This is a genomic window from Myxococcus sp. MISCRS1, assembly GCF_026626605.1.
GTDB lineage: Bacteria > Myxococcota > Myxococcia > Myxococcales > Myxococcaceae > Myxococcus > Myxococcus fulvus.
On record NZ_JAPNKB010000001.1, the window covers coordinates 9465529 to 9523199 of the forward strand.

The window sequence follows — 57671 nt, forward strand, 5'->3', positions numbered from 1 at the left end:
GCAGCGTGAAGAGCCCATACGTCCCACCCGCCACCCAGACCTGCTCCCGGTACTTCGCCACGCTCATCAACATCCCGGGGGACTCCGCCACCTCCGACCAACCATAGACGCTACCTTCGTGCACCCCCGCGTCGCTGCACGCATACATCTCATCCTTACTGACGACATGCACAGCCGTCATCACCGCCTCCGTGAAGGACGGCGCCGGATGCCACCGCGCCCCATCCCAGCGCGCGATGAGCCCCTCCCCACCCACCGCGTAGACCAGGTCCGGCGCCAGCCCATGCACCGCGAAGACCTCGCCAGGGCAGGGAAGCTCATGCCATTGCCTGCCATCCCAGCGGTAGAACGACTCCTTGCGCTGCTGTGAATGCGGTCCCCAGGCCAACACGAACCGGTCATCCAATCCCCAGATGCCCGACACGACGCACGGCAGCTCGTGGAACTCCCACGCCGGACGCGAGGGATTCTCCGAGCGGTTGATGTGCACCCCTCCGCGACGGAAGCTGCCCTCGGCCACGTAGACCGTGCCCGACGGCGAGCGCCAGAGCGACGTGAGCCACCCCACCTGGCCCAGCAGCGTGTAGACGCGCCCGTCCACCACCTGGCCCACCCACGACTCCGCGTGGTCCTCCATCCAGTCCTTGCCATCCCACCGGTCCGCCAGGAAATGGCAATCCCAGGCCGACTCGCCGCTGGCCCGGCGGAATGCGTGTGCGAGCTTCATGGTGTGTCCACCTCGGGTGTGGCGCGCCTCGCGGCGGGGGGAAACTCGCCTGGGTCTCTTGAAGCCACGGTCTCGTGATAGTCGTACATCGCTCGGGGTGTTGCCAGGAGGCGGTGACAATGTCGAAGCTGCGTGGACCGGGGGGCGACGTGCTCGCGGAGAACCCGGAGGTGACGCTGACCCGATATGCCCTCGGGCTGACGCTGTACCTGGATGAGCCCTACGTCTGGGCCACCGAGGGCGCCGCGGCCCTGCTCCGGCGCTTCCTCCAACTGGCTCCCGCCGAGCGACTCACCTGGTACACCACCTCCACGCTTCCGGAGTGGCACCGCTTCACGCCTCGGGTCGCCGACGACGTGCTCGCCTCCCTCTCCGTCTCCTGGGCCGATGTCCGCGTCAGGCACCTGTTCACGTTCCGCCTGGTGGATGACCTCGGAGCGCCAGGGCTCGGCTTCATCTACCGGGAGCTGGACGCGGCACGGGGCCGTCGAGGCTTCCTCCAGGTGCTGCTGCCGGAGACCCTGGACCCGAAGCAGCTGCTTCAACTGGCCAAGGAGGTTGGCGAGCGCTGGCCCCTGCTCTGCGGCGTGGGCGGCTACGTGGGCACCTGGAACGAGTGGGTCAAGTCCACCGCGTTCTGGAGTCTGTACCGCTCCAGCCAGCGCTACCTCGGGCTCGACATCCAGGACCCGGATGCCATGTCCTGGTGCGTGGGCGAAGGGCTGCCCGGGAGCAACTGGCTCACGCTCGTGGGTGACGGCCTCGCCGGGAAGCTCGCGCTGGACGTCGCCGCGCTCAATGCCCGTGCCTGGACGTCCGAGGTCCACGTGCACACGCTGAAGGGGACCACGCTCATCCAGGCGGGTGAAGCCCCGACGCTCGGTGACGTCAACGCGCTCGAGTACCCCTCCGCCTACGCCGAGGTGGCGCGTGTCCTGGAACCCCACTTCGTCAAGAAGCCCACCGAGTTCTGGGGTGGCTTCCAGGAGGAGCAGAAGACAGGGGCCTGGCTGCGCCGCTTCGTCTTCCCGGAGGACCTGCGCTGAGCCCATCTCACGGCTCCCGTGAGAGCAGCACCACGCCGCGCGCGCCGCCCGCGCTCGAGCCCGTCAGCAGGCAGGTGGCCGCGCCCGGGTCACCTCGCAGCATGCCCTCCACCGCGACGGCCAGCCCCGTGGGCATCGCCGCGGCGCCGAGGTCTCCCAGGCACTCGGACAGGTACTCGAGCGTGGCCTCCGGGGGCATCACGTCGTGGGCCACCCGAGGCCAGGCCAGCTTGAACTCGTGCACGCGCAGCTCCTCCGCCGTCATGTCGGAGAGCCACCAGTCCAGCGTGCGTCGCTCTTCACGGAGCCGCTCGGACACCACGCGGCCCGCGCGTGTCAGCGCCGCCGCCATGCAGGGCACGTCGTTGTCCTGGGTGGCCAGCTCGACGTCGGTGGCCACGGTGTCGAGCCGCGCGAGCACCGGCCACTTCGTCCGCTTCGCCACGTCCGTCCGGGTCAGCGCGCAGAAGGCCGCGCCTTCTCCTCCGACGAAGGTGTCCAGGTTCTCCCCATCGAAGATGCGCTGCTGGTCGATGAGCGTCTGGACCACCTCCGGGTCGTAGTACGTGTCCACGCCTCCGACGAGCGCGACGTCCACCTTGCGGCCTCGCAGCGCCTCGCCCGCCTCGATGAGCGCGAAGGCCAGCGAGGCATGACCCCGCGGCACCACGTGGACCACGGGCCGGACGTCTCGCTCCTCCAGGAGCCGCACCAGCGCCTTCTCCACCTGGCGTCGCTGCGTGGCGAAGCCCTCCTGCGTCCGCTCCCCCATCCGCTCGGGAAGACAGAGCACCAGGGCCACGGTCGCGTTCGGCGGCAGCTCCTCCAGGTTCGTCAGCAGCTGCGTCAACGTCCGGGTGGCGATGGGCACCAGCCGCTCGGCGCCCGAGTCCCGGGTGGGCAGCGTCCGGATGGGCGCCATCGTCACGCGCTTCCCGTTGGGCGCGCGGAAGGGCGTCTCCGCGTAGGCGGACAGCTCCGCGCGGCGGAAGGCCCACGTCTGGTACGGAGCGAAGGCCAGCCCGTTCCACGCGGCCGTCCCCACGATGACGGGCGCCGAACCCCACCGTCCGCCGTAGTGCGCCGAGTCCAGGTGTCGAGCGGTGCTCATCGGACGACCTCCTTCTCGTGCACCTGGATGTAGTGCAGGCGGCGCGCGGGGCGCGGCATGGGCACCACGGTGCGCCAGGTCAGCTCCAGCGTCTCCTCGTCCGAGGGCCGCAGCAGCACCGTGTCCAGGACCGGGCGGTGGTCCGTGTCCCCCCGCGCCGTCCGCGCCGTCACCGCGAAGTGCAGGCGGGGGAGCGCGAAGTGATACGAGCCGCCCGCGGAGAGGTTGAGCAGCTTCACCATCTCGCCCCCCTTCAGGTACTCGGGGCAGATGAGCTCGGGCGTCGCGCACTGGTTGTGGCGCTCGTCGAAGTCCAGCGGCTGCAGCGGCATGCGCTCCTTCATCCACTTCTCGTCCGCGGTCCCCGCGTAGCGACGACGGGGCTCCCAGTGTCTGCCGATGGCGCCCACGCCGGCGGGCGCGGGCCGCGTCCTGGCGGAGGAGATGAGGTCGCGTGGATCCTCGATCTGCGGAGCAAGCTGGTTCACCAGCGTGTCCGAGTCCCGCGCGACGCCGCGACCCAGGGGGTTGCGTGCCTCCTCCACGGGCGGCTTGTTGGCGTCACTCGCGTCGAAGCCTCCATAGGCGAGCTCCCACTTCAGGGGCACGCTGGTGAAGGGCTGCGGCGGTCCCAGCGCCATCCCGAGCGCGCCCCGGTACCAGACCCGCGTGCCGAACACGCGCAGGCTCTTGGCGACGGGGCCCACCTCGATGTGGACGTCCAGCTGCTTGACGGCCTGGCCGCCCTTGCTCATGGCGTTGCCCACCACCACCACATCCGTGGAGGGCTTGCGGATGCACACGTCCGCAGGGAGCTGGATGCTGCTGGCCTCGGGCGCCTTCTTGTCCCAGGGCTCGTCGGCGTGGCGGACCTGGGCGCCACCGACGCGTGTCACCCGCGCGCTGCCCGGGGCGATGGAGAAGAGTTCCTTGATGAGGACCACCACCAGGATGCCTCCGTCCATCCCCAACTGGGGAACGAGGGCCACCGTGGATGAGGTGCCGTTGAGCAGCTCGGGCGTGTTCACGTCACGTCACCTCGCATACCGCGTCGTCCATCCATCCGACGGGCTCCGCCGGCTGCCCGACTCCACATGAACCCTCCAGGCCTCGAGCTGCGCGAGCTGCCGGACGACGAAGTCCGCGCGGTCCAACGGAACGGCTCCGCCCGTGCGCACCGCCAGCTCCACGTGCACCCACCGGCGCACCGCGGGCAGTGACTCCGGAGCCTCCAGCTCCCAAAGGGAGACCTTCGGACTCCACGCATGCCCGAAGCGGTAGCGCGTGCCCTTCCTGGCATGGCGGCCATGCTTCGCCCACCAGTCCGCCCACACGGTGGCCCGGTCCGTGAGGTCGAGCACGGGCGTGGGCGGTGTGAAGGGTCGCTGGAAGGGCAGGGCGTCCCGCGTGTACTCGGGGCTCGGGACGTCCTCCGTCAGGGACGCGCCTGTCATCCGTTGCAGCGCGTCCAGCGCCGCGACCTTCGTGTCGGGAGCGTCCATCGCCAGGTGCTTGAGCAGCACCTCCATGAACGACAGGTCCCCGAACCACCCCAGGGCCCGCAGCACCGCGGGCACGTCACCCGAGTCCAGCGCGGCTCGCAGGTCGTCGGCTCCGGACGCGTCCGCGGACACCGCCAGGAAGAGGGCCGCGTCCGCGAAGGCGCCCTGTCCCTTCAGCACCAACGCGCGCGCTCGCTCCAGGCCCTGCTCGCTTCTTCGCAGCAGGGCGCTCTCCAGCGCGGCGCGGACGACCTCCTCGTCCTCGTGGCGCAGCGCCTGCTCGAGCGCGCGGTGAGGCACGGGACCCTGGGTGGCTCCGAGCGCCTGGCTCGCGGCTCGAATCACCTCCAGCTCCGGGTCCTCCAGTCCTCGCTCCACGTCGGACACGGAGAGCGCGCCGCGCCGCGCGAGGACGCGCAGGCCCGCGGCCCTCCGTGCCGGCAGCTCCGCGTCCAGCCACGGGCGCACCGCCCGCTCGATGCCGGGATGCGGCGCGAGCGAGAGCGCGTCCGTCACCGCCTCGGCCATCCTCGGCTCGCTCAGCTCCACGGTCCGGATGATGCGCAGGGCCTGGTCGAGCGCGTCGTCCCCGGCCAGCGAGCCGAAGAGGAACACGTTGGCCCAGGTGAGCTCGGGGTCCGGCTCGGGACGCTCCTCCAGCAGCTTCACCAGGCGCGGCAGGATGGGAGGGCCACAGGCGACGATGGCGTCCACGCGGCGCACCAGCCGTTGCTCGGTGCGCTCGCTGTTCGACCAGGGCGTGAGGGGCCGGGCCCGACGCATCAGCCCGAACATCCCCAGCTCCTCCAGGCAGGTGCGCGCATGGCCGAAGAGCACGTCCTCCTCGGCCTTCGGGTGGCCGAAGTGGAGGGGCAGGGCCTGCGCGTCCGTCGCCGCGACCCTCGCTTCGTCCTCCTCAGGCGCGGCGTCCTCGTCGTCGTCTTCTTCGGCCTCGAACGCCGCCAGCCGTGCGTGCGCCTTGGCGAGCAGCGCGTCGAGCTGCGCGAGCGTCGTCACGGGCGGAGGCGCCGCGGGTGGGGCAGGGGGGGGCGCTTCCGGCTCGGGCAGCTCCGGCAGGGGGATGGCCGGCAGGAGGACCTCGCGCACCGGCTCGAGCAGCCGGGGCTCGCGGAGGCTCGCGCGCAGGGGCTCGGCGCGGACCTTGGGCGGCAGTGGGCGCGCGTCGGCGCCCGTGGAGAAGGGCTCGCCCAGGGCGCCGATGGCCGCCTTCATGGCCTGCTGGAGCAGCGCCAGCTCCGCGAGTCCGCCTGGGTCCTCCGTGGGGACCTGCGCGAGCAGCCGCGCCGCCGCGTGGAGGTTCGTCGCCATGGCGCGGATGCGCTCGCGCCGGACGTTGAACTGCGCGCGCGCCGCGTGGGCCTCGTACGCCTCACGCAGGGCCAGCGCGAGCTGCTCCTCGGCCTGCCGGACGGGCAGCGCCGGGTCTGTCACCGCCCTCAATCCGAGCAACGCCTCATCGAGCAACGCCTGGACTGTCTGGATGCCCATCCGCTCCGTCACGCCCACGCCCCTACCGGGAGTCCCCGAAGCCCACGTTCCCCGTCACGCAGACGGGCTTGCCCTCGAAGTGCACGGTGACGGCGGGGACGGGCAGCCCCCACGCCACGCCGCGGTTGACGCCCGCGACGGTGATGTCCTTGGTGAGCGCGACGCCGGGCTCGTTGCCCTTCATGTTCCCCGTCTTGCAGAACGAGCTGTGGACGTGCTTGCTCTCGATCTCGATGTTGCTGCACTTGACGCTCAGCGAGCCCGAGTCCCCGGTGATGGGGTAGGGCATGGGCAGCGGGCTGGGCGCCGCGGGCGTGTGGCACATGTTGGGCGCCATGGGCACCACGGTGTGCTTGCTCTTCTCTCCGACGACCGTCATTCCAAGCGCGGTGACGCTCATGGCGCGGGCTCCTAGTTCAGCTTGATGAGGGTGGCCAGGACCTTGGCCACCTCGCGTGCACGGGTGATGACCCGGTCGGCGTACAGCTCGACCTCGGTCGCGGTGACTTGGAGGAACGCGCCGGGGACGCGCAGCAGCGCCTTCTCGTCCGCCGTCACGGAGAAGCTGCGCACGCGCGCGTTGACCGCTCCCTGCCGGTCCAGGTGCAGCGCGCGCTGCGTGGTGAGCAGGCCCGCGATGAGCGGCGTCTCGTCGGAGGCATCCACGATGACCCTCGCGCCCGAAGCGAGCGACTCGTCGAGGAGCGCGGGGTCCACCGCGGGGTCCACCTGGAGCAGGTGCTCCGTGGCGCCGATGCGCACGCGCCACCCCTCGCCCTCCCGCGCCACCAGTCGCCCCAGGCTCATCGGAGGCAGGGCGGCCGCGGGCGCCGGTGCCAGCCTCACCTGACGCGGAGACTCCTCGGAGGTCTCGGCCTCTTCACGTGCCACGCTCTTGAGTGCCTGCATGCTCATGTCCTTCTCCTCATCCCGGCATGATGGCGGGAGGGTGCATCTTGATTTCGGAGGTGCCTTCGATGGTGACGCCCAGCGCGCCCTTGATGGCCACGCCGCTGGAATCGATGACGACCTCGGAGGCTCCACACGTCAGGGTGATCTTCCCGGACGCCTCGAGCTTGAGATTGGCGGCGGTCACCACGCCCGCGGCGCCCGCGGTGATGGAGTGGCCTCCGGTGATGTCCTGGGTCTGGCTGGCCACGTTGATGGCCACGGCCCCCTTCGCATCGATGGCGAGCGCCTTGGCCACCTTCACCATGTACGCGCCCACGGTCTCGAGCTTCGCGATACCCACCTGCTCGTTCTTGCCACCGTTGATCAACTCGATACGGGCCGCGCCGATCGTCTCCGTCGAGTCTCCGCCGACCGCGAACGAGACTCCCGTCACCGCGTTGATGACCGCCAGCGCGCCGATCTTCTCGGTGACGGAGCCCTCGACCGTCGTGCCCCACGTACCGGGGCCGCCGCCTCCACCGCCGCCGCCTCCTCCACCACCACCACCACCTCCACCTCCACCTCCTCCTCCTCCTCCATCCGCACCTCCACCGCGGCCATCACTCCCCGCGTTCCCGGTGGCCGGAGCGTCCCACGACCCCGACGCGCCGCCTCCGCCACCACTTCCCCCTCCGAAGCCCCCGAAGCCTTGTCCCCCAGCGCCACCACCGCGCGGTGACGCGCCTCCGCCCTGGGGTGATGCTCCCCCTCGTGTCAGCGCGCCGCTCGACACGGCTTGCGCCATGCCGGATGCCATGACGGTCGAGAGGGACAGGTTCCCGTCCTCGGCGAGCTGGCCCACCTCCGAGCCGAAGACGGCCACTGCGGTGTTGTCGCCTCCGAGGAGGGCCGCTGCCGGGCCGGCCAGCTCCGCGGCGGTGCCCAGCGCTTCCCGGGCAGCGTTCAGCCCCGGCATCAAGGGCCCGAGCAGGGCGGCTTCGGCGCGGCTCGCCGCCTTGCCCGCGAGGGCGATCGCCCCTTCGAGGGCCAGTGTCTCGATGCTCTCGACCAGCCCTTCCGCCGGGTCGCCGACCTGCATGTTCTCCAGCCCGCCGACCTTCAGCGTGACGGCGCCGGTGATCTCCTCGCCGATGATGCCGCTGACCTTGACCGCGCGGTTGGCGCCCACGGTGACCTTGTGGTCCTTGCCCACCGAGGCGTTGTGAATTCCCTTCACCGCCATCTTCTCGTTGGCGCCGACGGACATCTCCCGATTCGTGCCGATGGTGCGCTTCTGGTTCACCGCGACCTTGGCGCTCTTGTCGTTGGCGGCCTTGATGTTGATGTCGTAGGCACCATTGACGTAGACGCGCTGGCTGTCCGCCGAGTCGTCGAAGCTGACCTCGTTCGAGCCCCCCGCGCCGGGCGACGAATTGGAGCGGTGCCCGGACACCGTCTTCTGCGCGGGCAGGCTGTAGTCCGGCGGGTTCAGCGGGTTGTAGAGGCGCCCCAGGCACACGGGCCTGTCCGGGTCTCCCTCCACGAACTCGATGAGCACCTCCCAGCCGATGCGGGGAATCATCACGGAGCCCGTGGTGTGCGCCTGCGTGACGCGGACCCAGCAGGACGACTTGTCGTCGAGCATGCCGTCTCGGTCCCAATGGAACTGCACCTTCACGCGGCCGTGCTCGTCGCAGTGCAGTTCCTGTCCGGAGGGCCCCGTGACTCGCGCCGTCTGGAGTCCCAGGATGCGCGGCCGAGGCGTCTCACGTCGGGGACGGAACACCTGCGCGGAGGGCACCACGTCGAAGTCCACCTCGCAGTGCGCCGCGCCGGTGTCCACGAGCGGACCGGGCTCCTGCTGGCCATGGAAGCGCAGGTGCAGCCGCGAGGCGGTGATGAAGTACTCGCCATCCGCGAAGGGGTGGCCCACCAGCGACACGCGCCGGCCCGGCGCCAGCGTCATCGCGTTGGTGCGCGCCCGCGCGGACTTCCGCCGTCCCCGGAGCTCCTCCAGACGACGCTTCGCCAGCCGTTTGCCGTCCGCGGGCTGCGTGTACCGGCCCGGGTACTCGTACCACTCCGCCTGCACGGAGTCCTCGGCGAGCTGGTCCGCGGCCAGCTTCTTGGAGGGGTGCAGCATGTCGTAGTCGTCCAGGCTGACCTTGGAGACGCTGGCGCGCACGCCGCTGCGCCAGTCCCACACCGCCACCGCGTCGCCTCCGAGCGAGGCGTCGTAGCGGAAGGGCAGGGCGTCCGGCTCCATCACCTCGGCGGACTCGCTCGCGTCCGAGAGCACCATCACATGCCCGTCCGCGCTGTGCTCGAACGCGAACCAGATGCCCTCCTCCTCGAGCAGCCGGCACACGAAGTCCCACTCCGACTCGTCGTACTGCACGCAGTACTCACGCTGGGGATACGCGCCCTCCAGCGACCAGCGGAACAGCTTGTCCTCGAGCCCCGCGTCCTTGAAGACGGCCTTCACGATGTCCGGGACGGACAGCTCCTGGAAGATGCGGAAGCCGTACCGGTACGCGACGAGCCACGGCTGCGGGACGAGCGTGAGCCGGTAGCGCACGAGCTGCGCCGGGTCGTCCGTGGCGACGACGTCGACCCGGTCCACCACCCCCGACACCTCGCGCACCTGCCCGAAGGCGTCCTCCAGCACCACGTGGGCGAACCCGCCGCGCGCCTCCTCCGGCGCCAGCTCCGTTGCCGACAGGTCGAGCTCGAACACGAACCGCCGTGACACCTCTTCTTCGCCACGCAGGGCGTGGACGACCAGGTCCCCCCGCTGACCGGGGATGCTGGCGGTGACGGACACTGCCGAGGGCGAGTCGCTCATAAAGCCTCAGGCGCTCTTGTGCAGCAGCTGGTTGAGCACCTTGTTGTTCTTGATGACGACGGTGGGGGCCTTGATGTTGATCTGCCCGCTGGCCAGCAGCTCCACCGTGCAGGCGCCGCCCCGGAGGACCAGCTTGTTCTGGGCGGAGAAGGTGATGTTGGTGGCCTTCACCTTCATGCCTCCGCCCGCGGTGATGGCCACCAGGCCCTTGGCCGTGTCGGTCCTGCTGCCGCCGCACTTCACCTTCTCCACGCCCGCGTTCATCACGTAGCCCGCGCCGCAGGAGACGGACATCTGCTTGGCCTTGGTGAACTTCAGGGCGCCGATGGTCTCCGTGAAGTTCGTCGACACCGACACGAGCCGGCTCTTCCCCGCCAGCTCCATCCAGGCCGCGCCGACCTTCGTCGAGGAGGCCCCCACCACCTTGCGCGTGTAGGCGACGAGCGCCGTCACCACCTGCATCGCGGCCACCTTCCGGTCCAGGGTGCCCTGGATGCTCTCGGCCATGTCCCCACCCACCTTCACCATGCGCGCGCCGCCGACGCTCACGCTCAAGTCCCCGCCGACGCCATCCGTGTAGTCGCCCCCCACGTTGATGTCCTGGTTGGCGCCCACGCTGAGCGTCCGGTTGCCGGTGACGTTGGCGTAGTGGTTGCCTCCCACGCTCACCGTGTTGTCCACGCCCACCGAGCAGCGCTCAGCGTTGGCGACCGTCATCTCCGCGTCGTTGTCCACCAGCAGCGTGTAGTCCTTGGACGCGTTGATGAAGATCTCCTCGGCGCCCGCCGCGTCCTCGAAGCGCAGCTCGTTGGCGCCCGGTCCGCCGCCCGTGGTCGCGCTCTGGATGGAGCTGCGCGTGGCGCCGTCCGGCAGCGCGTACGGCGGCGTGTGCTCGGCGTTGTAGAGGTGGCCCGCGACGAAGGGCCGGTCGAAGTCCCCCAGCTCGAAGTCCACCAGGAGCTCGAACTCCACGCGGGGGATGATGAGCGAGCCGCTGAGCGGAAGCTGGCCCACGCGCAGCCACGTGGAGCTGCGGTCATCCTTCAGGCCGGAGCGGTCCCACGGAAAGCGCACCTTCACCCGGCCGAAGGACTCCGTGTGGATCTCCTCACCCGAGGGCCCGGTGACGAACGCCAGCTGCGTGCCTCCGATGAGCGGCTTGGGCGGCGCCGTCACCGGCCGGTAGGGCACGGTGTGCGGGATGGCCCAGACCTCGTTCGAGTAGAAGCCGGGCCGCTGCGTGTCGTGCTCGCTGGAGGCGTGGTGCACCACGCGGGTGATGAGCAGGTCCGCGTTGGCCTCCGTCCGGCCGTGCCCCGTCACGCAGAACGTCCTGCCGGGCTCCAGCCGCGGGCAGGTGCTCTGGCCCTGGAGCGTGCGCGTCCCCACTCGCAGCCGCTCCATCAGGCGCCTGGCGCGCGTGCGGCCCGCCGCCGCCTCCACGAAGTCACCCGGATGCTCGTAGACCTCGCGCCCCGTGGTGGACTCGGCGCTGTGGGTCGCGGACAGGTCGACCGCGGGGCGCTTGAAGTCGTAGTCGCGCAGGAACACCTGGTCGGAGGCCATGCTCCGGCCATCACGCAGGTCGATGACCACGTCGTCGTCGAGCTGGCTGCTGTCCCGGTCCACCAGCAGGCTCTGCCCCCGGATGGGCTCCAGCCGGGTGCTGTCGTCGAAGAAGAGCATCCGCGCGCCGTCCGCCTCGTGGTGCACCGCGAAGGCGATGCCCTCCGAGTGGAGCAGCCGCGACATGAAGGCGAAGTCGCTCTCGTTGTACTGGACCACGTTGACGCGCGTGGGGGGCGGCTCCGTCAAATCCCAGCTGGACGCGTCCCCCAGGCCCGCGACGTCGAGGACGCTGGAGACGACCTCCTGGACGCTCTGCTCCTGGAAGATGCGCGAGGTGCGGCCCAGCTTGAGCAGCTCCACCGGGGCGCAGATGACGACCACCAGCCGGAAGGCATGGCTCTGCGTGGCCTCCAGGTGCGCCTCGGTCACCACGCCGTGGAAGGGGCGGTCCTCCGAGTCGTCGTGGAAGCGCAGCCACAGGGCCGCCGGCGTGCCCGGCAGCGCGTCCAGGTCCACCTGCTCCGGCGTTTCGGCCTCCACCTGGACCCGGCAGCCCTCGCTCAGTCCTTCCGTGGCCTCCATCCGCAGGACGCGGAAGCTGGTGGGGTCGAACCCCTCCAGGGACAGCTCCAGGCTCAGTCGACGCATCCCCATGATGAGCGCCCCCTACTTCTTGAAGTGAATCTTCCCCTTGAGCTGCACCTTGGCGCCGCCCTTGAGGCCCTCCGCGTCCACCGTCAGCGTCGAGCCCGACAGCTCGAACACCTTGCCCCCGCCCTTGAGCTTCGCGCCGCCTGGCGCGGTGAGGGTCACCGTCTTGGCGGACATCGCGAAGTCCTTGCCCACCTTCTCGGAGATGGGCCCCGCGGAGGTGACGGCCACCGCGCCCACGGCCTCCAGGATGAGGTCCTCGCCCGTCTTGAAGTCCGCCAGGCCCGTGGTGAGCACCTTCGCCGCGCCGACGTCCTCCGACTTGGCGCCCTTGAGCACCTCCACCTTGGCGCCGCCCACCGTCTCCGTCTTCCCGCCGCCCACCGTCTCGACGATGGCCGTCGCCGCGTTGATGGAGAACGCCGCGCCCACGGTGCGTGAGCAGTCCGCGTTGAAGGTCTCCAGCACGTGGTTGGCCAGGACGTTCATCGGTCCGCCGATGGTGTCGCTGCGCTGGCCGTCCACCGTCTGGGAGAAGTTGCCGGTGACGCCCCAGTCGTCCACCGCGCCGACCTGGACCACCTTGGAGCCCGTCGTCTCCAGCACCGCGTTGCTCGTCACGCTGAGCCCCTGGTTGGCGCCGATGTCCACCGACTCGTCGCCTCCCACCAGCGACGTGGACTGGTCGCCCACCTCCTCCTGCGCGTTGTTGACGATGTCCTCGGAGAGGTCGTGCCCGGTGACGAGCTTGAAGTCCTTGGAGGAGTGGATGAAGAACTCCATGCCCCCGTTGCCGTCCTGGATGCGCACCTCGTTCGTGCTCCCGCCGCCGGGCGAGGTGGCCGACTGGAGCGTGGACTGCGTCCGCTCGTCCGGGAGGGCGTACGGCGGCATCGTCTCCTGGTTGTAGAGCTTCTGCAGGACGACGGGGCGGTCCGGGTCTCCGTCCAGGAAGCCCACCTCCATCTCCCAGCCCACGCGCGGCAGGAGCATGCTGCCGCTGGTGTTCTGCTGCTGCACGCGCATCCAGCACGAGGCGGTGTCGTCCACCTTGCCCTCGCGATCCCAGTAGAAGTGGACCTTGATGCGCCCGAACTCGTCGACGTGGATCTCCTCGCCCGGCGGGCCGGTGACGACCGCGCTCTCCTTGCCCCACACGCGCGGGCGCGGGGTGCGCCGCGGGGGGCGGAAGTCGGCGCCCGCCGAGGGGATGGCCCGCACGCGGGTGCCGAAGCGGGTGGACTCCCCGTCGTCCGCCTGGACCAGCGCGTAGTCGTGGGTGACCTGCAGGAGCAGGTACTCCTGGCAGAGGAAGGAGGGCAGGGCGTCGAGCAGGGAGAACAGGCGCCCGGGCTGGAGCCGGAAGCTGTTGCTGCGCGCCTCCAGGACCATCCGCTCCTGCACCAGCCCGCTCAGGCGGTTGCGCGCGCGGCGGACGCCATCCGAGGGGCTGGAGAAGGAGCCCGGGTATTCGTAGCGCGGGAAGTCCGCCTCACTGGAGCGCTCCTCGGCCTCCAGCGGCTCGCTGGGGCTGCGCCAGTTCCAGTCCCGCGTGGTGTACAGGCCGTGCACCAGTCGCGAGGTGAAGGTGAGCTCCGCCACGCGCTCGTCCTCCGCGTGGATGAGCGAGTCGCGCGTGAAGCCGAGCGCGGGCGTCCCCAGGATGGGCTCGTGGGCGGAAGGGGCGTCCGCGAGCTTCAGCACGTGCTCGGTGGGCAGGTGCTCGAACCAGAAGAAGATGCCCTCGTCCTCCAGCAGCCGGAGCACGAAGTCCAGGTCGCTCTCCTTCCACTGGGTGCAGTACTCCCGCTTCATGTAATCGCGGGACAGGTGCCACTCGGTGGACTCGGCTGGAAGGCCCGCCTTCTCCAGGACGGCCTGGATGATCTCCACCGCCGTCATGTCCTGGAATATCTGGCTGCGGCTGCGGTAGCGCAGGCCGTGCAGCCGGGGCCGCAGGCGCAGCCGGTAGACGAAGCCATGGGTCGCCAGCCTGGAGCGGTACTCCGCCTCCTCCACGACGCCGTGGAAGCAGCGCTCCTCGAAGCTGCCCTCGGAGAAGGTGGGGGAGAGCCTCAGCGTCCCCGCCGTCCCGATGAGGGCCGTCAGGTCCAGATCCGGATCATCACAGGCGAACTCGAGCTCCACGTCGAAGAGCTCGGACAATCCCTCGCGGGCCGTGGCCCGCAACACGATGGCCTCCGCGGGAAGGTTCGCATGGTCGATATGGGCACGCACCTCCATGCTGTCTCCCCCTCGTCGTTCAGGATGTCAGTCTCAAGGACATCCTTGCCCATATGCAACTCCATGTGGCGCGGTCGCCCTCATCCCTGGCGGCCAACACCTCCCTGGGTGGGGTGAACGCGGACGGTGTGAAGTCTTCGGTCACAAGTCCGCGACCCGTACTTCCGGAGGACCCGTGGAGGCTGGCGGCGACCCCCTCTAGAGGAGCGCTCGATGCGCTGACGGACCCCCGGTGAAGCGTGAGTCCTCGCACTTTCCGTGAACAGTGGCGGGAGATAATTCCCGCGAAAATGTCGCGTCGTCATGCGTCAATGACATCCCGGACGCTGGCTGTGCCCTGTCTTGAACTGAAAGGGGTGGCTGTGGCACGTTGTGAGCGATTCTGCTGGCGCGCAGCGACTTTCAGAGAGGATGCCATGCCGGTTAGTGGGGGGGGCTTCGGCCCACGGGCGCGGGTTTGCGTCGGGGGGTTCCCGGGAGTGACATTGCTCTGGGGGCTGCTCGCGGGTGCTTGTGCCCACAACCCGCCGCCCCCGGCGGCGTGTGAGCAGCCGCCTCCATTCCTCATCCAGCTGGAGGCCGGCACGCGACTGAACCCGGATGACCAGGGCCGCTCGCTGCCGACGAACATCCAGGTGTACCAGCTCAAGGACTCGCGCCGCTTCGAGGCCGCGGAGTTCCAGGACCTCTGGCAGCGCCCCAAGGAGGTGCTGGAGGAGGACCTGCTCGCCGTGGACGAGCTCACCCTGGAGCCGGGCCAGCGCCTGTCGCGCGAGGTGAACCGCACGCCCAAGGCGGAGTACCTCGCCGTGGTGGGCGTGTTCCGCCGTCCCGCGGGCGTGGTGTGGCGCGACGTGGAGCGGCTGCCCGCGGTGAAGCCGGAGGACTGCCGCCCGGGCGCGCCGCGCGAGACGTCGCTGCGCTTCCTCGTCGAGGACTACCGCGTCGAGGCCCGGGCCGGCGAGGTCCGCAGATGAAGACGCCGCAGCGGGTCGTCTGGTCCGAGGGGATGTTCATGAATCCCCAGCACCTGCAGCAGTCGGACCTCTACCACGAGGGCCTGCTGGCGGCCCGGCTCGGCGCGCTGACGCCCTACGACTGGGGCGTGGTGGAGCAGGAGGTGGACGAGAAGGCGCTCTCCGCCGGCCAGCTCCAGCTGCTGCGCTTCTCCGGCATCCTCCCGGATGGCCTGCCGCTGTCCTTCGAGCGCGGCCAGCCCGAGGCCCCGCAGACGCGGCCCATCGAGGAGCACTTCAGCGCCAACAAGCGCTCGCTGGACGTGTACCTGGGCGTGGCGCGCGAGCGCGAGGGCATCGCCAGCTACGGCGCGCCGGACGAGTCCACCACGTCGCCGCGCTTCTCCCTGGTCAACCGCACGGTGCCGGACCTGGCGGCGGCCGAGTCCGTGGTGCCGGTGGCCTTCGCGCAGCGAAACCTCCGGCTGCTCTTCGGCACCGAGCCGCGCGAGGACTACGACGTCATCAAGATCGCGGAGCTGGTGCGCGACAAGACGGGCGGCGTGGCGCTGGCGAGCAACTACATCCCCCCGTGCCTGCGCGTGTCCGCCTCGCCCTTCATCCTGGAGCGCATGCGCAGCATCCTCAAGGCGATGCAGGGCAAGCAGCGGGAGCTGGCGGACGGGCGCCGGCACCGCGACGCCACCGCGCTCGAGTTCACCGCCGGGGACGTGACGAAGTACCTGCAGCTGAGCGCGCTCAACGGGCTCATCCCCCAGGTGGCCCACGTGGTGGAGGTCGCGGACCTCAACCCGCAGATGGTGTACCTGCTGCTGTGCCAGGCGGCGGGCCAGCTCTCCACGTTCTCCGCGGAGGCGGACCCGGGGGACCTGCCCAAGTTCCAGTACACGAACCTGCGCGCCACCTTCGAGGGCCTGTTCCAGGTGCTCCAGAAGCTCCTGGACGTGGTCGCCATCGAGCAGTGCATCACCGTGTCGCTGGAGCCGCGCAAGGACGGCATGCACCTGGGGCGCATCGAGGACGAGCGCTTCCTGAAGTGCTCGCAGTTCATCCTCGCGGTGCGCAGCGACCTGCCCGAGGCGGACGTCGCCAAGAGCCTGCCGGTGCTGTCGAAGATCGCCAACTTCGCGGAGATACGCGACATCATCAAGGCCGCCGCTCCGGGGGTGCCGGTGGAGGTCACCTTCCGCCCGCCCGCCGAGGTGCCGGTGAAGCCGGGCGTCGTGTACTTCTCGCTCGAGAGCGGCGACCCCTACTGGAAGAACGTGATGAGCGAGCAGAACGTGGCCGTGTACCTGCCGCGTCCGTTCGAGCCGTCGAAGACGAAGCTGGAGCTGCTCGCGGTCCCCAAGGGGGGAAGCGGGGGGCCTCCGGCGAAGAAGAACGCCGTCAGTCGTTGAAACAAGGTCGTGCGGGGGGCCGTCCAAATCACCGGCGAGCGGCGGTTCGCGGTGAGGCTCCCTGTCGACATGGGGTGGAGGCATCGACAGGATGGACCGGATCAATTCCATCACGCAGGAGTGCTTCGGGGCACTGCTGCAGCTGAGGCAGTTCGGGGACCATGCGCTCCCCTCGGCGGAGCTCGTGCACCGGCAGCTGCGCACGTTCTTCGACCGGCTGCTCAAGCGCGCCGGAGAGCTGGGCTTCAACCAGCAGGACGCGCAGGAGATTGCCTACCCCATCGTCGCGCTCGCCGACGAGCTGGCCCTGGCGCGCGCCGACACCTTCCGGGAGTACTGGCTGGCGAACCTGCTCCAGTTCCACTACTTCCGGGAGAACCGCGCCGGTGACGGGTTCTTCACGCGGCTGGAGGAGGTGCGCAAGGACTCGCAGCGCACCGAAATCCTCCGCGTCTACTACCTGTGCCTCATCTTCGGCTTCAAGGGCCGCTTCCGGGTGCGGGGCGGCGAGCTGGAGCTGATGCAGCTCACCGAGGCGCTCCAGCGGGAGCTGGCCCGCACGCACAAGTTCGACACGGAGACGCTCTCCCCCCATGGAGACCGTCCGCCCGACAGCGCGGTGAGCGCCAAGCGCACGCTGCCCCTGTTGGCCATCTCCGCCGCCGCGGTGGTCTTCGCGCTGCTGGTCTACACCGGCCTGCGCATCGGCCTGTCCAGCAGCGTGTCCTCCCTCGTCGAGGAGGTCGCGGCCTCCTCTCCCCAGCAGCCCTAGGACGCTCGCGATGCTGCTGCTCACCTTGTTCATCGCGGTCTTCATCGTCATGGTGTGGACCGTCGTCATCCTCTTCAGCCTGCCGCTGTGGGGCGCCATCGTCCCCACCGTGCTGCTGGTGGCCATCGTCATCGGCGCGTACCTGTACCAGCGCCACCTGGCGTCCAAGGCCGCGCGCGACATCGAGCGGGAGCTGGGCGTGCAGGCGGACGCCCAGTTGCAGAACGTGCGGCCGGATCAGCAGGAGGAGATCCAGGCCATGCAGGCCGAGTTCTCCAAGGCGCTCCAGTCGCTCAAGTCCTCGAAGCTCGCGCGAGCGCGGCAGGGCAAGGACGCGCTGTCGGTGCTGCCCTGGTACATGATCATCGGCCCGCCGGGCTCCGGGAAGAGCACGGCGCTGCGCAACTCGGGCATCCAGTTCCCCTACCTGTCGGCGCGCGGCGGCGGCGTGAAGGGCGTGGGCGGCACGCGCAACTGCGAGTGGTGGCTCACCAACGAGGGCGTCATCCTCGACACGGCCGGCCGCTACACCACGGAGGACGACGACCGCGAGGAGTGGCTGAGCTTCCTCGACATGCTCAAGCGCAACCGCCCGCGCAAGCCCGTCAACGGGCTGGTGGTGGCGGTGAGCGTGGGGGAGCTCATCGGCATCGACGAGGAGCAGACGGTGCAGCTCGCGCAGACCATCCGCGAGCGCGTGGACGAGGTGATGGAGCGGTTGAAGATGATCGTCCCCGTCTACGTGATGTTCACCAAGTGCGACCTGCTCGCGGGCTTCGTGGACCTCTTCGGGGACCTGGCGAAGGCGGAGCGCGGGCAGATCTGGGGCTTCACGCTGCGGCCCGAGGACGCGCGCGAGGCGATTGGCGAGACGTTCGCCGCGCGCTTCGACGAGCTGGCGGAGGTGGTGGAGCAGCGCTCCATCGTGCGCCTGGGCTCGGAGCGGCACCCCGAGACGCGCGAGCGCATCTTCCGCTTCCCCCAGCAGTTCGAGGGGCTGCGCGGCAACCTCATCGAGTTCGTGCAGGCGCTGTTCGCGGAGAACGTCTACGCGGACACACCGGTGATGCGCGGGGTGTACTTCACCAGCGGCACGCAGGAAGGCAGCCCCATCGACCGGGTGATGAACAAGATGGCGGAGGCCTTCGGCATCCGCCGCACCACCACGCCCTCGGGCAGCCGCCCCGCGGTGGAGTCCCGCTCCTACTTCCTGCGGGACATGTTCGCGGACGTGGTGTTCCCGGACCAGAACCTGGCGATGCGCAGCTCCGCGGAGGTGCAGCGCCAGAAGCGCATGCAGCTGGCCTACGCCGGAGGCTGCCTCGCCGTCGCCCTGCTCATCCTGCTGTTCCCGGCCATGTCCTTCTTCGAGAACCGCAAGTTCATCCAGACGACGCGGGTGATGGCGCAGGCGCTCAAGCTGGAGGAGGCCAACAAGGAGGGCGGCGCCGGGAAGATGGTCGACGCGATGATGCCCATGCGGCAGCAGCTCGACCAACTGCTCCAGTGGAAGGAGGACGGCCCGCCCACCGGGATGCGCTTCGGCATGTACCGGGGCGACGACCTGCTGGGGCCGCTCGGCGCGTTCTACGGCGCCACCGTGCGCCGCGTGCTGGTGGACCCGGTGCTCACGGGGGACCTCAAGGACGCGAAGGCCTGGGTGGAGAAGGCGCGCGACCGGGAGGAGCGCCCCACGGCGAGCTCGTACGCGCTCTACTTCGACCGGCTGAAGCTGCACCTGCTGCTCTCCGGTCCTCGCACGCCCCGCGAGCCGGAGCTGGGTGAGGCGGAGCGCGAGTGGATCGTCAACAGCCTCCGGGAGCGGTGGGGGCGCAAGGCGGGCTTCACCGACAGCGCCCACCGCACCACGCAGATGGCGAACCACATCGACCTGTACGCGAAGCTGCTGGCGCAGGACCCGGCGCTCGCCTTCACGCGCAACGACCAGGTGGTGCGCGACGTGCGCGTGGTGCTGGACCGGCTGCCGTTCTCCGAGCTCGCGCTGGCGCAGCTCATCTCGGAGGTGTCGCGCAAGAAGGACCAGTACGACGTGACCCTCTCCTCCATCCTGGGCAGCACCGCTCAGCACATCAAGGGCACGGGCCGCGTGCGCGCCGCCTTCACGCGCAAGGGCTGGGAGAAGGTGGTGGAGCCCAAGCTGGAGCACCCGCTGCAGGGCGCGGACATCTGGGTGCTCGACAAGGACGCCAACTCCACCAACGAAATCGAGCTGGCGCGCCAGGAGCGGGCGCTGCGCTCCGCCTACTACAAGCAGTACATCGAGGAGTGGAAGGAGTTCCTCAGCACCCTGAGCATGAAGGAGCCCACGGACGCGACCGTGGCGCTGGCCATGCTGGAGGACCTCACCCGCGGCGAGCCGCCCCCGCTGGGAAAGCTCTTCCGTGCCGTGGCCTACAACGTGCGGCTGGGCGGAGAGCAGGTGGAGGGCAAGTCCGACGCGGACGGCATGCTCGACAAGCTCAAGCAGAAGCTGGGCCCCAAGGGGAAGGTCATCGAGTCGGGCGTGCGGTTCGCCAACGGGAAGCTCTCCGAGGACGAGGCGCCGAGCGAGGAGGAGGAGCGTGACTACACCGCGGTCGACGTGGAGCCGGCCTTCGCGGGCCTCCTGAAGTTCGGCGCCGCGCCGCCGCAGGCGAAGGGGCCCGACGCGCCTCCGCCCGAGGCCATCCCCCTGGACATCTACCAGGAGCAGCTGCAGTTCCTCCGCGACGCGCAGCGCGCCTCCATGGAGAGCCAGTCGGAGACGGCCGCGATGATGACGCGGGTGCAGACGGCGCGCGTCATCATCCAGTCGCTCATCCAGGCGCAGGAGGTGGGGTGGCGCCCGCGCATCGAGGCGCTCTTGTGGCCGCCCATCGAGAAGATCTCCGACCTGACCATCCGCGAGCAGGGTGGCAAGGCGAGCGACCAGTGGTGCAGCGAGGTGGCCAACGCCTTCAAGCAGAAGCTGGCGGGGCACTACCCCTTCAACCGCAACGGGCAGGACGCGGCGGTGGCGGACGTGGGGGACTTCTACCGCTTCGAGTCCGGCACGCTGTGGGGCTTCTACGGCGGCGTCCTCAAGAGCCACGTCGAGCAGTCGGGGACGCGCTTCAAGTTCGTCACGCGCGCGGGCCGCGCGGGCGGCAACATGTACTACGGCTCCGTGCTCTCGTTCCTCGCGCGCTCGCGGGAGATCTCCGAGTCGCTCTTCGGCGCGAGGGACGCCGAGCCGGGCGTGAAGTTCGCCTTCCACATCCGCCCCTCGCCGAAGCTCTCCTCCATCCGCTTCACGGTGGACGGACAGACGGTCGAGTACAACAACGGCCCCGAGGAGTGGCACAACTACGAGTGGCCCGGGAAGGGCGGCAAGTCGCTGGGCGCCACCATCCGCGTGCGCAACAACCAGGGCAAGACGGAGACGCTCGAGCAGGAGGGCGAGTGGGGCCTGTTCCGCCTGATGGAGGAGGGGACGCCGAACGTCTCGGGCGGCGGCCGGACGTTCTCGGTGACGTGGTCGATGCCCTCGCTGGACGCCGAGGTCATCATCGACTTCCGTCCGACGCGCAGCGCCTCGCCGTTCTTCGGCGTGTCCCCGGGCCGCACCCCCAAGCTGATGCAGCCATTCCGCGCGCCGGGGATGAGTCCTCCACGCGTCATCGCGAAGGGAGGCGTGGGATGCTCGGGGTAGTCGGCCGCAACCAGGTGGCGCTGTTGGGCAAGGCGCCGTGTCAGGGAGACTTCATCCGCTGGAACGCGGCGGATGCGGTGTCACAGGCCTTCCACCGGTGGCTGGAGGAGTCGCACGAGGCGGTGCGGCGCGCCAACACCCAGCTGCCCTCGGAGCCCACGTGCTTCGTCTTCACCATGCCCGGCGGACGCCAGGCCCTGGTGGGCACGCTGGCGACGAGCACGGACAAGGTGGGGCGCGTCTTCCCGCTCGCCGTGTACGTCGCCGTCGACGCGGCGGGCGCGGCGGAGCAGTTCCCCTCGATTCCCGACAGCTTCCGGGCCTTCTTCGCCGCCGGCGCGCGCCTGCTCGCGGACGCCGCGACGCTGTCCGCCAGCGAGCTGGAGTCGCGCGTGGAGGCGCTCTCGGCCGTGTCCTCCGCGGACACAATGGGCGCGAGCGCGCAGCGCCGACGCCTGGAGTCGAGCCCCGCGGGGCTGCTCGTCCAGCGACTGCAGGGCGACGGCGCCGCGCCCGGCGTGGCCTACTACGCGTTCAACACCTTCCTGAAGGCCTGCCAGGCCGAGCGCGGCAAGGAGCCCGCGAAGCCGGGCGTGACGCTGGAGTGTCCGTTCCCGGAGGCGCTCGGGCCCTTCTGCTGGGCGGAGCTGGCGAAGCGGCAGCTGGGCTGGCGCTCGATGCCTCCGGCGATGTTCTGGCACCTGGGGCCGTCGCCGCGGCTGCTGCTGTCCATCGGCACGCCGGGCGTCGCGCTGCTGATGCACCTGGCGAAGCCCGAGCACTCCAGCATGAAGGTGTGGCCGCTGCTCACCCGGCAGCAGTCCGCCATCGACAGCGCGCAGAAGGCGCTCACCCCCGCGAGACGGCAGGCGCTCGAGGACCCCACCACCCCGGTGGAGTCGCTGCTCGCCGCGTTCGGGACCTGAGCACGAAGGCCGCACGGCGAAAGGAGGGCGGATGGCGATGACGTTGGAGCAGCTCAAGCAGCGCGCGAAGGAGTGGTTGGAGCCGGTGTCGGCGGCGTCGCCCGCGGGCAAGGCGGCCAAGTCGGAGCCGGGCTATCTGGCGGTGCTCGCGGAGGTGGCCAAGCTGGAGGCCGTCACCGGCGGCGCCGTCGACTGGGCGCTCGTCCTGGACTCCAGCGGCAAGGTGCTCCAGACCAGCTCGAAGGACCTGCGCATCGCCACGTACCTGGCCCAGGGCCTGTACCAGACGCAGGGCCTGGACGGGCTCGCCACGGGCCTCGTCGTCGTCTCCGAGCTGATGGACCGCTACTGGCCGGAGCTCTTCCCGGAGCTGACGCGCATGCGCGGCCGCTCCAACGCGGTGACGTGGCTGGTGGAGCGCGCGTCCAATCAGCTGCCGTCGCTGGAGGTGGGCGCGTCGGACCGCGAGCGCGTGGAGGCGCTCGACGTCGCGGCCAGGCGCCTGGCGGAGGTGGCGCGCCAGAAGTTCGAGACCAACGGGCCCGCGATGCGCCCGCTCCTGGAGAGCGTCCAGCGCCTGCTCGCGTCGCTGCCCGAGGCCGCGCCGCCCCCGCCGCCCGTCGCACCCGTCACGTACAAGCCCGCACCGGCTCCGAGCGCGCCGACTCCTCCGGCCGTGGCGCCTCCGCCGCCACCGAAGATCGCTCCGGTGGCCGCGCCCGCGGCGGCGATGCCCGAGGTGGGCGCGCTGGCGAGCGCGGAGGGCGCGGTGGACTTCCTGCGTCAGACGGGCACCGCGCTGGCGAGCGCGGCGGGGCTCGTGCGGCGCGCGTCGCCCGCGGAGCCCATGCCCTACCGGCTCCTGCGGGTGGGGCTCTACCTGCACCTGGCCCAGCCGCCTCCGGGGGACGCCAGCGGCAAGACGAGCATCCCCGCGCCGCCCGCCGCGCTGCGGGCCAACCTGGAGCGCATGGCGGCGAACGCGCGCTGGGTGGAGCTGCTCGAGGAGTCCGAGTCGGCGCTCGTCCAGCACCGCTTCTTCCTGGATCCGCACTTCCTCAGCGCCCGGGCGCTGGGCGAGCTGGGACACGCCGCCGCGCGCCAGGCGCTGATGGGCGAACTGGCCTCGTGGCTCAAGCGCATGCCCACCGTCCCGGGGCTGCTCTTCGGCGACGGCACCCCCGTGGCCTCCAATGAGACGCGGACCTGGCTGGACACGGTGCTCGCCACGCCTGTGGCGCCAGCCGTTACACCCGCCTCACGCGACGAGAAGGACGACGCCAGCGCGGACGTGCTCGCCGAGGCGCGCAAGCTATTGGCTGGCGGGAACCCCGCGGGCGCCGTGGGGCTGTTGCAGACCCAGGTGGGCGCTGCGGGCACGGGCCGCAAGCGATTCGTGGCCCGGCTCTCCCTCGCGCGGCTGTGCGCGGCGGCGGGGCAGGCCCCCGTGGCGCGGGCCCTCTATGAGTCTTTGGACCGGGAGTCGGTGACGCACGGGCTGGATGTCTGGGAGCCGGCGCTCGCGGCGGAGTGTCTGGAAGGATGGCTTGCGCTCACGCGGCCTCCTCCAAAGTCGCCGGAGGCGCTGGTGTCTGACTTCACTGCCCGTTATCATCGGCTGTGTCTGCTTGATCCCGGTGCTGCGCTGAAGGTGTCTCTGTGACGGGGGGCAGCGAAGCCATCCCCAACCAGGAGGTCGTGCGGTGAGCAAGGAAGGGTCTGTGGCTCCGAAGGAGCGCGTCAACATCGTCTACAAGTCGGAGACCGGGAATGCGCAGTCGGAGGTCGAGCTGCCGCTCAAGGTCCTCGTGGTGGGCGACTACACCGGTCGTCAGGATGAGCGCCCCGTGGAGGAGCGCGCGCCCATCAACATCGACAAGGGCAACTTCAACGAGGTGATGGCCAAGCAGGGGCTTTCACTGGACGTGAGTGTGCCCAACAAGCTCTCCAACGAGCCGGACGCGTCCATGTCTGTCTCGCTGAAGTTCCAGACGCTGGCGGACTTCACTCCGGAGGGCATCGTCAACCAGGTGCCGGAGCTGCACCAGCTGTTGCAGCTGCGCGCGGCGCTCAACGCGCTGAAGGGCCCGTTGGGCAACGTGCCCGCCTTCCGCAAGAAGATCCAGGCGCTGCTCGGGGACACCGAGGGACGTCAGCGATTGATGGCGGAGCTGGGGCTGGACAAGAAGTCGGAGTAGGGCGGCATTCGCAAACGCACTCAGAAAAGGCGTGACACAGATGAGCACTGAAGCCAAGGCGTTGGCCCCGGTCGAGACCGCCGATGCCGCCCCCTCGCTCCTGGACGAAATCCTGTCCGAGACGAAGATGAAGCCCAACGACGACGGCTACGACGTGGCCCGTCGGGGCGTGCAGGCCTTCATCGCGGAGATGCTGGCCCCGGGCCGGTCGGCCGAGCGCGTGGACAAGGCGCTGGTGGACGCGATGATCGCGGAGGTGGACCAGCGGCTGAGCGCGCAGGTCAACGAGATCCTCCATCACAAGGACCTCCAGTCGCTGGAGTCCGCGTGGCGCTCGCTCAAGTTCCTGGTGGAGCGCACCGACTTCCGGGAGAACGTCCGGGTGGAGGTGCTCAACGCCTCCAAGCAGGACCTGCTCACCGACTTCGAGGACGCGCCCGAGGTGGTGAAGTCCGGCCTGTACCGCACCGTCTACTCCAACGAGTACGGCGTCTTCGGCGGCAAGCCCTACGGCCTGGTGGTGGGCAACTTCGACATCGGCCCGGGCGCGGAGGACCTGACGCTGCTGCGCAGCATCGCCTCCGTGGCGGCCATGTCCCATACGCCCTTCGTGGCCAACGCCTCGCCGGAGTTCTTCGGCCAGCCGTCGTTCCTGGAGCTGCCGGCGCTCAAGGACCTGAAGTCCCTGTTCGAGGGGCCGCAGTACGCGCGCTGGCACTCGTTCCGCGAGAGCGAGGACGCGCGCTACGTGGGCCTGTGCATGCCGCGCTTCCTCTTGCGGCTGCCCTACAGCGAGAAGACGGTGCCGGTGAAGTCGTTCAACTTCACCGAGGACGTGGTCGGCTCGCATGACCGCTACCTGTGGGGCTACGCCTCCACGGCGTTCGCCACGCGCGTGACGGACTCGTTCGCCAAGTTCCGCTGGTGCCCGAACATCATCGGTCCCCAGGCGGGCGGCGCGGTGGAGCAGCTGCCCCTGCACCAGTACGAGGCCATGGGGGAGATCCAGACGAAGATCCCCACCGAGGTGCTCCTCACCGAGCGGCGCGAGTACGAGCTGTCGGAGGAGGGCTTCATCGGTCTGGTGTTCCGCAAGGACACGGACAACGCGGCGTTCTTCTCCGCCAACTCCGTGCAGAAGCCCAAGTTCTTCGGCAACAGCCCCGAGGGCAAGGTCGCGGAGACGAACTACCGGCTGGGCACCCAGCTGCCCTACATGTTCATCATGTCCCGCCTGGCGCACTACGTGAAGGTGCTCCAGCGCGAGCAGATCGGCAGCTGGAAGGAGCGCTCGGACCTGGAGCGCGAGCTCAACCAGTGGATCAACCAGTACGTCGCGGACATGGACGACCCGGCGCCGTCCGTGCGCTCGCGCCGTCCGCTGCGCACCGCCCGCATCAAGGTGGAGGACGTGGAGGGGCAGCCGGGCTGGTACCGCTGCAACCTGCAGGTCCGCCCGCACTTCAAGTACATGGGCGCATCCTTCACGCTCTCGCTCGTCGGCAAGCTGGACAAGGAGTGAGCTGAGCGGGCGTGAGACCCGGAGCCGAAGGGTCCTTCAGGTCGCCGTTCCAGTCAGGGGCGGCGGCCACCATGCAGTCCGGAGCCCTACGGCACGAGGGCTCCTGTTCCACGTCGCAGGCGTCACACCACCAACAAGCAGGGGGAGAGCCACATGGCCGAGACAGTACATCTGTACCTGAAGGCGAACGGGAAGGACATCAAGGGCGCGAGCACCCAGACGAGCCTCGGTCGCGAGGACTCCATCGAGTGCGTCTACTACGAGCAGGGTGTCGTCACCGCGCGCGAGGCCGGCTCCGGCATCGCCACGGGTCGCCGCCAGTACCAGCCGCTGCTCATCCGGAAGCGCATCGACAAGGCGACGCCGCTCCTGATGAAGGCGCTGACGAACAACGAGGCCATCGACGCCACGTTCAAGTTCTTCCGCCCCAGCCCCACCGGTGACGGCACCACGGAGCAGTTCTACACGGTGACGTTCTCCAAGGGCCGCGTCGCCAGCGTCAAGCAGGTGGTGGAGAACACCATCGTCCCCGCGACGGCGACCAACCCTCCGCTCGAGGAGGTCTCCTTCGTGTTCCACACCATCAGCTGGACGGTCAGCGAGGGTGGCGTGACGCACGAGGATACGTGGGACAAGCAGCAGTAAGGGGAGCCATGGCGCGTGCTCCCTGAAGGGAGCGCGGGCCGGGGCGGCGAGGCAGGAGGGAGCGACGGGATGGGACGCGGGTTGTTGTCGCGAATCGAGGTGGGGACGGGCTCGGCCGAGCGAGAGCAGGACATGACTGACTCCATTGCCCAACACCTGCGCGTGCTGCTCAACGCGCGCAAGGGCGGCTCGGCCACGGTACCGGGCTTTGGAGTCATGGACTTCACCGACCTGGTGCACACCTTCCCCACGGCCATCCAGACGCTCCAGTCGGCCATCCGCGCGACGGTGTTGGAGTTCGAGCCGCGCATCCAGCACGTGAGCGTGCGCCACGTCCCGGACGTGGACCCGCTGCTCTTGCGCTTCGAAATCACCGCGCAGCCCGCGGGCAAGGGCGCGCGGGGGATGCTCCGCTTCCGGACGCAGATGTCGCCGGGAGGCAAGGTCGAGGTCTGGTAAGCGAACCGGTACGGCGGGGGAGTCGCGGTGTTCAGCAAGTACTACCAGAGCGAGCTCACATATCTGCGGGAGATGGGCCGCGCGTTCGGCACCGTCAACCCGGCGCTGGCCGGGCTCCTGGTGGAGCGCGGTGGCGACCCGGACGTGGAGCGGCTCCTGGAGGGGTTCGCGTTCCTGACGGCGCGCGTGCGCGAGCGCATCGACGGCGCGGTGCCGGAGGTGATTCACGGGCTGACGGAGCTGCTCCTGCCGCACTACCTGCGGGTGGTGCCGGCGTGCTCGGTGGTGGAGTTCACCCCCCACGCGCGCCTGCTGCGCGGCCGCTCCCGGATTGCGGCGGGGACGGAGGTGGGCGCCAAGCCCGTGGACGGCACCGTCTGCACCTTCAGAACGACGCGCGCGGTGGACCTGCTGCCGCTGACGCTGACGGAGACGACGCTGGACCAGTCCTCGCCCGCGGCGCCCGTGCTGCGCGCGCAGCTGCAGCTGGTGGAGCAGGGCCGGGCGGAGATCTTCACGGAGGAGGGCCTGTCGCTGTTCCTCCACGCGGAGCTGCCGGTGGCGTCCATGCTGCTGGTGTGGCTCTTGCGCCATTGCAAGGGCGTGGTGCTGCGCAACCCCGCGGGCGGTCCGTCCGTGCGGCTGGGGCCGGAGTGCCTCCGCGCCACGGGCCTGGAGGCGGGCAACACGCTGTGGCCCTGGCCGGCCACGGTGCCGGAGGGCTACCGGCTCCTGCAGGAGTACTTCACGCTGCCGCAGAAGTTCCTCTTCATCGACGTGAAGGGGCTGCAGGCGGCCAGCGAGCTGACCGGCCAGAAGCTGGAGCTGCTCTTCGAGTTCGAGCGGCCGCCCACGCTGCCCGGGCGCCTGCCCAAGGACGTCTTCCGGCTGCACTGCGCGCCGGTGGTCAACCTCTTCGCCGCGTCCGCGGACCCGGTGCGCACCGGCTCCCTGGGCCACGAGCACCTGGTGCGCGCCTCGGGCGTGGAGCCGGGGCACATGGAGGTGTACTCGGTGGACTCCGTCACGGGGCTGCCGCAGGGCCGCACCGAGCGCCAGCAGTACCGGCCGTACTTCGACTTCGCGCACGCCACGGGCGACGCGTCGCGCTTCTATCGGCTGCACCATGCCCTGTCGCCGCTGGATGACGCGATGGACGTCTCGCTGTCGCTGGGCAGCCCGCGCGACGCGGCGCCGTCGCTGGCGGATGAGACGCTGTCCATCGAGCTGACGTGCACCAACCGCTCGCTGCCCTCGCGGCTGCAGGTGGGGGACTTGAGCGTGCCCACCGCGGCGTCGCCCACCACGGCGCGCTTTCGCAACATCGTCGCGGTGACGCGGCCGTCCAGGCCGCCCATGGGCTCGGAGCTGCACTGGCGGCTGCTCTCCCACCTGAGCCTCAACCAGCGCTCGCTGCTGGAGCCCGGCGCGCTGCAGTCGATGCTGGCGCTCTACAACTTCCAGGCGACGGCGGACCAGTCCACCGCGCGCGCCAACGAGCTGCGCGTGGGCGCGCTGCGGGAGGTGAGGGGACAGCCGATGACGCGCTTCCTCCAGGGCGCCCCCGTGCGAGGCGTGCAGGTGACGGTGGAGCTGGACGAGGCGGGCTTCACGGGCCCGGGGGACGCGTTCCTCTTCGGCTGCGTGCTCGACGAGCTGTTCGCCTCGCACGTGAGCCTCAACTCCTTCAGCGAGCTCGTGCTGCGCCTCCAACCCTCTCGACTGGAGTACCGGTGGCTTCCCCGGAACGGCCGACAGACGATCTGCTGAAGGCCGTCCAGCGCTTGAGCGAACGCCCCGGGCAGTGGGCCTTCAGGCCGCTGGTGGCGCTGCTGGAGCGGCTGACGTCGGAGGCGGTGCCCGTGGGCGGCACGGGGCCCGTCGTGGAGGAGGCCATCCGCTTCCGGCATGACCCGTCGCTCACCTTCAGCGCGGGGGACGTCAGCCGCATCCGCGTCGTGCCCCCGTCGGGCGAGCTGGGCGGCTCCTCGCACGTGGTGGAGGTGATGACCACGTTCCTGGGGCTCACCGGCGCCGTGTCGCCGCTGCCGGACTACATCCCGGAGGAGATTGCCCAGGAGGACCCGGACTCCGCGCGCCGGCGCGACTTCCTGGACCTGTTCCATCACCGGCTGCTGTCGCTCTTGTACCGGGCGCTGTCGCGCTACTCGCTGCAGGCGGAGACGACGCGGGAGGGCAGCGACGTCTGGTCCCAGCGGCTGTTGTCGCTGGCGGGGCTGGACACCTACGAGCGGCCGTACCCGGGCGCGCTGTCATCCGCGCAGCTGTTGCGCCTGGCGCCGCTGCTCGCCGCCCGCGCGCGCACGGCGGGCACGCTGGAGCTGGCGCTGACGGACGTGCTGGCGCCCGTGCTGGGCGAGGCGAAGGTGTCGCTGCGTCAGTTCTCCGGCCACTGGGTGGACATCGAGGCGGACAACCGGATGCGGCTGGGGCGGACGAACACGAACCTGAGCCGCACCGCGCTGCTCGGCTCCAGGATGTTCGACCGCTCGGGCAGCTTCGACATCCACATCGCGCCGCTGGAGGGGGACGTCTACCGGCGGCTGATGCCCGAGGGGGACTTGTCCCCGGTGGTGCGCGAGGTGGTGGACCTGGTCGTGAGGGACCCGCTCGACTGCTCGCTGGTGCTGGGCGTGCGCGAGGCGGAGCTGCCGCGCTTCCGTCTGGCGACGCAGTCCCCCTCGCGGCTGGGCCACGACTGCTACCTGGGGCAGCGCCGGAGCGACACGCGCCTGCGCCTGCGCACCGTGCCACTGCCGGCCGCCCCCCGGCGCGCCGCGCCGCCTTCGCCGTCATGACGCCGTCCTTCCGGTGTTCCCACCCGCCGCCAGCCAAACCCCTGGAGCGTAATCATGCGCGTTGAACCCAAGACCCTCGTGCGGCGCCTGACGCCCTCGGCCACGCGGATGCTGGAGGCCGCCGTGTCGCGCGCGAGCACCGCGCGCTGCTACGAAATCATCCCCGAGCACCTCTTGCGCCAGCTCCTGGAGGACGAGGACGGCGAGGCCTCGCGGCTGTTGCGCCACTTCCAGGTGGACCGCGCGAAGGTCATCGGCTCCATCGAGGACGCGCTGCGCGAGCTGCGCACGGGCAACGCGGGCCGGCCCGTGTTCTCCGAGAGCCTGTTCCAGTGGTTCGAGGACGCGTGGCTGGTGGCCTCGCTGGAGCACGGCGCGGCGCGGCTGCGCTCGGGCGCGCTGATGTGGCAGTGGATCGCCCGCTCCTCGCGCTACTCCGCGGAGTCCTACCCGGCGCTGGACGCCATCTCCGTGGAGGCGCTCAAGAAGGTCTTCGACGAGGTGGTGGGCGGCTCGAAGGAGGCGGCGGAGGTGGGCAGCGCGGCCTCGGCGGCGCCCGCGGCGGGAGGGGGCCGGGGCGAGGAGGCGCTCACGCGCTTCACCAACTCCTTCACGCAGAAGGCGCGCGACGGGAAGATCGACCCCATCTTCGGCAGGGACCGGGAGATTCGTCAGGTCATCGACGTGCTGGCGCGGCGGCGCAAGAACAACCCCATCATCGTGGGCGAGCCGGGCGTGGGGAAGACAGCGCTGGTGGAGGGGCTGGCGCGCGCCATCGTCGCGGGCGACGTGCCGGAGTCCATGCGCAACCTGGAGGTGCTCGGGTTGGACCTGGGCGCGCTGCAGGCGGGCGCGGGGGTGCGCGGCGAGTTCGAGAACCGGCTCAAGGCGGTCATCTCCGAGGTGAAGGGCTCGCCCAAGCCCATCATCCTCTTCATCGACGAGGCGCACACGCTCATCGGCGCGGGCGGCCAGCAGGGCGGCGGCGACGCGGCGAACCTGCTCAAGCCGGAGCTGGCGCGCGGCGAGCTGCGCACCATCGCGGCCACCACGTGGGCCGAGTACAAGAAGTACTTCGAGAAGGACGCCGCGCTGGAGCGGCGCTTCCAGCCCATCAAGGTGGACGAGCCGTCGGAGGCGGACGCGGTGCTGATGCTGCGTGGCCTGACGCCCACGTATGCGCAGTCCCACGGCATCACCATCCGCGACGAGGCGGTGGTGGCCGCGGTGGAGCTGTCCCACCGCTACATCTCCGGGCGGCAGCTGCCGGACAAGGCGGTGGACCTGCTCGACACGGCGGCGGCGCGCGTGAAGATTGAGCAGAGCGCCCGGCCGGACGAACTGGTGGAGGCGGAGTCGCGCCTGGCGGCGCTGGAGCGCGAGCTGGGCGTGCGCGAGCGGGAGCGCGCCGCGGGGCACGTGTCGAAGGACGAGGACGAGGGCCCGACGCTGGAGGAGAAGCTCTCCGCCACGCGCGACCAGGTGGCCACGGTGAAGGCCCGCTGGGAGCAGGAGCGGGCGGCGGTGGACGAGGTGAAGAAGGCCCGCGCGGCGCTGGAGGCGGCGGAGCCCGACGCGGACACCGCCAAGCTGAAGGCGGACGTGGCCCAGGCGCGCGCGAAGCTGGAGACGCTGCAGGGCGAGTCTCCGCTGATCCACGTGGAGGTGGACCCGGACGTGGTGGCGCGCGTGGTGGCGGGGTGGACGGGGGTGCCGGTGGGCAAGCTGCGCAGCAGCTCCGTGGGGGCGGTGCTCTCGCTGGAGGAGACGCTGCGCTCGCGGGTGCGCGGGCAGGACGCGGCGCTGCGCGCGGTGGCGGAGACGCTGCGCATGTCGCACGCGGGCATCCGCAACCCCAACACGCCCATCGGCGTGCTGCTCTTCGTGGGGCCCAGCGGCGTGGGCAAGACGGAGACGGCGCTGGCGCTGGCGGACTCGCTCTACGGCGGAGACCGCTTCCTCACCACCATCAACATGTCGGAGTTCCAGGAGAAGCACACCGTGTCGCGGCTCATCGGCTCGCCGCCCGGCTACGTGGGCTACGGCGAGGGCGGCGTGCTGACGGAGGCGGTGCGCCAGCGGCCCTACTCCGTCGTCCTGCTGGACGAGTGCGAGAAGGCGGACCTGGAGGTGATGAACCTCTTCTACCAGGTGTTCGACAAGGGCATGTTGTCCGACGGCGAGGGGCGGCTCATCGACTTCCGCAACACGGTGGTCATCCTCACCAGCAACCTGGCCACGGACGCGCTGATGCAGCTGTACTCGGGCCCGGAGGCGCCGAGCACGGACACGGTCAGCGAGACCATCCGCCCCATCCTCAGCCGGCACTTCAAGCCGGCGCTCCTGGCGCGCATGTCGGTGGTGCCGTTCCTGCCGATCGCCAAGGACGTGCTCAAGCAGATCGCCGAGATGAAACTTTCGGCCCTGGCGGACCGGCTGCACACGTCGCACCGGGTCAAGACGGAGTTCGCCCCGGAGGTGTACGAGGAGTTCGCCCGGCGCTGCCAGGACAACGACTCGGGGGCTCGCAACGTGGACCACGTGCTGCGTGCCTCGTTGATGCCCCGGCTGTCGTTGGAGGTCCTGGAGAGGCTCGCCGCGGGAGGCGTCCCGAGCCGCCTGAGGGTCGGCCTGGGGGCCGGGGGCGACTGGGACCTCGCATTCTCAGACAGCTGATAGTCGGGTGGTGCATCTCGGACCTGGGGGAGGGATGATGCCTCCCGCCGGGCCGTGACGAACTGTCGCGAGGTACACCCCCCGGGGGGGCTTCCCCCCACCGCTTCGGGATAGGAGTGAGCCGTGCTGCCCCTCGTCATCCGAATCAAGGACCTGGAGACGCAGCCGCCGAAGGAGCGGCAGTATGTCTTCACGCACTCGCCCGTGCGCATCGGTCGCAACCAGCTCAACGACATCTCCATCCCCAAGTCGTTCGTGTCGTTGTTCCATGCGCTGGTCCGGTTCAACCAGAAGTCCATCCACGTGGTGGACCTGGGCTCGACGAACGGGCTGAGCATCGACGGGCGGCGCATCGACAAGAACGTCCCGGTGCGGGTGGGCGAGGAGACGCGCGTCACCATCGGCACCATCGAGATGCGCCTGTCGCGGGAGGCCGCGGCGTCGGCGGGGGATGGGCAGTCGCGCATGACGCAGTTCCGCGCGCTGGCCACGCTGCAGGGCCCCGATGACGGGACGCCCATGAGCTTCAAGCCGACGCCGGTGCAGGGGCGCGAGCAGGTGGTGGCCACCGCCATGCTGCCGGCCCTGAGCGACGCGGCGATCTCGCAGTCCCGCCGTCAGGAGGAGGTGAGCCCTCGCACGCTGCTGGTGCCGGCGCTCGACGAGGAGCTGGAGGGACAGGACCCGGGGCAGCGCACCATCATCTCCGGCATCCCCATTCCGGACCCCGAGCCTCCGACGGCGCCCGCGGGCCGCCGCGCGCCGACGAGCAACAGCGTGCGCGTGGTGGCGCCGCCGCCGCCCGCCGCGTCCTCGAACGGCTTGCAGAGCTCCATCCAGCAGCTGGTGCCGCTCTACAACGCGTACCGCAACGCGTGGCAGACGCTGCACGAGTCCATGGTCCGTCAGGCGGGGACGCTGCCGGAGGCGGACCGGGCGTCGCTCGTCGCGCAGCTGCAGCGGCGGCTGCCCGGGGTGGCGCATGAGCCGCAGTTCGGCCAGTTCGCGCGCTCGCTGGGGGTGGCGCTGCCGCAGTCGTCCGGGGGCAACTCCCAGGTGACGCCGGTGCCCGCGGCGCCGGGGGGCGGCAACCGGCTGGATGTGATGGCGCGGGAGCTGTTGGGTCAGTTCGTGCGCTCGTACCTGCCGGGGAGCAAGGGATTGGAGTCGGGGGCGGACATCGACCGCTTCCTGGACCGGTTGGCGGATGTGCTGGAGACGTTCGGCCGCGCGTTCGTGGAGCTGCGGCAAGGGCATGACCAGTTCGGCCAGGAGATGGCGGTGATGCTGGCGCGGGACGTGACGCCGCTCTCCAAGAGTCGCAACACGCGCGAGGTGTTGCGCTACCTGTTGGACTGGAAGGCGCCGGACAGCGCGGAGCGGGTGCAGGAGCTGATGGGCGGGTTCGTGGATGTGATGATCCACCAGATTGCCTTGCTCAACGGCATGCGCGAGGGCGTGAAGGACCTGCTCCAGCGCTTGTTGCCGGGCGAGCTGGAGGAGGGCAAGGGCGGCTCGTTCTTCTCGCGGCTGTGGCCGTTCCAGGCGTCGCGCAAGCTCAAGCGGCTGGAGGAGCGGCTCAGGACGCTGATGGAGGAGGAGCGCGAGCTGAGCGCGGTGTTGTTCGGTCCGGAGTTCGCGAAGGCGTACCACGCCATCGTGGGTGACGCGGCGAACAAGAGTGGTGATGGGGAGGTCTCAGTGGTGTCCAAGCGCCGGGCTCGGGAGTCATCAGGGACATGAGGAAGACACAGTCGTTGGTGTTGGGGTGCGCGTTGGCGTTGGCGGGGTGCAAGAGCACCGCGCCGGTGCGCGCGGCGCCGGCGGTGGCGGCGTTGTGTTTCTCGGAGCGGCCCACGGGGGTGCATGCGCTGTCTCCAGACCAGTGGCGGGCGGAGGTGCTCTATCCGTTGCTGCTGAGTGGTTACGACACGCGGACGTGGCAGGTGGCGACGCCGGTGACGGACTGCATGGGGACGCCGGTGCTCTGGCAGGACCCGGCGCCGGGGGAGTGCGTGGAGGCGGGCTCCACGGCGGCGATGTTGCCTCCGACGACCCTGACGGCGGGGGACGTGGTGGTGAGCGAAATCCGGCCGGAGCTGCGGCTGGTGTGGGCGGTGGCGCGTCACTTCGCGGATGGAGAGGGGCTGGGCCCGGTGGCGTTGGTGGAGTCGACGCCGCGAGGGTTGGCGGTGCGGGCGCTGGGGGTGCTGCGCTCGAGGACGAAGAACGCGAGGTTGCGGCTGGAGCGGATGGGGGGCGTGGACCTGCTGGTGGCGGAGGGGGAGCGGTGCGCGGGGCCGATGGGGACGGCGTGCCAGCGCGCGGTGCGGGTGTTGTTGCAGCGGGGCAACCGCTTCATCAACGAGCCGGTGTTGACGGCGGAGGGGGCGTGCGCGAGCCCGGCGCTCTTCCAGCTGAACCGGACGGCGTCGCGCTCGCTGCCGAGCCGGTGGCTGCGTCGCTACGACTACACGGCGGCGCTGAGCTTCGCGGCGGACGCCATCCGGTTGCAGGAGCAGATGGTGGTCAACGACATGGACCCCAAGCAGCCCAGCATCCCGCCAAGGCAGTTCCGCAAGGCGCAGATCGACCGGAGCGTGAAGCTGTCCTCGGGCCGCCTGGTCGTCGACGACTCGTCCTTGTGGGGCCGGCTGCTGGAGGACGGCGCGACCGAGTCGACGAAGTAGACGTCTTGGAGGGCCCCGGTGACGAGGCCCTCCTCAGGGCTACGCGGCCTGGGCCGTGGCGAGCAGGGCCCTCAGGTGCGTGAGGTACGCCGAGGACAGCTTCTCGAGCGTGCCCCTCGCATGGAGGTTCTCGCTGTAGGCCCACGCGAGGTGGAAGGTGCCCTCGGAGACGTAGGCCGTGATGTCCAGGACGCGTGAGCGGGGGCCACCCAATGCTCGCTCCGGTCCGACGGACTCCGACGCGGGCCGCAGCGGTGCGTTGCCCGAGCGCACCAGGTCGAAGTGGCCCAGGTAGTTGAAGCACACCTCGGTCCTCGGCAGCCGCGCGAGCTGCTCTCGCACCGCCGTGTCCCGGCTCAGGTAGCGCAACACCCCGAAGCCCACGCCGCGGTTGGGCACCGCCTGGAGCTGCTCCTTCACCGACTGGAGCAGCGCGCCCGCGGAGGCTCCCGCGGGCGCCTCCACCACCACGGGGCTCAGCGCCGTGAACCAACCCACGGAGCGTGACAGCTCCACGCCCTCCAGAATCGACTCGCGGCCGTGGTTGTCCAGCTCGAGCAGATGCGCCGCGCGGCCCGTCCACTCCGTCAGCGCACGCACCAGCGCCGCGAGCAACACGTGGTCCACGTTGACGCTGTGCACGTCGCGCATCCGGTGCAGCAACACGCGCGTCTCCTCCTGCGTCAGCGCACCCTCCACCAGTCGTGTCGAGCCCTCGAGGTTCCGCCCCTCCGGGAAGTCCCGGGGAATCGGCGCCACCCGGCCGTAGACCTCCGAGGTCCACGTGGGCAGCTCCCGCCGCGCCTTGTCCGACTGCGCGTACTCCGACAGCTTCCGCGCCCACGCCTGATACGACGTGCTCTTGGGCGGAAGCTGGAGCGCCTTCCCGGCGCCGAGCTGCTCCCACAGCGTCTGCAGGTCCTCCATCAACACCCGCCACGAAATCCCATCCGTGGCCAGGTGGTGGACGATGAGCAGCAACCGCCCAGGCTCCTCGCGCCCCCAGTCGAAGAAGGCCACCCGCATGAGCGGCCCCGCGGACAGGTCCAGGCTCTTCTGGAGCGAGGTCGACAGCCGTTCCTGCTCCTGGACCCGCTGGCTCGCGGACAGCGCGCTCAAGTCGTGGTGGCTGAACGGCACCGGCACGTCGGGTCCGGCGTAGGACTGCTCCCATCCCGCGGAGCCCTGCACGAAGCGCAGGCGCAGCGAGTCGTGGTGCCGCATCAGCTTGCGCACCGCCTCCTCCATCTGCGCGGGCGACAGCCGCTGGTGCACCTCGAACAGGAACGCCTGGTTCCAGTGGTGCCGCTCCGTCGGGTACAGCTCGAAGAAGCGATTCTGGATGGGCGTGAGCGGCAAGGTCCCGGACACCGTCTGCTCGTCGGCGGCCTCCTCGGGCCTGCGCACGCGCGCGGCGAGCTCCGCGAGGCTCTGGCACTCCAGGATGTCCAGCGGCGTGAGCTGCAACCCGGCCTGGATGGCCTTGGCGACGACCATGATGCTCAGGATGGAGTCGCCCCCCAGCTTGAAGAAGTTGTCCGCCGGGCTCACGTGCTCCACGCGCAGCACCTGCTTCCAGATGTCCGCCAGGAGCAGCTCCGTTGGCGACTGGGGCGCCTGCGCCTCCTCCGGCTTCGGAGCGCTGGGGCTCACGGGCTCGGGCAGCGCCTTGCGGTCCACCTTGCCGTTGGGCGTGAGGGGCAGCGCCTCCAGCACCATGAAGACCGCCGGCACCATGTACTCCGGCATCTGCTGGGCGAGCCGCTCGCGCAGCGGCTCGGTCGCGAGCGTCTGGCCCGGGTGCGAGACGAGATACGCGACGAGCCGCTTCGTGCCCACGTCGTCCTCGCGCGCGAGCACCACCGCGTCACGCACCTCGGGCTGCTGGCAGAGGATGGCTTCGATCTCCCCCAGCTCGATGCGGAAGCCGCGAATCTTCACCTGATGGTCGATGCGGCCGAGGAACTCGAGCGCTCCATCCGGGAGCCGCCGCACCACGTCTCCCGTCCGGTAGACGCGCTCCTCACCGAACCTCACGAAGCGCTCGGCGGTGAGCTCGGGCCGTCCCAGATAGCCGCGCGTCACACCCGGTCCACCGATGAACAGCTCCCCCGGCACACCGACGGGAACGTGCTGCCGGTGGGCATCGAGGACGTGCGTGGTGGTGTGCCCGATGGGGAAGCCGAGCGGCACGGTGGGCGCGGGCTTCGAGGCCAGTCGCGGTGGCACCGCCCAGGTCAACACACCGATGGTCGTCTCGGTGGGACCGTAGTGGTTGATGACCCGGCACTCCGGAGCCAGGGTCTGCACCCGCTCCATCAGCTCCCATCGCGACGCCTCGCCGCCGAGGACGAGCCGCTGTCCCGGCAGGACGTGCTCGGGACGGGACGCGGTGAGCAGCGCCGTCAGGTGCGAGGGGACGATCTTCAGGCAGTCGATGCTCCGCGAGTGCATGTACTCGGCCATGGCCTCGGGGTTCGAGGCTCGCTCGTCGGAGATGATGTGGAGCGCTCCGCCCGTGGCGAGCGCCGGGAAGACCATGGTGTTCCCCAGGTCCGCGGCGAACGTGGACACCGTGGCGTAGCGAAGCCCTGGAGGCACGTCGAGGACGCGGGCGATGCCCGACAGGTAGTGGCTCAGGTTGCCGTGCGTGATGCCCACGCCCTTGGGCCGACCCGTGGAGCCGGACGTGTAGATGACATAGACGAGGTGCCGCGGCTCGACGGTGAGCGGCGGATTCTCGCGAGGCCGTCCTTCAAGCTCCTTCCATTGTGAGTCGACGCAGAAGACGTGCGCCTCACCGGGAGGAATCGACGCGCGGAGGGACTCCTGCGTGAGCACCACGGGCAGGCGCTGGTCCGACATCATGAACGCGAGTCGTTCCCGCGGGAGCCCCGGGTCCATCGGCAGGTACGCGCCGCCGGCCTTGAGGATGGCGAGCAGGCCCACGAGCAGGTCGAGCGAGCGCTCCAGGTACAGGCCCACCACGCGGTCCGGTCCCACGCCGAGCGATTGCAGCTGCGCGGCGAGCTGGTTCGCGCGCTCGTTGAGCTGTCGATAGGTGAGGGACCGGTCCTCGGAGACCAGCGCCGTGGCGTCCGGTGTGGCGGCGGCCTGTTGCTCGAACCGTGCGTGGAAGCACGTCGCGGGCGACTCCAGCGCTGGGGCCGTGTTCCACCGGACGAGCTGCCGCTGCTCCTCCGGCGTCAGCATGGACACGGAGTTGATGGGCACATCCGGGTTGGCCGCGATGTTCTCCAACAGCTGGCCCAGGTGGCCGAGCATCCGGCGGATGGTCTCCGGCTTGAAGAGGTCCGTGCTGTACGCGAAGGAGGTCTGCAGACCCTCGGCGGCCTCGCTCATGAAGAGGTGGAGGTCGAACTTGGTGTAGTTCCACTCCGTCTCGAGCATCGACACGTCGAGCCCCGCCATCTTCAGGTGGCCATAGGGGCTGTCCTGCAGGTTGAAGCGGACCTGGAAGAGCGGCGAGTAGCGAGGGTCTCTCGGAACCTGGAGCGCCTCGACGACCTGCTCGAACGGGACATCCTGGTGCGCATAGGCACCCAGGGACACCTCACGCACGCGACGCAGCAGCTCGCGGAACGTGGGCTCGCCGGACAGGCGCGTGCGCATCACCAGCGAGTTGACGAAGAAGCCGATGAGGCCCTCCAGCTCCGCGCGGTGGCGATTCGCGATGGCCGTGCCGACGCTGATGTCGTCCTGCCCCGAGTAGCGTGAGAGCAGGAGCTGAAAGCCCGCGAGCAGCGTCATGAAGAGGGTGGTGCCCTCCTTCCGACTGAGACGCACGAGCGATTCGAGGAGCGCGGGCGGCAGCGTGATGCTCTCGACGGCGCCACGGAAGGACTGGGAGGGAGGACGCGGGAAGTCTGTCGGCAGCGGGAGGAAGGACGGCGCGCCCGTGAGCTGCTCCTTCCAGTACCCGAGCTGAGCATCGAGCCGTTCACCGTTCAGCCACTGGTGCTGCCACACGGCGAAGTCGGCGTACTGGATGGCCATCGGCGCGAGGGGCGAGGGCTCGTCACGGGTGAACGCGGTGTAGAGCGCGCTCAGCTCGCGGAAGAGCACCTCCAGGGACCAGCCATCCGAGACGATGTGGTGCATCGTCAGCAGCAACACGTAGCGCTGAGGCGCGGTCCGCAGCAGCGTCGCGCGGATGACAGGGCCTTGGGCGAGGTTGAAGGGGCGCTGAGCTTCTTCCACCGCCAGCGCACGCGCCGTCTCATCCGCGTTCGGCTGGGTGGAGAGGTCGAACAGGGCCAGGTGCAGGGACTGCGACGGCGCGATGAGCTGGAAGGGTTGGCCGTCGTGGAGGGCGAAGGAGGTGCGGAGGGACTCGTGACGCGCCATGAGGGCGTCGAGAGCGCGCTGGAGGGCGGGGAGGGAGAGCTCGCCGGAGAGGTGGATGGCGAGAGGGACGTTGTAGGCGGCGCTGCCAGGCTGGAGCTGGTCGATGAGCCAGAGGCGTTGCTGGGCGAAGGAGAGGGGGAGGTGAGCGTCCCTGGGGGAAGGGAGGATGGGGGACTGGGCGCCGGAGAGAGAGGCGGAGAGGACGCGGGCGAGGGAGGCGACGGTGGGGTTGGCGAAGAGGTCGCGGAGAGGAAGCTCGAGGCGGAGGGTTTCGCGGACGCGAGAGACGAGCTGGGTGGCGAGGAGGGAGTGGCCGCCCAGGTCGAAGAAGTTGTCGTCGACGCCGACGCGAGGAAGCGAGAGGAGCTGAGCCCAGAGGTTGGCGAGGAGCTCTTCGAGAGGGGAGCGAGGCGCGACGTAGGAGTCGGAGGCGTCGGCCACTCCGTCCGGAGAGGGAAGCGCCTTCCTGTCGACCTTGCCGTTGGGAGAGAGGGGCAAGGAGGGGAGGGAGACGAAGACGGAGGGGAGCATGTACTCCGGGAGGGAGCGCTTGAGGAAGTCGCGCAGCTCGGCGGAGGAGGGAGGAGAGGAGGAGGAGAAGTAGGCGACGAGGCGACGGTTGCCGGGAGAGTCCTCACGGGCGAGGACGACGCAGTCGTTGAGGGAGGGGTGGCGAAGCAGGGCGGCTTCGATTTCGCCCAGCTCGATGCGGAAGCCGCGAATCTTCACCTGGAAGTCGGAGCGGCCGAGGAACTCGATGGAGCCGTCGTGGAGGAGGCGGACGAGGTCTCCGGTTTTGTAGAGGCGAGCCTGGGGCTTGAAGGGGTGGGCAACGAAGCGCTCCGCGGTGAGTCCGGGCTGGTGGAGGTAGCCACGGGCGAGGCCGTCACCGCCGACGTAGAGCTCGCCGGGGACACCGACGGGGACAGGCTGCAGGGCACCGTCGAGGACGAAGGCGGTGGAGTTGGCGAGAGGCCTGCCGATGGGGACGGTGTGGCCCGGCGCGGGCGCCTGAGAGATGAGGTGCCAGGTGCTGAAGGTGGTGTTCTCGGTGGGCCCGTAGACGTGGAGCAGACGGGAGGGAGGGCCGTGGAGGAGGACGGCGCGGACGACGTCAGGGTCGACCAACTCACCGCCGAAGAGGACGGTGGAGAGGGAGGAGAAGGCGTCGGGCGCGTGGTGGGCGAGCTGGTTGAAGAGGGCGGTGGTGAGGAAGAGGGTGGAGACCTTCTCACCGCGCAGGTGCTGGACGAAGAGAGGCGGAGAGAGGGAGACGTCGCGAGGGACGCCGACGAGGAGCGCGCCGTTGAGGAGGGCGCCCCAGATTTCGAAGGTGGCGGCGTCGAAGGAGGCGTTGGAGACCTGGGCGACGCGGTCCTGGGAAGACAGCTGGATGTAGTCGGAGTCGCGGACGAGACGGACGACGCCGAGGTGGGGGACGACGATGCCCTTGGGCTGGCCCGTCGAGCCCGACGTGTAGATGGCGTATGCCAGATGCGAAGGCTGCGTCGAAGTGGGCGGCGCGCGGGGGGGCTGCCGGGCGAGCACCTCCGCTTGCGTGTCCATCGCCACGACGTGGACCCCACTCTCGGAGGAGAGCTTGCCGGAGAGCGCCTGTGTGGTGACGAGGATGGGGGCTCGCGCGTCCCGGAGCATGAACGAGAGGCGATCCACCGGATACGACGTGTCCAGCGGCAGATACGCCCCACCGGCCTTGAGGCACGCGAGCATCGCGACGATGAGTGACGGCGAGCGCTCCAGGTAGATGCCGACCAGCGTATCGGGGACGACACCGAGGGCCTGGAGGTGCCACGCGAGCTGGTTGGCCTGGGTCTCCAACTGCGCGTAGGTGAGCGACTCGTCTCCGAAGCGGACCGCGAGCGCGTGGGGTGTGGCTCGCGCCTGCACGGAGAACAGCTCATGGATGCAGCCGTGCCGGGGGAACTCGGTGGAGGTCTTGTTCCAGTCGAGGAGGACCTTGTTCCGCTCGGGCTCCGTGAGGAGCGGGAGCCCGGTGATGCGGGTGTCCGGCTGCTCCGCCGCGGCGGTGAGCAGCGTCTGGAAGTGCCCCAGCATCCGGTGGATGGTGTCCGGGGTGAAGAGGTCGGTGTTGTACTCGACCGCGCAGTCCAGCCCCTCGGGGCCCTCCACCGTGGCGACGATGAGGTCGAACTTCGACGTGTGCGTCCGAAGCTCTCTCGACTCCATCGACAAGGCCGACGCGGGCGGCGACTGCTCGGCGCCACTCTGGAGCGCGAACATCACCTGGAAGAGCGGTGAGTAGCTCGGGTCCCGCTCGGGCTGCAGGGCTTCGACGACCTGCTCGAAGGGGACGTCCTGGTGCGCGTAGGCGCCGAGCGCGACCTCGCGGACGCGACGCAGCAGCTCGCGGAAGGATGGCGCACCGGACACGTCGGTGCGCATCACCAGCGAGTTGACGAAGAAGCCGATGAGCCCCTCGAGCTCCGCGCGGTTGCGGTTCGCGATGGGCGTTCCGACGCTGATGTCCGTCTGTCCGCTGTAGCGGCGCAGGAGCACCTGGAAGCCCGCGAGCAGCGTCATGAAGAGGGTGGTGCCCTCCTTCCGGCTCAGCCGCTTGAGCGAGTCGAGCAACGACAGCGGCAGGGTGCGTCTCGCGACCGCGCCCCGGAACGTCTGGATGGCGGGACGCGGGAAGTCCGTCGGCAGCGGCAGGAACGGCGGCGCACCCGCGAGCTGCTCCTTCCAGTATGAGAGCTGGGCATCGAGCCGCTCGCCCTGGAGCCACTGACGCTGCCACACCGCGAAGTCCGCGTACTGGATGGGGAGCGCGGACAGGGGCGAGGGCTCGTCACGGGTGAACGCGGTGTAGAGCGCGTTCAGCTCGCGGAAGAGCACATCCATGGACCAGCCATCCGAGACGATGTGGTGCATCGTCAGCAGCAGGATGTGCTTCCTGTCGTCCGCGCGAAGCAGGGCGGCTCGAATCAGCGGGCCCTGGCTCAGGTCGAACGGCAGGCGTGCCGCTTCCTCGGAGAGCTGCGTGAGTCGCTCCTCACGCTCGTCGACGGGAACCTGCCGCAGGTCCACACACGTCAATGGCAGCGCGAGAGTCGGCGCGATGAGCTGGAAGGGTTGGCCGTCGTGGAGAGCGAAGGAGGTGCGGAGGGACTCGTGACGCGCCATGAGGGCGTCGAGAGCGCGCTGGAGGGCTGGGAGGGAGAGCTCGCCGGAGAGGTGGATGGCGAGAGGGACGTTGTAGGCGGCGCTGCCGGGCTGGAGCTGGTCGATGAGCCAGAGGCGCTGCTGGGCGAAGGAGAGGGGGAGGCGAGAGTCCCTGGGGGAAGGGACGATGGGGGACTGGGCGCCGGAGAGAGAGGCGGCGAGGACGCGGGCGAGGGAGGCGACGGTGGGGTTGGCGAAGAGGTCGCGGAGAGGAAGCTCGAGGCGGAGGGTTTCGCGGACGCGAGAGACGAGCTGGGTGGCGAGGAGGGAGTGGCCGCCCAGGTCGAAGAAGTTGTCGTCGACGCCGACGCGAGGAAGCGAGGAGCTGGGCCCAGAGGTTGGCGAGGAGCTCTTCGAGAGGGGAGCGAGGCGCGACGTAGGAGTCGGAGGCGTCGGCCACTCCGTCCGGAGAGGGAAGCGCCTTCCTGTCGACCTTGCCGTTGGGAGAGAGGGGCAAGGAGGGGAGGGAGACGAAGACGGAGGGGAGCATGTACTCCGGGAGGGAGCGCTTGAGGAAGTCGCGCAGCTCGGCGGAGGAGGGAGGAGAGGAGGAGGAGAAGTAGGCGACGAGGCGACGGTTGCCGGGAGAGTCCTCACGGGCGAGGACGACGCAGTCGTTGAGGGAGGGGTGGCGAAGCAGGGCGGCTTCGATTTCGCCCAGCTCGATGCGGAAGCCGCGAATCTTCACCTGGAAGTCGGAGCGGCCGAGGAACTCGATGGAGCCGTCGTGGAGGAGGCGGACGAGGTCTCCGGTTTTGTAGAGGCGAGCCTGGGACTTGAAGGGGTGGGCGACGAAGCGCTCCGCGGTGAGTCCGGGCTGGTGGAGGTAGCCGCGGGCGAGGCCGTCACCGCCGACGTAGAGCTCGCCGGGGACACCGACGGGGAGAGGCTGCAGGGCACCGTCGAGGACGAAGGCGGTGGAGTTGGCGAGAGGCCTGCCGATGGGGACGGTGTGGCCCGGCGCGGGCGCCTGAGAGATGAGGTGCCAGGTGCTGAAGGTGGTGTTCTCGGTGGGCCCGTAGACGTGGAGCAGACGGGAGGGAGGGCCGTGGAGGAGGACGGCGCGGACGACGTCAGGGTCGACCAACTCACCGCCGAAGAGGACGGTGGAGAGGGAGGAGAAGGCGTCGGGCGCGTGGTGGGCGAGCTGGTTGAAGAGGGCGGTGGTGAGGAAGAGGGTGGAGACCTTCTCACCGCGCAGGTGCTGGACGAAGAGAGGCGGAGAGAGGGAGACGTCGCGAGGGACGCCGACGAGGAGCGCGCCGTTGAGGAGGGCGCCCCAGATTTCAAAGGTGGCGGCGTCGAAGGAGGCGTTGGAGACCTGGGCGACGCGGTCCTGGGAGGACAGCTGGATGTAGTCGGAGTCGCGGACGAGACGGACGACGCCGAGGTGGGGGACGACGATGCCCTTGGGCTGGCCCGTCGAGCCCGACGTGTAGATGGCGTACGCCAGATTCGAGGGCGTCGTGAGCGTCGAGGGCGCGCGCGTGGGCAGCTTCACGAGCGTCGGCGCGAGCTCCTCCAAGCCGAGCACGCGGACTCCCTCGGGCGCTTGAATCGCTCCCGCGAGCGCGCGTGAGGTCAGCAGGATGGGCGCGCGAGCGTCCCGCAACATGAGCGAGAGGCGCTCCGCCGGATACGACGTGTCCAGCGGCAGATACGCCCCGCCGGCCTTGAGGCACGCGAGCATCGCGACGATGAGCGACGGCGAGCGCTCCAGGTAGAGACCGACCAGCGTATCGGGGACGACACCGAGGCCCTGGAGGTGCCACGCGAGCTGATTGGCCTGGGCCTCCAACTGCGCGTAGGTGAGCGACTCGTCTCCGAAGCGGACCGCGATGGCATCCGGCGAGGCATAGGCCTGGGCGGAGAACAGCTCATGGATGCAATGCTGGCGCGGGAAGTCGGTGGACGTGTGGTTCCAGTCGACCACGAGCTGCTGCCGCTCCGCCTCCGTGAGCATCGGCAGCTGGGTGATGCCGGTGTCAGGCTGCGTCGCGGCGGCGCTGAGCAGGGTCCGGAAGTGCCCCAGCATCCGCTCGATGGTGGCCGCGTCGAACAGGTCGGTGTCGTACTCCAGCTCTCCCGTGAGACCCGACGGCGTCTCCTCCAACGCCATCAACAGGTCGAACTTCGATGTGCCCGTCTCCACCGGCAGCGTGGTGAGCGTGAGCCCATCGAGCGACGCGGACGCGGTGGCGGACTCCTGCAGCGAGAACATCACCTGGAACAGCGGGTTCTGGCCCAGGTTGCGCTCGGGGTGGAGCGCTTCGACCACGTGCTCGAAGGGCAGGTCCTGATGCCCGTAGGCGCCGAGCGAGACCTCGCGCACGCGCTGGACGAGCTGTCGGAAGGTCGGCGCGCCGGACAGGTCCGTGCGGAGCACGAGCGTGTTGACGAAGAAGCCGATGAGCCCCTCGAGCTCCGGACGGTTGCGGTTGGCGATGGGCGTCCCCACGCAGACGTCCGTCTGGCCCGCGTAGCGGCTCATCAGGACGTTGAACAGGCTCAGCACCGTCATGAAGAGCGTGGTCCGCTCCTCGCGGCCCAGCGTCTTGAGCGCGTTCACCTCATCCAGCGGAATGGAGAACCGCGCCGCCCGGCCCTGGTGGCGCTTCACCGGCAGGCGCGGGCGGTCCGTGGGCAGCGTCAGCAGCGGCTGCGCTCCGGCGAGCTGCTTCTTCCAGTACTCGAGCTGCTCACGGACGGCGTCACTCCGGAGCCACTCGTTGTGCCAGAGCGCGAAGTCCGCGTACTGGAGCTTGAGGGGAGCAAGGGAGGGCTCGGTGCCCAGCCGGAGGGCGCTGTAGAGCGCCCCCAGCTCGAAGAAGAAGACGGACATCGACCAGCCGTCCGAGACGATGTGATGCATCGCCAGGAGCAGGACGTGGTCCTCGGGGGCCACGCGCAGCAGGGTGGCTCGGACGAGCGGGGCCTGGCTCAGGTCGAACGGCTTGCGAGACTCCTCCGTCGCGAGGTCCCGGAGGCGCTGCTCGCGCTCCACTTCGGACAGACCGCCGAGGTCGACGACCTGGAGGTCCAGGGACAGCTCCTCCGCGATGAGCTGGAGGGGCTCGTCCCTCTGGACGGTGAAGCAGGTGCGCAGCGACTCGTGGCGGCGCAGCAGCTGGTTCAGGGCCGCGCGCAGGGCGCGTTCATCCAGCGGCCCCTGGAGGCGCACGAAGACCGGCACGTTGTACTGCGCCTGGCCCGGCTCCAGGCGGTCGAGGAACCAGAGCCGACGCTGCGCGGAGGACAGCGCGACCTGATTGCCGCGCGAGGTGTTCGGCGTGATGGCCTGCTGCGCGGGCGCGTCCTTCTTGAGCGCGGCGAGCGACGCCCGGGCCTTGGCGTTCAGGATGCGGTCCGAAAACTTGCTCATGGATGAAGGTCTCGTTCTTCGAAGAGAGGCGCGGCGCTCAGTCGAGGGCCGCTTCGTCGGGCTGGGACGACAGCGAGAGGACCAGCTCCGCGGTGCGAAGCAGCTCCTCCCGGTCCGCCGGGGGATTCAGGAGGGCCTCCGAGAAGGTCGCGACCGTCGGATTCCCGAAGAGGACTCGCAGCGGGACGGTGACCTGGAGGATCTCCTGGACCAGGGAGATGAAGCGCGTGGCGAGCAGGGAGTGGCCGCCCAGCGTGAAGAAGTCATCGTGCGCGCCGAGGCGTGAGACGTTGAGGATCTCCGCCATCAGCTCCGCCACGACCTTCTCCACCGGAGAGCCGGGCTCGACGAAGTCATCGGTCCGCGAGCCCTCCGCGTCGGGCGACGGGAGCGCCTTCTTGTCGACCTTGCCGTTGGGGGACAGCGGCAGGGCCGCGAGACAGACGAAGGCGGCCGGGACCATGTACTCGGGCAGCGAGCGCTTGAGGCTCTCGCGCAGATCCGTGCTGGAGGGCGGCTGCGTGGAGGTGAAGTAGGCGACGAGCCTCCGGTCTCCCGGCACGTCCTCACGGACGATGACGACGCACGCGTCGACCGAGGGCTGCGTGAGCAGGGCGGCTTCGATTTCACCCAGCTCGATGCGGAAGCCACGGAGCTTCACCTGGTGGTCGCGTCGGCCGACGAACTCCAGATGGCCATCCGGAAACCGGCGCACGATGTCGCCCGACCTGTAGAGCCGGCCCCCGGTCGCGAAGGGGTTCGGGATGAAGCGCTGCGCGGTCAGCTCGGGCTGGCGGAGGTAGCCGCGCGCCAGGCCTTCGCCACCCAGGTACAGCTCACCCGGGACACCGACGGGCACGGGCTGGAGCGCGTCGTCGAGCACGAAGGCGGTGGAGTTGGAGAGCGGGACGCCGATGGGCACCGAGTGCACGGGCAGGGGGGCCCGGGGGACGAGATGCCACGTGCTGAAGGTGGTGTTCTCCGTGGGCCCGTAGACGTGGAGCAGGCGGGAGGGGGGACCGCCGAGGAGGACGGAGCGGACCGCGCCGGCGTCGACGTTCTCGCCACCGAAGAGCACGGTGGACAGCGTGGAGAAGGCGCCCGGGACCTGGTTCGCGAGCTGGTTGAACAGCGCGGTCGTGATGAAGAGGACGGAGACCTTCTCGTTGCGCAGGTACTCGGCGAAGAGCGAAGGTGAGAGCGAGACATCGCGAGGGACACCGATGAGCGCGCCGCCGTTGAGCAACGCCCCCCAGATTTCAAAGGTGGCGGCGTCGAAGGAGGCGTTGGAGACCTGGGCGACGCGGTCCTGGGCGGACAGCTGGATGTACTCGGAGCCGCGGACGAGGCGCACGACGCCGAGGTGGGGGACGACGATGCCCTTGGGCTGGCCCGTCGAGCCCGACGTGTAGATGGCGTACGCGAGGTTCGACGGCGCGGTGTTCGTCGTGGGCGCCGTCGTGGGCTGCCGGGAGATGGCGCGCTCGTCGGAGTCGAGCTCGATGACGTGCAGGCCATCGGGGACCGGGAACTTCCCGGAGAGCGCCTCGGTGGTGACGAGCAGCGGCGCCCGTGCGTCCTGGAGCATGAAGGCCAGGCGCTCGGGGGGATAGGACGTGTCCAGCGGCAGATAGGCACTTCCCGCCTTGAGACACGCGAGCATCGCGGTGATGAGCGTGGGGGAGCGCTCCAGGTAGAGGCCGACGAGCGTGTCCGGACGGACGCCGAAGGACTGGAGGTGCCAGGCGAGCTGGTTGGCGCGCGCCTCCAACTGGGCGTAGGTGAGGACCTCGTCACCGAAGTGGAGCGCGATGGCCTCCGGCGTGGCCCGGGCCTGCTCGGAGAAGAGCTGGTGGATGGACTGGTGCCGGGGGAAGTCGGTGGAGGTGGCGTTCCAGTCGACGAGGAGCTGCTGGCGCTCGGCGTCGGTGAGGAGCGGAAGCGCGGTGATGGAGACGCCCGGATGTTGGACGGCGGAGGCGAGCAGGGTCTGGAAGTGGCCCAGCATGCGCTCGATGGTGGTCGCGTCGAACAGGTCCGTGTCGTACTCGAACTCGCCGACGATGCCGGTGGAGGTCTCCTCCAGTGCCATCAGCATGTCGAACTTGGCGGCGCCCGTCTGGACCTCCTCGGGGTGGACCTCGCAGCCGCGAATCGACAGCGGGGTCGTGGAGATGCTCTGGAGGTTGAACATCACCTGGAAGAGCGGCGTGTAGCGCGGGTCCCGCTGGGGCTGGAGCGCCTCGACGACCTGCTCGAAGGGGACATCCGGGTGCGCGTACGCATCCAGCGCCACCTCGCGCACGCGGCGCAGCAGCTCCTTGAACGACGGCGCACCAGACAGGTCCGTGCGCATGACCAGCGAGTTGATGCAGTAGCCGATGAGCCCCTCCAGCTCCGCGCGATTGCGGCTGGCGAAGGGGGTACCGACGCTGATGTCCACCTGCCCGCTGTAGCGGGACAGCAGGGTCTGCCACGCCGCGAGCAGCGTCATGAACAGCGTGGTGCCCTCCTGGCGGCTCAGCTTGCGCAGCGCCTCGACCAGCGGGGCCTCCAGGTTGAACCACCGCGTGGCGCCCCGGTGCCGCTGGGTGGCGGGGCGAGGACGGTCCGCGGGCAGCTCCAGCAGCGCGGGCGCTCCGGCCAGCTGCTTCTTCCAGTAGTCGAGTTGCGTCTGCTGGACCGAGCCCTGCAGCCACTTGCGCTGCCAGTGCGCGAAGTCCGCGTACTGGATGGTCAGCGGCGGGAGGTTCGGCGTCTCGTGGGCGGCGAAGGCCTCGTAGCAGGTCCCGAGCTCCTGGAAGAGGACCGTCAGCGACCATCCATCCGAGATGATGTGGTGCACCGTCAGCAGCAGCAGGTGCTCGGTCTCGCCCAGGCGGACGAGCAGGGTGCGCAGCAGCGGGCCGCGGGCGAGGTCGAACGGACGCTGGCCCTCGGTCTCGATGAGCTGTCGTGCCCGCGCTTCCCGCTCCTCGGCCGGGACGTGGGTCAGGTCGACGAGGGGGAGGGTGTGCCCGGGGGCGTCCTCGGCCACCTGGACCAGGAGCCGTCCACCCCGGTGCTCGAACGTGGAGCGCAGCGCCTCATGGCGGCGCACGAGCGCATCCAGGCCCTGCTCCAGCACTCGCGGCTGCAGCGGCCCCTTCACGCGGAGCACCATGGGGACGTTGTAGAACGAGCTGCCCGGCTCGAGCTGGTCGACGAGCCACAGGCGCTGCTGCGCGAACGAGGCCTCCAGCTCCTGGTCGCGCGAGATGGGCACCAGGGGGCCCGTCTCCGTGTCCTCCATGGGCGAGGACAAGAGCTGCGCGAGTCCCGCCACCGTGGCGTTCTGGAAGAGGGCTCGAAGCGGCAGCTCCTTCCCGAAGTTCGCGCGGATGCGGGAGAGCAGCTGCGTGGCGAGCAGGGAGTGCCCGCCCAGGTCGAAGAAGTTGTCCTCGACGCTGACACGGGGGACCGAGAGCAGGTGGGCCCAGAGGTTGGCGAGCAGCTCCTCGATGGGCGTGCGCGGCGCGACGTAGCTGTCGGTGGGCGCGGAGATTCCGTCGGGTGAGGGGAGCGCCTTCCGGTCGACCTTGCCGTTGAGCGTGAGGGGCAGGCTGGGCAGGCGGACGAAGGCGGACGGGACCATGTACTCCGGCAGCGAGCCCTTGAGCCGCTCGCGAAGCTCCGGGACGGCCGGGGCCCGCGACGACGTGAAGTAGGCGACGAGCCGCCGGTCTCCGGGGCTGTCCTCGCGCGCCAGGACAACGCACTCGTCGATGTCCGGGGACCGCGTGAGCGCGGCCTCGATTTCGCCCAGCTCGATGCGGAAGCCGCGAATCTTCACCTGGTGGTCGCGTCGGCCGACGAACTCCAGGTGGCCGTCCGGCAGCCAGCGCACGATGTCGCCCGACTTGTAGAGCCGGGCCTGGGGCTCGAAGGGATGGGCGACGAAGCGCTCCGCGGTGAGCGCGGGCTGGTGGAGGTAGCCGCGCGCCAGGCCCTCGCCGCCCAGGTACAGCTCACCCGGGACACCGATGGGCACGGGCTGGAGCGCCTCGTCGAGCACGTAGACGGTGGAGTTGGAGAGCGGGATGCCGATGGGCACCGCGTGGCCCGGCGGAGGTGCCCGCGAGATGAGGTGCCACGTGCTGAAGGTGGTGTTCTCCGTGGGGCCGTAGGCGTTGATGAGCCGCTGGGGAGGCCCGCCGAGGAGGGCGGAGCGCACGGCCCCCGTGTCCGCGATCTCCCCGCCGAAGAGGACGGTGGACACCGTGGCGAAGGCGTCGGGGACCTGGTGGACGATCTGCGTGAAGAGGGCGCTGGTGATGAAGAGGGCGGAGATGCGCTCGCGACGCAGGTACTCGGCGAAGAGCGAAGGCGAGAGCGAGACATCGCGAGGGACGCCGATGAGCGCGCCGCCGTTGAGCAACGCACCCCAGATCTCGAAGGTGGCGGCGTCGAAGGAGGCGTTGGAGATCTGCGCGATGCGGTCGGCCGCGGAGAGCTGGACGAAGTTGGAGTCGCGCACGAGGCGCACGACGCCGAGGTGGGGGACGACGATGCCCTTGGGCTGACCCGTCGAACCCGACGTGTAGATGGCGTACGCGAGGTTCGACGGGGCCGTCTCCGTCGCGGGGGCCCGCGTGGGCTGCCGCGAGATGGCGCGCTCATCCGAGTCGAGCTCGATGACGTGCACGCCGCTCGGGACGGGGAGGTTGGCGGAGAGGGCCTCGGTGGTGACGAGGAGCGGCGCCCGTGCGTCCTGGAGCATGAAGGCCAGGCGCTCAGGGGGATAGGACGTGTCCAACGGGAGGTAGGCGCCGCCCGCCTTGAGACACGCGAGCATCGCGACGATGAGCGTGGGGGAGCGCCCCAGGTAGAGGCCGACGAGCGTGTCCGGACGGACGCCGAAGGACTGGAGGTGCCAGGCGAGTTGGTTGGCGCGCGCCTCCAGCTGGGCGTAGGTGAGGACCTCTTCACCGAAGTGGAGCGCGATGGCCTCCGGCGTGGCCCGGGCCTGCTCGGAGAAGAGCTGGTGGATGGACTGGTGCCGGGGGAAGTCGGTGGAGGTGGCGTTCCAGTCGACGAGGAGCTGCTGGCGCTCGGCGTCGGTGAGGAGCGGGAGCGTGGTGATGGAGGTGTCGGGCGCGCGGACGGCGGAGGCGAGCAGGGCCTGGTAGTGGCCCAGCATGCGCTCGATGGTGGCTGCGTCGTACAGGTCCGTGTCGTACTCCAGCGCCAGGTCCAGCTCCGACCCGTCCTGCTCGGTCGTGAGGATGAGCTCGAACTTGGCCGTGCCCGTGCCCAGCTCCTCGAACGACATGCTCAGCTCGTCGAACGTGGGCGGCTGGAGCGGCGCGTTGTGCAGCGCGAACATCACCTGGAACAGCGGATGCTGGTCCAACCGGCGCTCGGGGCTCACCGCCTCGACGATGCGCTCGAAGGGGATGTCCTGGTGCGCGTAGGCCTCCAGCGCGGCGTCTCGCACCCGGCGCAGCAGCGCGCGGAAGGAGGGCGCGTCCGACAGGTCCGTGCGCAGGACGAGCGAGTTGACGAAGAAGCCGACCAGCCCCTCGATCTCCGCGCGGTGCCGGTTCGCGATGGGCGTGCCGACGTTGATGTCCACCTGTCCGCTGTAGCGCCTCAGCAGGATGTTCCAGGTGGCCAGCAGCGTCATGAACAGGGTGACGCCCTCACGACGGCACAGGGCGTCCAACTGGGAGACCAGCGCCGCGCTCACCCGGGCCCGCTGGATGGCGGAGCGGTGGTGCGTCGCCGAGGCACGCGGGCGGTCCGTGGGCATCACCAGCTCGCCCGACGACGAGCCGAGCTGCTGCTTCCAGTACGTCAGCCCCCGCTCCAGCGTCTCTCCCTGGAGCCACTGCCGCTGCCACAGGGCATAGTCCGCGTACTGGAGCGTCAGCTCCTCCAGCGGTGACTCCAGCCCATCCCGGAAGGCCGCGTACAGCCGGCCCAGCTCCTGGACGACCACGCCCATGGACCAACCGTCGGAGACGATGTGGTGCAGGGTCAGCAGCAGCAGGTGGTCCTCCTCGCCCATGCGGATGAGCACCTGACGCAGCAGCGGGCCGTGCTCCAGGTCGAACGGCGTCCGGATGTTCGCGTCCAGCGTCTCCTGGCGCCGCTGCTCCTGCTCGGACTCGGGCAGCCCGCCCAGGTCCACCACGGGCAGGGGCCGAGGCTCGAACGCGTGGATGACCTGGACCAGCGCCTCGTCGACCTCGCGGAAGGTGGTGCGCAGCGCCTCGTGGCGTCGCGCCAGCGCCTGGAGGCTCTTCTCCAGCGCGGGGACGTCCAGCCGCCCCTTCAGCTCCAGGGCGAACGGCGTGTTGTAGGAGACCCCCGTCGGGTCCATCCGCTGCGTGAACCACAGCCGTGCTTGCGCGGAGGACGCGGGGACGGTGTCGCCCCGGGCCGCCGCGCGCACGGGGGGAATGCTCACGCCCCGCCGGGTCCTCAGCTCCTGGGTGACCTTCTCCGCGAGCCCGCGAAGCGTGGGCGTCTCGAACAGCGCGTGCAGGGGCAGCTCCACCCCGAAGGCCCGGCCCACGCGCGAGATGACCTGCGTGGCGAGCAGCGAGTGGCCACCCAGCTCGAAGAAGTTGTCGTGGAGTCCGAAGGCGTTGCCTCCGAGCACCTCCGCCCAGATGCCGGCCAGCAGCTCCTCCACCGGCGTCCGCGCCGCCTCCGCTTCGACCTGCCGCGCGAGGGTCGCCTGGCTGGGGGCGGGGAGCGCCTTGCGGTCCACCTTGCCGTTGGGCGTGCGCGGCAGGACATCCAGGCTGAGGATGGCCGAGGGGACCATGTACTCGGGCACCCGCTGCTTGAGGTGCTCCTGGAGCAGCGGCACCAGCTGCCGCGTCAGCGCCGCCTGCAGCGGCTGGTTCGTGTACGCGCGCCACGGCTTCGCCACGAAGGCCCGCTCGGTGGACGGCGTGAGCGGCGGCGCCACCGCGCCCCGCCGCAGGAGCCGCAGCTCGAAGGCGCCGTCCTCCTCGCCGCCGGACCAGTGCAGGCTGACGGCGTAGGGGAGCTCCGCCTCCAGGGCCCAGAGCTCCTCCGGGTTGACGCAGTCGGGCTCGGGCTGGCTGCGCAGTTCGGCGCGCAGCTCTCCCACCGTCGAGGGCCGCTCGTCGCGCTCCAGGATTTCGCGGGCCCGCCGCACCTCCGTGAGGCGCGCGTTGGGGATGCGCGTCACCGCGAGCTGCTCGGGCCGCTCCGTCTCGAGCCTCCGACGCAGCTTCGCCATGCTGAGCCCGTCGCGCTTCCAGTCGAGCACCGTGCCCGCGTACGGGTCCACGGCCTCGGCCGCGTCGCCGACGTGCAGCACGACGTCATAGCGGAAGCACGTCAGCTCGTTGTGGTGCTGGCCGCGCTTGGGCCACAGGTCCACCCGCTGGATGCGGGGCAGGTGGGCGCGCAGCGCGAGGAAGAACGCCGGGTCCACCACCAGCTCGTTGTCCAGCGACACGCGCCGCCGGACGGCCTGGGACAGCTGCTCCAGCGGCAGCGTGTCCCGCGCCCGGAACAGCTCCACGGAGAGCGCGAAGGACTCCAGCAGCGACAGGCTGCGCACGTCGCCCACGAAGACGCGGCCCCGCTCGCCCACCGTGGCCACCGCGCCCTCAAGCACCTTCACCAGGTAGTCCACCGTGGGGAAGTGCTGGAGCACGGAGTTGATGACCACCGTGTCGTGTGAGCCGGGCTCGATGCCCGTGAAGTCCTCGGCGCCCCGGTGCAGGAGCGCCACCGAGCCGAGCTTCGGCGACATCTTGTCCACGAAGCGCTGCAGGCCCTTGAGCGCGCCCTGCGCGAAGTCCGCGCCGGTGAAGTGCTCGCAGTGCGGCGCGATTCGCACCAGCAACAGGCCCGTGCCGCAGCCAATCTCCAGCACCCGCCGGGGCTTCAGGTCCAGGATGCGCTGGACCGAGTGGTCCACGAACTCGCGCATCTCCTCGGCCGTGATGGGCTGGCCCGTGTAGCTGCTGTTCCAGCTCGCGGTGTTGAACTCGCCGTCCTCCTCGTCGGCGGCGCGGTGGTAGGCGTCGTCGTAGAGCGTCTGCCACTGGGAGATCTGCTCGTCGTTGAGCTCCTGCTCGTCGATGGCGTCACCCCACGCCTCGCCCGGGGGCGAGGGCACCACGTAGGCCACCAGCCGGGGCTGCCCCGGCGAGTCCTCGCGCGCCACCGCCACCGCGTCGCGCACCGCGGGGTGCTCCATCAGGTGCGCCTCCAGCTCCCCCAGCTCGATGCGGAAGCCGCGCACCTTCACCTGGTGGTCCACGCGCCCGAGGAAGCGCAGCTGCCCGTCCGGCGACTGGCTGGCCAGGTCCCCGGTGCGGTAGAGGCGCGCGCCCGGCTCGCCGCTGAACGCGTCCGGCACGAAGCGCTCGGCGGTCAGCTCCGGTCGGCCCAGGTAGCCGTGCGCCAGGCCATCGCCGCCGATGTAGAGCTCACCCGGCACGCCCACGGGCACGGGGCGTCCGTTCGCGTCCAGCAGGTACACCCGCGTGTTGGCGATGGGCCGGCCGATGGGGATGCCCAGGTGCGCGCCGGGCGTGGGGGCGCCGGGCGGCAGCGCGAAGAGCGTGGAGGTGATGGTGGCCTCGGTGGGGCCATAGGCGTTGAACCACCCGAGCCGCTCCCCCGTGAGCGCGCGCCACGCGGCGAGCTGCTCCGGCGCCGCGCGCTCTCCGCCCACGATGACCAGCCGCACGTCCGGCGGAGGTTGGGCCTGTCGGAGCGTCGCGTCGGTGACCCACTCGTGCCAGTACGCCGTGGGCACGTTCAGCACGGTGAGCCGCTCGTGCTCCACCATGCGCAGGAACTCGGCGACGGACGGCAGGCGCTCGAAGGGCAGCAGCACCAGCGTGGCGCCCGTGGCCAGCGTGGGGAAGAGCTCCTCCAGCGAGATGTCGAAGCTGATGGACGTGCACTGGAGGATGCGGTCCTCCGCGGTGAGCTGGTACGTCCCCTGGAGCGAGGTGACGTGGTTGACCAGCCCCCGGTGCGACAGCAGCACGCCCTTGGGCTTGCCCGTCGAGCCGGAGGTGTAGATGACGTACGCCGGCTGCTCGGACGTCATGCGCACCAGGGGCGGCTCGGCGCTGAGCGCGTCCAGGGCCTGCTGCTCCAGCACCAGCACGGGCACGTCCTGGGACGGCAGCCGCTCCACGAGCCGCTCCTGCGTCACCAGCAGCGCGGCGCCCGAGTCGCGCAGCATGTAGCGCAGCCGCTCCCGGGGATACGTCGGGTCCAGCGGCAGGTACGCGCCGCCGGCCTTCAGGATGCCGAGCAGCCCGACGAGCATCTCCAGCGAGCGCTCCACGCAGATGCCCGCGAGCCGCCCCGGCCCCAGGCCCCGCGCCCTCAGCGCGTGGGCCATCTGGTTCGAGCGGCGCTCCAGCTCGCCATACGTGAGGCGCCCGTCGCCATGCGTGACGGCCACCGCGTCGGGCCGCAGGCGGGCCTGCTCGGCGATGAGCTCGTGGATGAGCCGCTCGCGCGGGTAGGCCGCCGTCGTCTCGTTCCACGTCCGGAGCGTCCGCTCCAGCTCCTCCGCGGACAACAGCGACAGCTCACCCAGCCGGGTCTCCGGCGCCTGCACCGCGTGTCGCAGCACGTTGAGCAGGTGTCCCTGCAGCCCGCGCACGGTGTCCGCGTGGAACAGGTCCGCGTTGTAGGTGAAGGCCAGCTCCAGCCCCGCCGGTCCAGGCGTCACCGTCAGCGACAGGTCATACCGCGCGAAGCGCCTCTCCAGCGGGAGCTGCCGCACGCTCACGCCCGGCGTCTCGAACGACGGGGGCGGGGCGGACTCCAGCTCCAGCGTCACCTGGAAGTAGGGCGTGTAGACCAGGCTGCGCTCCACCTGGAGCGTCTCCACCAGGTGCTCGAACGGCACGGCCGCGTGCGCGAGCGCCCACTGGTGCGTCCGGCGCGCCTGGGACACCTGCTCGCGGAACGACGTGGCGGCCCGCGGGTGACCGCGCAGCACGAGCATGTTCCCGAACCAGCCCAGCACGCCGCGCTCGGACGGCTCACGCAGGCTCGACGGCGTGCCGATGCACAGGTCCTCCTGCCCGGTGTAGCGATACAGCACCGCCTGGAGCGCCGCGAGCAGTACGTCGAAGAGGTCCGCGCCCTCCGCCCGGGCGAGCGCCTCCAGCCGGCGCGTCAGCTCCAGCGGCACGCCCTGGCGCCCGGTCGCGCTGTTGTACGTCTGCACCGTCGGCCGCGCCTGGTCCGTGGGGAGCGCGAGCACCTGGGGCGCGCCGTCCAGCGCCACGCGCCACGCCTCCACCTGCTGCTTCGCCTCCGCCGAGCGCAGCCACTGCTGCTGCCGCTCGGCGACCTCCACGTACGGCCCCGCCACGTCGTCGCGCCCGCTGAGCACCGCCGCCAGCGACTCCACCAGCACCGGCACCGAGCCCGCGTCGCAGACCATCTGATGGAATGACAAAAGCAACAGGTGCGCCGCCGCGTCCCGCTTCACCAGCGTCGCGCGGAGCAGCGGCCCGGTCTCCAGGTCGAACGGATGCAGCGCCTCCTCGCTCGCGAGCGCCGCCTCCCGGGCCTCGCGCTCCGCGGGCGGGAGACCCTGGAGGTCCACCTGGCGGAACGCCGGAGGCTGCTCCAGCTGTATCTGTTGCAACGGCTGTCCTTCGTGCGCCGTGAATCGCGCGCGCAGGATGTCGTGTCGCAGGGTCAAGGCCGCGAGACGTCGCACCAGCTCGGACGGTTCAACCACCCCGTGAAGTTCCAGCGAGACCAGCTGATTGTGGAAGGGATTGTGGCGCTCCAACTGGTCCAGGAACCAGAAGCGCCGCTGGCCGGATGTGACACAACGGGAATGAGGCCGGCCCGAGGGGGACCGGTGCTGATTGCTGGCGGAAGGCAAGCGAATGCCCCTGTCTGATTTATTCGCGGAGTGGGGACCCACAACGGCGCACGCGCGGCTCGACTCGTTGTCTGTCCATCTCAATCCCGGTGACTGTTGCTTATCGAATTCAAATCTTTTAAGTGGTAATGCGTGGAAGTCAAGAGGGGTCCGTGAAGCACGCCCGGCATGAGGGTGTGTCACACAGGGTCCATGTCCGCGCGGAGCCGAGGGCTCTGGTGGAGTAGGAGAAGCCGTTGGATCTGCGAGTACTGTCGGACGTGTCGCAGCGTGCGCTGCCAGGGGCACCGCCGTGTCTGCTGGCGCTCGGCCCCGAGCGGGAGGGCGTGGACCTGGTCGATTGGGGACGGGCTCACGCAGAGGCGCTGAGGCACCTGCTCTCACAGCGGCCGGCCATGCTCTTTCGCGGCTTTCGTGTGCCGGGCGTGGAGGCGTTCGAGCGCTTCGCGGAGTGTATCCAGCCGTCCCTGGCCGAGTATCAGGAGCGTTCCACGCCGCGTACGGAAGTCAGTGGAAAGGTGTACACATCCACCGAGTACCCCGCGAACGAAACCATTCCGCAACACAATGAAATGTCGTACGCGTCGGCCTGGCCGATGAAGTTGTTCTTTCACTGCGTACAACCTTCTCTGGAGGGTGGCGCCACACCCATCGCAGACAGCCGGGCCGTCCTGGAATGCCTCTCACCCGAAGTGCGTGAGCGCTTCACCCGGAACCGGGTGATGTATGTGAGAAATTACGGCACGGGCGTTGACCTCCCCTGGCAGAAAGTCTTCCAGACCGAGGACCGGGCCCAGGTGGACGCGTACTGTGAGCGTGTGGGAATTCAGGCGGAGTGGTTGGGCGGAAACCGCTTGCGGACCCGCTCGGTGCGCCCTGCGGTCATGAAGCACCCCCTCACCGGAGAGGATGTCTGGTTCAACCAGGCGCATCTTTTCCAC

General features: G+C 70.1%; 28 protein-coding genes and 1 pseudogene (2 of these 29 only partly in view). 17 read left to right on the forward strand and 12 right to left on the reverse strand.

The window, feature by feature from the left end; genetic code table 11:
* Positions 1-727: the 5' portion of a hypothetical protein gene (locus OWM54_RS38035; protein WP_223747556.1), read on the reverse strand. 179 nt of this gene lie to the left of the window's left edge; the window shows 727 of its 906 coding nt (coding positions 1-727); its start codon is at positions 725-727; its stop codon lies off the left edge, out of view.
* Between the two features lie 119 nt (positions 728-846).
* Here OWM54_RS38035 and OWM54_RS38040 point away from each other — a divergent pair, with 119 nt between their 5' ends.
* The gene (locus tag OWM54_RS38040) at positions 847-1773 is read left to right on the forward strand and encodes a type VI immunity family protein (protein ID WP_267700547.1); all 927 of its coding nucleotides are present in this window, start codon (positions 847-849) and stop codon (positions 1771-1773) included.
* 7 nt (positions 1774-1780) lie between these two features.
* Here the strand turns inward: OWM54_RS38040 and OWM54_RS38045 are convergent, their stop codons facing one another.
* Genes OWM54_RS38045 through OWM54_RS38080 form a run of 8 tightly spaced genes read right to left on the reverse strand, consistent with a single transcriptional unit; the run spans position 1781 to position 14095 of the window.
* Entirely contained in the window at positions 1781-2884 is a 1104-nt protein-coding gene (locus tag OWM54_RS38045; RefSeq protein WP_267700548.1) for a hypothetical protein, read from the reverse strand.
* Positions 2881-3912, reverse strand: coding sequence for a DUF2169 family type VI secretion system accessory protein (locus OWM54_RS38050; protein WP_248545246.1), 1032 nt, complete (start codon positions 3910-3912; stop codon positions 2881-2883). The genes OWM54_RS38045 and OWM54_RS38050 overlap by 4 nt, the downstream gene beginning before the upstream one ends.
* Before the next feature lie 6 nt (positions 3913-3918).
* Positions 3919-5907, reverse strand: a complete 1989-nt coding sequence (locus tag OWM54_RS38055) for a hypothetical protein (RefSeq protein ID WP_267700549.1) — start codon at positions 5905-5907, stop codon at positions 3919-3921.
* Positions 5908-5917: 10 nt separating this feature from the next.
* The gene (locus OWM54_RS38060) at positions 5918-6295 is read right to left on the reverse strand and encodes a PAAR-like domain-containing protein (RefSeq protein WP_046714488.1); all 378 of its coding nucleotides are present in this window, start codon (positions 6293-6295) and stop codon (positions 5918-5920) included.
* 11 nt (positions 6296-6306) lie between these two features.
* Positions 6307-6810 carry a hypothetical protein gene (locus OWM54_RS38065; protein ID WP_267700550.1) on the reverse strand — a complete coding sequence of 168 codons (504 nt, stop codon included), beginning with the start codon at positions 6808-6810 and terminating at the stop codon, positions 6307-6309.
* 10 nt (positions 6811-6820) lie between these two features.
* Positions 6821-9631, reverse strand: coding sequence for a type VI secretion system Vgr family protein (locus OWM54_RS38070; protein ID WP_267700551.1), 2811 nt, complete (start codon positions 9629-9631; stop codon positions 6821-6823).
* 6 nt (positions 9632-9637) lie between these two features.
* A complete protein-coding gene (locus OWM54_RS38075; protein ID WP_267700552.1) occupies positions 9638-11854 on the reverse strand; it encodes a type VI secretion system Vgr family protein in 2217 nt (738 codons plus the stop codon).
* Between the two features lie 12 nt (positions 11855-11866).
* Positions 11867-14095 carry a type VI secretion system Vgr family protein gene (locus tag OWM54_RS38080; RefSeq protein WP_267700553.1) on the reverse strand — a complete coding sequence of 743 codons (2229 nt, stop codon included), beginning with the start codon at positions 14093-14095 and terminating at the stop codon, positions 11867-11869.
* 479 nt (positions 14096-14574) lie between these two features.
* On the opposite strand from OWM54_RS38080, the gene tssJ reads away from it, so the two are divergent.
* From tssJ to OWM54_RS38155, 15 genes are all read left to right on the forward strand, one after another.
* Positions 14575-15072, forward strand: a complete 498-nt coding sequence (gene tssJ, locus OWM54_RS38085) for a type VI secretion system lipoprotein TssJ (protein ID WP_223747565.1) — start codon at positions 14575-14577, stop codon at positions 15070-15072.
* Positions 15069-16472, forward strand: a complete 1404-nt coding sequence (gene tssK, locus OWM54_RS38090; protein WP_223747566.1) for a type VI secretion system baseplate subunit TssK — start codon at positions 15069-15071, stop codon at positions 16470-16472. The genes tssJ and tssK overlap by 4 nt, the downstream gene beginning before the upstream one ends.
* 91 nt (positions 16473-16563) lie before the next feature.
* Positions 16564-17244, forward strand: a complete 681-nt coding sequence (locus OWM54_RS38095; RefSeq protein ID WP_267700554.1) for a DotU family type IV/VI secretion system protein — start codon at positions 16564-16566, stop codon at positions 17242-17244.
* A gap of 10 nt (positions 17245-17254) precedes the next feature.
* Positions 17255-20935: a type VI secretion system membrane subunit TssM gene (gene tssM / locus OWM54_RS38100; RefSeq protein ID WP_267700555.1), complete on the forward strand. Its 3681-nt coding sequence runs from the start codon at positions 17255-17257 to the stop codon at positions 20933-20935.
* A complete protein-coding gene (gene tagF / locus OWM54_RS38105; RefSeq protein ID WP_267700556.1) occupies positions 20923-21861 on the forward strand; it encodes a type VI secretion system-associated protein TagF in 939 nt (312 codons plus the stop codon). The genes tssM and tagF overlap by 13 nt, the downstream gene beginning before the upstream one ends.
* A 31-nt stretch (positions 21862-21892) precedes the next feature.
* Positions 21893-23524 carry a type VI secretion system protein TssA gene (tssA, locus tag OWM54_RS38110; RefSeq protein ID WP_267700557.1) on the forward strand — a complete coding sequence of 544 codons (1632 nt, stop codon included), beginning with the start codon at positions 21893-21895 and terminating at the stop codon, positions 23522-23524.
* Positions 23525-23582: 58 nt separating this feature from the next.
* On the forward strand, positions 23583-24059 hold the full coding sequence (gene tssB, locus OWM54_RS38115) for a type VI secretion system contractile sheath small subunit (RefSeq protein WP_223747570.1): 477 nt from the start codon (positions 23583-23585) through the stop codon (positions 24057-24059).
* A gap of 40 nt (positions 24060-24099) precedes the next feature.
* Positions 24100-25581: a type VI secretion system contractile sheath large subunit gene (tssC, locus tag OWM54_RS38120; RefSeq protein WP_141326399.1), complete on the forward strand. Its 1482-nt coding sequence runs from the start codon at positions 24100-24102 to the stop codon at positions 25579-25581.
* A 153-nt stretch (positions 25582-25734) separates the two neighbouring features.
* Positions 25735-26226 (forward strand): type VI secretion system tube protein TssD, encoded by a 492-nt coding sequence (gene tssD / locus OWM54_RS38125; protein ID WP_046714479.1) that lies wholly within the window; start codon positions 25735-25737, stop codon positions 26224-26226.
* A gap of 69 nt (positions 26227-26295) precedes the next feature.
* On the forward strand, positions 26296-26685 hold the full coding sequence (tssE, locus tag OWM54_RS38130) for a type VI secretion system baseplate subunit TssE (RefSeq protein WP_141326401.1): 390 nt from the start codon (positions 26296-26298) through the stop codon (positions 26683-26685).
* Positions 26686-26712: 27 nt separating this feature from the next.
* Entirely contained in the window at positions 26713-28455 is a 1743-nt protein-coding gene (gene tssF / locus OWM54_RS38135) for a type VI secretion system baseplate subunit TssF (protein ID WP_267700558.1), read from the forward strand.
* 14 nt (positions 28456-28469) lie between these two features.
* On the forward strand, positions 28470-29504 hold the full coding sequence (tssG, locus tag OWM54_RS38140; RefSeq protein WP_223747572.1) for a type VI secretion system baseplate subunit TssG: 1035 nt from the start codon (positions 28470-28472) through the stop codon (positions 29502-29504).
* 54 nt (positions 29505-29558) lie between these two features.
* Positions 29559-32180 (forward strand): type VI secretion system ATPase TssH, encoded by a 2622-nt coding sequence (gene tssH / locus OWM54_RS38145; RefSeq protein WP_223747573.1) that lies wholly within the window; start codon positions 29559-29561, stop codon positions 32178-32180.
* 123 nt (positions 32181-32303) lie between these two features.
* Positions 32304-33923: an FHA domain-containing protein gene (locus OWM54_RS38150; protein WP_141326409.1), complete on the forward strand. Its 1620-nt coding sequence runs from the start codon at positions 32304-32306 to the stop codon at positions 33921-33923.
* Positions 33920-34870 (forward strand): hypothetical protein, encoded by a 951-nt coding sequence (locus tag OWM54_RS38155; RefSeq protein WP_223747574.1) that lies wholly within the window; start codon positions 33920-33922, stop codon positions 34868-34870. The genes OWM54_RS38150 and OWM54_RS38155 overlap by 4 nt, the downstream gene beginning before the upstream one ends.
* Positions 34871-34909: 39 nt before the next feature.
* Here the strand turns inward: OWM54_RS38155 and OWM54_RS38160 are convergent, their stop codons facing one another.
* From OWM54_RS38160 to OWM54_RS38170, 3 genes and pseudogenes are all read right to left on the reverse strand, one after another.
* Positions 34910-42724 carry a non-ribosomal peptide synthetase gene (locus OWM54_RS38160; RefSeq protein WP_267701203.1) on the reverse strand — a complete coding sequence of 2605 codons (7815 nt, stop codon included), beginning with the start codon at positions 42722-42724 and terminating at the stop codon, positions 34910-34912.
* A 163-nt stretch (positions 42725-42887) separates the two neighbouring features.
* A pseudogene (locus OWM54_RS38165) lies at positions 42888-45824 on the reverse strand (non-ribosomal peptide synthetase); the annotation flags it as partial.
* A gap of 37 nt (positions 45825-45861) precedes the next feature.
* Entirely contained in the window at positions 45862-57018 is an 11157-nt protein-coding gene (locus tag OWM54_RS38170; protein WP_324289171.1) for a non-ribosomal peptide synthetase, read from the reverse strand.
* Here OWM54_RS38170 and OWM54_RS38175 point away from each other — a divergent pair.
* On the forward strand, positions 56967-57671 hold the 5' portion of the coding sequence (locus OWM54_RS38175) for a TauD/TfdA family dioxygenase (protein ID WP_267700560.1). 282 nt of this gene lie beyond the right edge of the window; 705 of the gene's 987 nt are visible here — the first part of the coding sequence; it begins with the start codon at positions 56967-56969; the stop codon falls past the right edge of the window. The two genes, OWM54_RS38170 and OWM54_RS38175, sit on opposite strands and share 52 nt — an antisense overlap.

Excerpts from the sequence above, each read along its gene's own strand:
- OWM54_RS38080 (WP_267700553.1), bottom strand. The coding sequence starts at position 14,095 with ATGGAGGTGCGTGCCCATATCGACCATGCGAACCTTCCCGCGGAGGCC.
- tssE (WP_141326401.1), top strand. The coding sequence starts at position 26,296 with ATGGGACGCGGGTTGTTGTCGCGAATCGAGGTGGGGACGGGCTCGGCC.
- OWM54_RS38065 (WP_267700550.1), bottom strand. The coding sequence starts at position 6,810 with ATGAGCATGCAGGCACTCAAGAGCGTGGCACGTGAAGAGGCCGAGACC.
- tssC (WP_141326399.1), top strand. The coding sequence starts at position 24,100 with ATGAGCACTGAAGCCAAGGCGTTGGCCCCGGTCGAGACCGCCGATGCC.
- tssK (WP_223747566.1), top strand. The coding sequence starts at position 15,069 with ATGAAGACGCCGCAGCGGGTCGTCTGGTCCGAGGGGATGTTCATGAAT.
- OWM54_RS38075 (WP_267700552.1), bottom strand. The coding sequence starts at position 11,854 with ATGGGGATGCGTCGACTGAGCCTGGAGCTGTCCCTGGAGGGGTTCGAC.
- OWM54_RS38095 (WP_267700554.1), top strand. The coding sequence starts at position 16,564 with ATGGACCGGATCAATTCCATCACGCAGGAGTGCTTCGGGGCACTGCTG.
- OWM54_RS38040 (WP_267700547.1), top strand. The coding sequence starts at position 847 with ATGTCGAAGCTGCGTGGACCGGGGGGCGACGTGCTCGCGGAGAACCCG.
- tagF (WP_267700556.1), top strand. The coding sequence starts at position 20,923 with ATGCTCGGGGTAGTCGGCCGCAACCAGGTGGCGCTGTTGGGCAAGGCG.
- tssD (WP_046714479.1), top strand. The coding sequence starts at position 25,735 with ATGGCCGAGACAGTACATCTGTACCTGAAGGCGAACGGGAAGGACATC.
- tssM (WP_267700555.1), top strand. The coding sequence starts at position 17,255 with ATGCTGCTGCTCACCTTGTTCATCGCGGTCTTCATCGTCATGGTGTGG.
- OWM54_RS38045 (WP_267700548.1), bottom strand. The coding sequence starts at position 2,884 with ATGAGCACCGCTCGACACCTGGACTCGGCGCACTACGGCGGACGGTGG.
- tssA (WP_267700557.1), top strand. The coding sequence starts at position 21,893 with ATGGCGATGACGTTGGAGCAGCTCAAGCAGCGCGCGAAGGAGTGGTTG.
- OWM54_RS38070 (WP_267700551.1), bottom strand. The coding sequence starts at position 9,631 with ATGAGCGACTCGCCCTCGGCAGTGTCCGTCACCGCCAGCATCCCCGGT.
- tssH (WP_223747573.1), top strand. The coding sequence starts at position 29,559 with ATGCGCGTTGAACCCAAGACCCTCGTGCGGCGCCTGACGCCCTCGGCC.
- OWM54_RS38060 (WP_046714488.1), bottom strand. The coding sequence starts at position 6,295 with ATGAGCGTCACCGCGCTTGGAATGACGGTCGTCGGAGAGAAGAGCAAG.
- OWM54_RS38155 (WP_223747574.1), top strand. The coding sequence starts at position 33,920 with ATGAGGAAGACACAGTCGTTGGTGTTGGGGTGCGCGTTGGCGTTGGCG.